Origin of the sequence: Rathayibacter sp. VKM Ac-2759 (genome assembly GCF_009834225.1) — a bacterium.
Lineage (GTDB): Bacteria > Actinomycetota > Actinomycetes > Actinomycetales > Microbacteriaceae > Rathayibacter.
This window is the reverse complement of record NZ_CP047177.1, coordinates 1-54,233: the sequence shown is the minus strand read 5'-3', so window position 1 is coordinate 54,233 and position 54,233 is coordinate 1. Positions and strand designations below refer to the sequence as shown.

Below are 54,233 nucleotides of genomic sequence, written 5' to 3'. Positions count from 1 at the left end.
CGTGACGCGCGCCGAGCTCGAACAGCGCAGGGCGCTGTCCGAGCCGCCCGTCGAGGTCACCCGACGCGACGCCCTCGCGTCCTGGGGCATCGAGACGCCCCCCACCGACACCCCCGCGGCCGACGCCGCGAACGAGATCCCGCCGACGTCGACGGGACGACCCACGAACCGAACGAGCAGGAGAAGACAGATGAGCACCAGGACGATCACCGGGAACCTCGCCACCGACCCCGAGGCCGTGCAGGCCGGGCGCGTGCAGATCGTGAAACTACGCGTGATCGAGAACACCGGCGAGTTCCGCGGAGGGGAGTGGACCGCGCACGAGGCCCCGACGACGCACTTCGTGGAAGCGAAGTTCGAGCTGGGCGAGCACGTGCTCGCCTCCCTCCACAAGGGCGACGGCGTGATTGTCGTGGGTTACGAGCACACTGTCGCCTGGGGTGAGGGAGAGAACCGCCGCACCGGCCGAGTGATCGAGGCCGACGCGATCGGCCCCAACCTCACCCGCGCGACCGCCGTCGTCACGACGGCTGCGCAGCGCACCCCGCGCCGCAGTGCCGCTCCCGCGGCCGAGTAGATCGAGAGAAGCGATGTTGTACGACTCCCTCCTCCCCAACGTCCTCGCCGTGATCGCCGTCGCCCTCTTCGTCACCGGCGCCGTGCTGCTGGCGCGCATCCCGAACCGGCACCTGCCGATCCGAACCCAGAAGCACGCGCGCGACTTCGTGCGCGTCTACGTCACCATCGAGGTCGGCGTCGGCTCCCTGATCGCCTCCATGTGGGTCGACGGCACCAACTGGCTTCCCGGACGCATCTTCGCGACTGTCGCCTACGTCGCCCTGCTGGTGGGCCTGCTGCCCGTGCTGCGCGGGATCGTCCGCGTCGCGACCGAACGCGAGAGCGCGGCGCGCACCGCAGCGGAGTAGTCCCTACTCCGAGCCGCCGTCGACCCGGAGCACGTACAAGATGACGTGATCCTCCGGGATCGCCGCGCGCACTTCCGCGATCGCCGCGGCGCTCGTCGCCGCGCTGCTGCGCACCACCGTCGATGCCGATTCCGCGCGCGTCCGGTGTGCCAGCTCCCACATGCTCCCATCGTCGCACCCGACGCTGACACCGGCCGCTCGAGCGGGCGGACCGGCGCCGCCGGCCCGTGAGGGGCGACCCCCTCACACTCCCCGGCATCCCGTTCCGGGGGCGCGAGCTCCGCACGCGCAGCGGCGACGGAGCGCCGCGAATCGGAGGCCGCGATGCGGCCCATTCTCCGCGTTTTCTTCACCTCTCCGCGGTTTCAACCTATTTCGCTCCATCGGCTCCGTGCCACCGCTATCGGACGCGCCCTTCGGGCTTATTTCGCCCGATAGCGGCGTCACTGCGCCGCCTCCACTCAAACGGTTTTCCCCGCCGGAGAGGCAAAGAAAAACGATCAGCCAGAGGGAGCACCCAGACCATGCAGACCAGCACCGTTCCGCAGACCACGGCGAAGACCTATCTCACCCTCGCGAACACCCGCGCGGTCAGCGTCCGCGTCGAGGGCACCGACCCGAAGACCACGCCGTCCGTGCTCGTCACCCGCCGCCCGTCGGGGACGTGGGAGGCGTGGCACTCCGACGAGTTGCACGGCTTCACCAGCGGCTCGTTCCGCATGTGCGTCATGTACGCACGCCGCGCCGCGATCCGCCGCCACGTCCAGACCGTCACCCGCTGAGAGGAGCAGACCATGACCCGCACCGACACCGGCCGCGCCACCCCGGCCCAGCTCGACCTCATCCTCACTACGCGCCGCGACGAGTCCGACGAGGACGCCGCCGCCACGGACGCCGAGATCCTCGCGCAGGTCCGCAATACCCTCACCCTGCCCGGGCAGGGCACGCCGGGCGGGTTCCCCGTCATAGATGACGGCACCGACTACGCGGCCGCGCTGATCGCGTTCCTCAGTCCCGCCGCGAACGCGGACGCGATGCTCGCCACGATCGAGAGCCTGCACCAGCAGGTGTGGGCCGCGGCCCCGGTCCTCACGGTCGAGACCGTGACCGATGACGGCGAGACCTACCAGGCACTCCGGTGCCCCGTCTGCGCCCGACTCGTCAGCGACGGGGGAGAGCTTCGCGCCGTGGACGTCTCGACCCGGTGGAGCAGTGCGGAGCCGGACGTCGAGAACCGCCAGATGGACATGACTGCGGGGGATCACGACTACGGCAGCACGCTCTACTACGTCCACTGGACGGGCGAGGCGCACGCTGTCGTCCCGCCCGAGGGCTGGTCGGAGAGCTGGCTCTGACCCAGCGGGGCGGGACCGGCCTTCGGGCCGGCCGCGAGGGGTGACCCCCTCGCACTCCCCGGTGTTCCCCTCCGGGGGCGCGAGCTCGCGCTCGCGCAGCGGCGACGGAGCGCCGCAGCGGGGAGCCGCTACGCGGCGCGTTTCCAGGTTTTCTTCACCTCTCCGCGGTTTCAACCTATCTCGCTCCGCCGGCTGCGTGCCGTCTCTCTCGGACGCGGTCGCAAGCTCCCTTATTTCGCCCGAGAGAGCCGTCACTCCGCCGGCTCCACTCAATTGGTTTTCACTCGCCGGAGAGGCAAAGAAAAACGATCAGGAAGACGACAAAAGCCCCGTAGTTGGTCTAGAACCACGGGACTTGTCGCCTCAATGATCGCACACCGATTGAGGAGAAACCATCGTGACTATCACCACCGGAACCGGGACCATTCAGCACGTCGCACCCGCGGACCTCATCATCGAGGCGAACGTGCGCACCAGCGCCCCGGTCACGCCCGAGTTCATCGCGAACATCCGCGAGAACGGCGTCATCACCCCTGTTCTCGCCCGCCGCGACGAGCACGGCAACGTCATCGTCCGCGCCGGACAGCGCCGCACCCTCGCCGCCCGCGAGGCCGGAGTCGCCACCATCCCGGTCTACGTCGTGGAGGGCGACGAGACGACCGCCGACCGGATCGTCCAGCAGATCATCGAGAACGACCAGCGCGCCGAACTCTCGACCGCGGACCGCACCGCCGCGTGGGCGCAACTCTCCTTCGAAGGAGTCAGCGCCGCGGTGATCGCCAAGCGCACCGGCACCAAGACCGCGACCGTGAAGAAGGGCCTGGCCGTCGCGGAGTCCGCGACCGTCACGTCCGTTCTCCACGAGCATGAGCTGACCCTGGACCAGGCCGCGGTGCTGTTGGAGTTCGAGGAGGACGAGCAGACGCGCGCGCAGCTGATCACGGTCGCGACCACCGATCCCGCCCAGTTCGTCCACACCGCGCAGCGCGCCCGCGACGAGCGAGCCCGCGCACAGGTCAAGGCCTCTGCGGAGGCCGAGCTGACCGCCCGCGGATTCGCGATCCTCGACAGCGAGGTCTACTACGGCGACACCAGCCACACCCACATCCGCGACCTCCGCAAGGAGGACGGCTCCCGGGTGGACCCCGCCGACATCGAGAACGTCGAGGGACGCGCTGCCTACGTCCGAGTCGTGTTCACCGGCAAGAGCGCCGATGTCAGCTACTACCTCACCGACCCGCAAGCTGCGGGCTTTCGCAAAGAGGGCGGCACCACCGCCGGACCGATGACCGACGAGCAGAAGGCCGAGCGGCGCATCCTCGTCGCCAACAACAAGGCGTGGAACGCGGCCGAGACGGTCCGCCGCGAGTGGATCGCCTCGTTCCTCTCCCGCAAGACCCTCCCGAAGGACGCGGACCGGGTAATCGCCCTGGGCCTCACCGTGCACCGCTTCTCGGTGTCCTCCGGGATGAGCAACGGCAACACGCTCGCGCACACCCTCCTCGGGATCACGCAGCCCTCCGGCTACCACGCCGACGCTCTCGGCGCGCTGGTCGAAGCGAACCCCGCGAAGGCCCGGCTGGTCGCGCTGGCCGTCGTTCTCGGCGGCGCGGAGGCGAACACGAGCAAGGAGTCGTGGCGCCGCGGCGACGAGCGTGCCGCCGCTCACTTCCGCCAGCTCGCGGCCTGGGGCTACGCGCTCTCCCCGGTCGAGCAGGTCGTCACCGGCGACACCACCGCAGCGGACGCCGCGGGCCTCAGCTAGCCCGCTCCGCGGGGACCGGCAACCGCCGGTCCCCGCCCTCCCGCCTCGACTCTGCAGAAAGGCCCACCATGACCACCACCACGACTCCCACCGTCGACGTCGACGCGTGGGGACACACCCCGGCGCTGCGCGACGCGCAAGCCGCCGTCGACGCCGCCACCGCCTCCGGCGACCAGGCCGCGACCGCCGCCGCCGCACGAGCGCTGATCGTCGCCGCGGCCGCGCACGGCTGGCCCACCGCGACCGCCCTCGTGTTCAAGTACGAGACGACCGGCCCCATCGCCGGAGTCTGGGGACTCTGGCGAGTCCTCGACGCCGACCGGACCGTGCTCCGAGCGTGGGACGACGACCCCGACCCGATGACCGATGAATCCGAGGAGGAGTTGGTCGCCCTCGACCTCATCAGCAACCGCCGCGCGACCCAGGACTACACCGACTTCGGCACCCCCATCGGCTCCACCGTGCTCATGCTCCACACGCTCGCGCTCTGAACGTGCGTGCGGGTCGACCCGAAACGGGCCGGCCCGCACGAGGGGGAGAGCCCCCTCGACCCCCCCCGGTCACGCGCCTGGAACGGCCACCCGCGCTCGAGCGGTGATCAGCGGCGGGGACGCGGGTTGTACTTCTTACCCGCCCGGATGTTCCGGTTCTCGATGACCCCGACCACCGCCAAGCCTGCCGCCACAGCGACGATCAACACCCACCCGAGCACGTTGAACCATTCACCGGTGAACGCCGCGTAAGTCCGCTCGCCGGCGATCGCGAAGAGCATGAACGACAACCCGAACCACACCATGCCGTTGCTGATCAGCGCAGCACGCGCGAGCTTGGTCCGAGGCTTCGACATGCGCCCACCCTCCCACCGGACCCTGGACGTGTCCACGAGGGAACCGGAACCGGCGAGAGGAGTGATGTGCCTTGCGCATGGCGAGGTGGCAGGCGGGTGCTCCCCGAGTGGGCACCCGCCTGCGGGATTAGCCCCGGCTTGATCGCGGGTCCGACTTGGGCGCGATGGTGTTCTTGTCGCGGATCCTGCCGTCGACCCCGTGCAGGTTGATCTCACCGCCGCCGTTGCGGCTGCTGAGGTCGCGGGTCTGCTGGTAGGCGGCCGCCTGAGTGTTGGCGACCACGGAGGCGCGGCTGGAGTCAGCGCGCTTCCCCTTCCACTGGTCGCCGTCCTTGTATACGTCGTAGTTAGCCATGAGTGTCAGTCCTCTCGTGTTCGTTGATGGCTATCGCGACTTGGCCGGCACGAAGGTGATCGAGGATCCCGCCTGGATCCGTGCGGCGTAGTCGGACAGCTCGGGATCGCTGATGCTGCCCCCCTGGTTGCGGAAGAGCGCCTGGAGGGCGCTCTTGATCTCCGGGAGGGGCCGACCGGCGTGGGTTGCGGCGAGGGCGCTCATGCGCCGGTTCGCGTCGCGCGCGAACTGCTTCATGCCGTCGTCGATCGCTCTCTGGAGAGCTCGCTCGTCGAACTGGATTTTCATCGTGTACTCCTTCGTCCTCACATCGTTGGATGTGAGGTCAGGAGTACGGCGCCGTTCCCTGGAGGTCACCTCCAGAGACAGGAGTCCCGATCGGAACTAGAGTCTGATGCGTCGCCTGCCAAGTTGACGCTTCATCCCCGCCGTACTCGTTGGTTCCGCCGACAGTTGCCGGCGGGGTTTGTTGCATGAGGTGGGCGGCCCGCCTCATACGCGAGTAACCCTACATGCGGGGTCGGACATGATCGCAGCACACTAGATGTAGTAGTTACATCGGCGTAGTTATCCACAGGATCCTCCTCTGTTCATCCACAGGCAGAAGTCCGTGGACCGCCCTGGTGCCGCTGAATCCAGCTCATTATCCACAGCTGTGGACGGGCACTCACGTTCTCCTGAAGACACAACCCCCCGGCGTGTCGTCCCGCGCAGACCGGCTATGGCAGCCTCACGGCGCGGAAAGACCAAGCGTCGGTAAGGGGATCGCTCGCTGCGACACTTTCCTCCAGGCCGGCCCCCCGACCTAGGGTGGGCAGATGAGGCGTCATTCTGTTGCACTCACTCTCCTTCTGGCCGTCGTGGGCACCATGACCGCCTGCGCGCCGGATTTAGTGAATCGCGCGCAGCTCACTGAGTGGCGCTCGGATCGTCAGGCCGACATCGACGCGGACGGTCCCTTTCTCGCGGTGCTGTCGTCCGAATCGACCGCTGGGCAGGAAGGCGATCGGGTGGAGGCCACCTTCGACCAACCAGAGTTGCCCGGCGCCATCACCTTCGAATGCTTCGGAGACGGCACGGTCGAGTTGCAGCTCGATTCCGCTTCCACAACAGGCGCGGCCAACACGACGACGACGACCACCGTCGAGGCCGTGGACTGCGGAGAGGGTCCGCACGCGATCGACCCGGCTTCTCTCGGTACTGACCCGATCGGCCTGGTCGGCGCGGTGACAACGAATGCCGACCGCGACACGTCATGGTTCCTGACTATGCGCGGGGCGCAGAGCGCTCCCTAGCGGTTCACCGCTCAGGTCGGCTCCCTCGAAGCCAGCCAGTTCGTTCCGTATGGGAATCGCTCACCGGTACACGCAGAAGCGACACCGAGTGCCGCGAGAATTCGCGGCACTCGGTGTGAGTTTCGGCGTTCTGTGGCGGCGTCTTGACGCCGCTCCGTGTCGTGCCTAGTCGAGGAGTTCGGCCTGGATCCGAGCGGCTACGACCTCGCGGAGGGGGCGGACGTTTTCGGCGCTCCAGTCGGTCGGGTCGGGGAACTTCCACTCCAGGAACCGGCCGGTCGGGGCCGCGGGCAGGGTGAGGCCGGGCTTCATCGCGACGACGATGTCCGCGTTCTCGAGATCCTCGACCGTAACGGCGCGAGGGGTGCGGTCGCTGATGTCGAGGCCGAGCTCCGCGACGGTCGCAGCGATCGCGGGGTTCACCGAGTCGGCGGGCGAGAGCCCGGCCGAGGTGGCGGTGTAGCGGTCTTCGGCGAGGACTTCGAGAAGGCCCGCGCCCAGCTGGGAGCGGCCGGCGTTGTGCTGGCAGAGGAAGAGGACGGTGGGCTTCTCGGTCATGCGGGGGTCACAGCTCCAGTGTTCGTGCGGGTCCAGGTCTGGGTGGCGATCTGCACGGCGTCCCACGGGGAGCCGAGCGGGGGAGTGTAAGAGAGGTCGAGATCGGAGACCTGCTCGACGGTGAGCCCGGCGAACAGGGCGGTCGCATAGGTGTCGACGCGCTTCGCGGTCTCCGTGCCGAGGCGGCCGACGAGCTGAGCGCCGAGCAGGCGCCCGTCGCGGGTGTCACCGGTGATGCGGATCGTGATCGGCTGCGCGCCCGGGTAGTAGCGCTTGTGATCGTCCGCGACCGCGGTCGTCGTCGCCGGAGCGAATCCGGCGGCGAGGGCCTCGTGCTCGCGCAGGCCGGTCCGGGAGGCGACCAGATCGAAGACCTTGACGACTTGCGTGCCGACGGAGCCGGCGAACCGGGCGGTGCCGCCGAGAGCGTTCTCGCCGGCCACCCGTCCCTGCTTGTGGGCGGTGGTACCCAGCGGCAGGTAGGTGGTGCCGAGGAGGCGGTGGTGAGTGGTCACCCCGTCGCCCGCGGCGAAGACGTGCGGGAGGCCGGTGCGCATTGCCTCGTCCACGACGACGGCGCGGCCGGCGCCGAGGGACGCTCCGGCGCGGGCGAGCAAGTCAGTGTTCGGCTTCACGCCGACGACGAGGAGGACGACGTCGGCGGTGCGGGTGAGGGGTGTGCCGTCGTGGTCGGCGTGCACGGCGAGGCCGGTCGCGGTCTTCTCGATCGAGGCGACGGTGGTGCGGGTGAGGACCTCGACGCCGTGGTGGTCGAGTTCGGTGTGGACGAGGGCGCCGAGTTCGGGGTCGAGGGTGGAGAGCACCTCCGGGCCGCGCTGCAGCTGAGTGACCTGGAGGCCGCGGACGGTGAGGGCTTCGGCCATCTCGAGGCCGACGTAGCCGGCGCCGACGATGATCGCCGTCTGCGGGTCGCGGCTGTCGAGGTAGCGCTCGAGGGCGAAGGTGTCGCCCATCGAGTGCAGCACGTGCACGCCGTCCTCCGGCCCCAGCGCGTCCACGCCGCCGATGCCGGCGGAGGAGGCGAGGGCACCGGTGCCGACGATCAGCTCGTCGTACCCGATCCGGTCGAGCGTGCCGTCGGGGGTGCGGACGGTGAGCTGCTGCCCGGCGACGTCGATGTCGGTCGCGAAGGTGTCCAGGCGCAGCGTCATGCCGGTGGCTTCGAGGTCGGCGTGGGTGCGGTGCGCGAGCGACTGCCACGGCTGCACCTCGCGGGAGAAGTAGTACGGGATCCCGCAGATCGAGAAGTTCGGGTAGGAGTCGGCGACGACGACGGTCACGTCGGCGGACGGGTCGAGCTCGCGGGCGCGCAGCGCGGCGGAGATCCCCGCGTCGCTGCCGCCGATGGCGACGAGATGCATCGGATGGCCTTCCGGATCAGACGTGCGAAGAGGTGGAGGTGGTGGGGGGGACGACGAGGTGCCCGGCGGCCCGGGCGGCGCCCGGGAAGAGGAACACGGCGATGCCGACGCCGATCGCGGCGCCGACGAGCTGCGCAGCGATGAAGGGCAGGACGGAGGCGGGGGCGATGCCGGCGAAGGTGTCGGTGACGACGCGGCCGAGGGTCACGGCGGGATTCGCGAACGAGGTCGAGGACGTGAACCAGTACGCCGCGCCGATGTACGCGCCGACCGCGGCCGCCGCGAGCGGGCCGCGGTTCGTGCGGGCGAGGGAGAGGATCACGAGGACCAGGCCCGCGGTGGCGACGACCTCCCCGAGCAGGTGCCCGGCGGTGACCCGCTCGGTCGTCGCGATCGCGGTCGGGACCTCGAACATCGCGTTCGCGAGGACCGCGCCGCCGATGCCGCCGAGCAGCTGCGCGCCGACGAACACCGCCAGCTCCCGCCCCGACAGGCCGGTGCGGTCGCGACGACCGAGGAGCGCGTCGACGGCGGAGACGAGCGGGTTGAAGTGCGCCCCCGACACCGGGCCGAAGACGAGGATCAGTACCGCCAGTCCCAGCGCGGTCACGAGGGAGTTCTCCAGCAGTTGCAGACCGACGTCGTCCGGCGAAAGGGTCTGTGCGGCGATACCGGAGCCGACGACGATCGCCACGAGCAGACCCGTGCCGAGGAACTCGGCCACGGCTCGACGAGCGAGCGGAGGAGGGGAGGTGGTGTCCATGTCGTCGGCCATCTTGACCGCTCCCGATCGCTCAGTCAAGATTGAGTCAATGAACACCGAGCGAACCGAACTGGAAGCGCGAGCCGCCCGGCACGCCGCCCTCAGCGACCCCGCACGACTCCGGATCACGGACCTCCTCACCCTCGGGGACCTGGCGCCGCGGGAGCTGCAGGACCGGCTGGGGATGCCCTCGAACCTCGTTGCGCACCACCTCGCCGTCCTCGAGCGCGAGGGCATGATCCTCCGGCGTCGCTCGGAGGCGGACCGGCGCCGCAGCTACGTCCACCTGATCCCCGGGGCGTTCGACCAGCTCGGGCCCTCGACTACCGCGGCCGCGCGGCGGGTGCTGTTCGTGTGCACCGCGAACTCCGCCCGCTCCCAGCTCGCCGCGCAGCTCTGGGCGCAACGCAGCCCCATCCCCGTCGCCTCCGCAGGCACGCACCCGGCCACCGCGGTGGCGGCTGGCGCGATCGCGACCGCCGAACGCCACGGCCTCCCGCTGCCCGAAGGAGCCCCGCAGCAGTTCGTGGACGTCGCCGCCGATACCGATCTCATCGTCACCGTCTGCGACGCCGCGCACGAGGAGCTCGGCTCGGAGGCGCTGCACTGGTCGATCCCCGACCCGGTGCCCGCCGGCACGGACGCCGCGTTCGATGCCGCCTACGACGAGCTCGCCGCCCGCGTCGACACTCTCGCCGCGAGGGTCACGGCCGCCTGATCAGACGCGGGTGAGCATCCCGGCCAGGGAGTCGAGCGCGCCGGGAACGAGGGAGAAGTACGCCCAGGTGCCACGCTTCTCGCGGGCCAGGATCCCGGCGTCCACGAGGATCTTCAAGTGATGCGACACCGTGGGCTGACTCAGCCCGACCGGCTCGGTGAAGTCGCACACGCACACTTCACCCGAACTGCTCGACGCCACGATCGACACCAGGCGGAGCCTCGCGGGATCCGCCATCGCCTTCAACGCGCGCGCCAGCAGCTCGGCGCCCTCGGCACTCAGCGGCTCGCGCGCGAGCGGCGCGCAGCACGCAGCCGCCGCCTCGGTGAGCGTCAGCTCGGTCGTCGCCATGCCTCCACCCTCCCACACATTGACAGTCATCGATATACCGGGGCAGACTCGGTCCATCGATGATCGTCGATGTTGAGGAGTCCACCTGATGACCATGCTGCTGACCGTCCCGCCCCGCACCGACGAGCGGCGCCTCACCGACCTGCCCGTCGCCGTCATCGGCGCCGGCCCCGTTGGCCTGGCCGCGGCCGCGCAGCTGCTCGAGCGCGGCCTCGACGTCGTGGTCTACGAAGCGGGCGAGAGCGCCGGCGCCGCGGTGCAGCAGTGGGGTCACACTCGCCTGTTCTCGCCGTGGGAGTACCTGGTCGACTCCGCTGCCGGACGCCTGCTCGACGCCGCCGGCTGGGAAGCGCCCGCGGCGACGAAGCTGCCGACCGGGCACGATTTCGTCCGCGACTACCTCGCCCCGCTCGCCGCGACCTCGCAGCTCGCCCCGGTCATCCGCTACCGCTCCCGTGTGACCGCCGTGTCCCGTGAGGGCATGGATCGCACCCGCTCCACCGGTCGCGCTGCGACACCGTTCCTGCTGCGCCTGGACACTCCGGAGGGCGCCGTCGATGTCACGGCCCGCGCGGTGATCGATACCTCCGGCACCTACTCGACCCCCAACGCGCTCGCCTCCGCGGGCCTTGACCCACTCGGTGTCCTCGATGTCGCTGAGCACCTCAGTCACGCACTGCCGGACGTGCTCGGCGCCGACCGTGCCCGGTTCGCCGGGAAGAGCGTCCTCGTCGTCGGCGCGGGCCACTCCGCCGCGAACACCCTGATCAAGCTCGCCCGTCTCGCCCGCGAGGAACCGGAGACGAGGATCACGTGGGCGATTCGCGGCACCAGCCCTCTGCGCGTCTTCGGCTCCGGCGATGACGAGCTCGAAGAGCGCGGCAAGCTCGGCGGCACCGTCCACCAGCTCGTCCGCGACGGCGCCATCACTCTCCTGGACCGCTTCGAAATCGACCGCCTCGAGAAGACCCCCTCCGGCGGCGTCACGGTGATGGGGCGGCGCCGGAAGGAGCGCGAGAGCGTGGAAGTCGACGTCGTCGTGCAGGCCACCGGCTTCCGGCCCGACCTCGACATGCTGCGCGAGATCCGTGTCTCGTTGGACGAGATTGTGGAAGCGCCCCGCGCACTCGCCTCGCTCATCGACCCGAACCTGCACTCCTGCGGCACCGTCGACCCCCACGGCGTCGCGGAACTCGCCCACCCGGAGCCGAACTTCTTCATCGCGGGGATGAAGTCGTACGGCAGGGCGCCGACCTTCCTGCTCGTCACCGGCTATGAGCAGGTCCGCTCGATCGCGGACGAACTCGCGGGCGATCACGCCGCGGCCCGGCGCGTGCAGCTCGTGCTTCCCGAAACCGGCGTCTGCTCCACCGACATCGGATCCGCCGGAGGGAGCTGCTGCTCATGACCGCGATTCGGCCAATGATCCCCGGGGATTGGGTGGCGGTCGAGGCGATCTACCGCGAGGGGATCGCGACCGGGCATGCCACGTTCGAGGCCGAACCGCCGACGTGGGAGGCGTTCGATGCGGGGAAGCTCGACGTCGGGCGCCTGGTCGCTGTCGACGGAGAACAGATCCTCGGTTGGGCCGCGTTGTCGAAGGTCTCGGCCAGGTCCGTCTACCGGGGCGTGGTCGAGCACTCCGTCTACATCGCCGTCGCCGCACGCGGCCGCGGCGTCGGATCGAGGCTGCTGGCCGCGCTCATCGCCGCAGCGAACGACGCGGACCTGTGGATGATCCAGTCGAGCATCTTCCCCGAGAACACCGCCAGTCTCGCCCTCCACGATCGCGCGGGATTCCGGCGTGTGGGCATCCGGGAGCGCGTCGCGCAGATGACGTACGGGCCTGCGGCCGGCCGCTGGCGCGACACGATCCTCATCGAGCGGCGGCGCCCGTGAGGCCGTGACTCGCTCAGGATCCGCGTGTATCGTGATCGTCACAACGGGCCGGTTCCCGGAACGTTGCCAGCCGAAGACCCCGCCTAGCGGGGTCTTCGTTTTTAAGGCGTCCAGATCCGGTCGTGCGACGTCGACGCGTCGATCAGAGCGCCCAGGCGCGCCATCGTCGCCGCGGACTTTGGGTGCGTCTCCGTCACCGTCTGCCGACGCCGGTGCAGGTAGATCGCGAGGTCGGCCGCTTGCACCCCGGCGGCGTTCCTCGAGGACGCGAACTGGATCGGGGAGGAAATCAGGTCAAGGCGGCTCGTCAGGTAGCCCGGCGTGCCCAGTGACCGGTAGCTCTCGAACTGCCGCCGGTGCTCCTCCTGTGTCGCGATCTCGTCGGCTACGACGATCACCTCCTCGGTATCGAAGGAGAAGACGTCACGGCGGTACTCGTTCACCCGCTCGAGCAGGTGCTGCAGCACGATCTTGTGCGGCTGCTCCGGGTACCGGTACCGAGCGTTCAGACGCTTCACGTCCACGCCGCGGAACAGGTAGCGGACCTCAGCCTCCTGCGCGATCCGCAACGCGGCCGCGTAGATGCCGGCCGCCTCACGATGCTTCCCCCGCAGAGGAGCCCACTCGCCGGCGCCGCCCATCAGCTCGTGCCCGTGGAACTCGACATCCGCCGGGACCCCGTGGTCCGCGGCGATCTGCTCCCGGAGAGCGGCGTAGCCGTGCTCGAGCTGCTCCCACTTCTCCTGTGTCGTTACGGCAGCGCCGATGAAGTAGAAGTCCTGGGTGTAGGACTCGTCCACGTACGCGATCAGCATCCGGTCATCATGTCAGCGACCTCCGCCACCACCAGCGGCAGAACAACGCCGATGAGCCGCTTCGAACGGCTCGCAGACGTGAACACGCCGCGGGAGCACTGATGCTCGGGGTGCACGGAGCGCACCCGATCGATCTGTCGTCACTGGTGTTGTCCGCGGGTGCGGAAGATGCACTCGGTCGAGCAGAGCTCGTCCCGGTCGGGGCACGCGGCGAGGTCGTGGTCGGCGCGGTCGAGGCGAGAGCGCAGCTCATCCAGTCGCGCGCGCTTCTCGTCCAGCTGCCGGACTCGTTCCGCGAGGAGCGGGCGGAGCGCATCGCGGACGTCGGTGCAGGAGGTTGTCTCGAGGGTGCGCAGGTGACGGCCGATGTCCTCGAGCGGGAGGCCGAGTTCCTTGCTGGACTCGATGAGGTCCAGGCGTGCGAGCACGTCCGCGTCGTAGTCGCGGTACCCGTTGCCGCTTCGGCCCGGGGTGATGAGCCCGATGGACTCGTAGTACCGCAGCGCCGTCGCGGAGACGCCGCTGCGCTTGCTGACGTCCGAGATCCGCACACGCCGACCCTACGACTCGAACCCCCGCTTGACCTTCAAGCAGCTCGAACGTTTACCGTTGCACCCCGTGCCCTTCCTTCTTCCCGGTGTGCTGTCGTGAGCGCGCTCGTCGCCTGGCTCGAACACCGCCAGATCCCGCTCTACCTCGCCGCGATCGCCGCTGGAGCTGCGCTCGGACTGCTGCTGCCCGCCGCGCACAGCCTGGAGATCGCGATCGAGCCGGTGCTCGCGCTGCTGCTGTTCGCCACGTTCCTTGGCGTCCCGTTCGCTGCGATCGGCCGGTCGCTGCGCGACGGTCGTTTCCTCGCCGCGGTCGGGGTGTTGAACTTCGTCGTTGTGCCCGTCATCGCCTACGGCCTGTCCCGGTTCGTGGCCGACAGTCCTGCACTGCTGTTCGGGGTGCTGCTGGTGCTGCTGACTCCGTGCATCGACTACGTGATCGTCTTCGCCGGCCTTGCCGGCGGCGCCTCCGATCGGCTGCTCGCCGCGGCACCGCTGCTGATGCTCGCGCAGATCCTGCTCCTCCCGCTATACCTGCTGCTCTTCCTCGGATTGGAGGGCGTCGCCGTGGTCGAGATTGGTCCGTTTGCGCGCGCGTTCCTGCTGCTCATCGTCGTACCGCTCACCGCGGCCGCTCTCGTGCAGGCCCTCGGTCGGCGGCACTGGGCGGGCCGGGTCATCGAGTCCACGATGCTCGGGCTCATGGTGCCGCTGATGATGGGGACCCTGTTCGTGGTCGTCGCCTCCCAGGTCGGCGCCGTCGGCGCGGTCGCCGGACAGCTGCTCGTCCTCGTCCCGATTTACGCCGGCTTCCTCGTCGTCATGGCCGCCGCCGGTCTGGGCGTCGCGCGACTCTTCCGCCTCGAGTACTCCGCGACCCGCGCACTCGTGTTCAGCGGCGCGACCCGCAACTCCCTCGTCGTCCTGCCGCTCGCGCTCGCGCTGCCCGCATCACTCGCGCTCGCTCCTGTCGTCGTCGTCACGCAGACCCTCGTGGAGCTCGTCGGCATGGTCGTGTTCGTCCGGCTGATTCCCCGGCTCGTCCGTGACCCGACGGGTACACACGTCAGAGGCGCATGATCAGCAGATGAGATTCGAAGTTCTCCACATCGACGCGTGCCCGAACTCAGCGGAAGCGATCGGGCGCCTCCGCGAAGCTCTCGTCGCCACAGGGCACCCCGATGCGGTGGTCGAGACCCGGCTGCTGCAAACGTCGGAAGACGCCGCGGATGCACCCTTCGCCGGATCGCCCACGATCACCCTCGACGGGACCGACCTCTTCCCCACGACCGGACGCACGAACGACCTCGCCTGCCGCGTCTACGCGACTCCAGTTGGACTCGCGGGGGCGCCGACGACCGCGCAGATCATCGACGCGATCACCTCTCGTGCCCACTGACACTCCTCTGACCTGCTCGTGCTGCGGCCGACCCAAGAACCGCCGCCAGCTCCACCAGCTCAACAACGGAGCCGCCTTCATCTGCCGCCGATGCGGACTATGGATCGCGCTTCGCCTCCGCCGCGACCACTGACGTAGGCGGAAGGTCCGCGAACGATCGTTCACGAGACGGCGAAGAAGCGCAGAGCCTTGTGATTGACAGCGCTGTGTGGCGCCGTTTTTGCATCGCTCATTGGCGTCGCAGTGGTCGTGAATCGGTTCTATACGGCGCCAGAGGTGCCTAGCAGCGATCCGATCAGGAATGTGGCAGCGAGAGCCAGAGCGCCGCCGACGACGATGCGGATCACCGGGCGCAGAGCCGGGCTGCCGCCGACCCGTGCGCTGATGTATCCGGTCGCGGCGAGAGCGATCGGCACCACCACGAAGGTCACCGGAACCCTCAGCTCCGGCGGAGGGAGCAGGATCGCCAGCAGCGGCAGCACGGCGCCGAGGAAGAACGCCAGCGCTGAGGCGCCGGCGGCGGCGAGCGGACTGGCGACCGCTTCCTCGTTCAACCCGAGTTCCGCTTCCAGGTGTGCGGTCAGAGCGTCGTTCTCGGTCAGCTCGCGGGCGACCTGATGCGCTGTCTCCGGGGTCAGGCCGCGCGCCTGGTACAGCCAGGCGAGCTCCTCGAGCTCCCCGGCAGGATCCTCCGCCAACTCGACGCGCTCCTTCGCGATCAGCGCACGTTGGCTGTCGCTCTGGCTGCTCACCGACACGTACTCGCCAAGCGCCATCGAGATCGCCCCACCGACAACGCCCGCGACACCTGCCGTCAGGATCGGCGCCGTCGCGGTCGTCGCACCGGCGACACCCACGACGAGCGCGGCGACCGAGATGATGCCGTCGTTCGCGCCGAGCACGCCCGCCCGCAACCAGTTCAGTCGCCCCGAGATGGCACTGTCGTGCGGCTCCGCGCGGGGAGAGAAGGGCGGAGGTGCTGAGCCGGTCGACATGGGGGTCATGCAAGCACCGCGGCCCTCGGATCGCCAGCCAGGACAGGCTGCCCAACTGACGCAGCATGCCCTGATCGCGCTCGGAGGGTCCGGAACCCAGCCCGGCGGCCACACTCGACAAAATACCCCCGGGGGTATAATTTGATCACGAGTTCCTACTGAAAGGGGAAGTGATGCTGCTCGAACGCTTCTACGACGACGACCTCGCCCAGGCGAGCTACCTCATCGGCTGCCAGGCCACCGGAGACGCGGTGGTCGTGGACCCGCGACGGGACGTCCAGATCTACCTCGACACCGCCGCCCGCAACGGGATGCGCATCATCGCGGTGACTGAGACCCACATCCACGCCGACTACCTCTCCGGTACGCGCGAGCTCGCCCGCGCCACCGACGCCGAGATCTTCGTCTCGGGGGAGGGCGGGGTCGACTGGCAGTACGGCTTCGACGCGACCCGGCTGCACGACGGCGACGTGATCCCCGTCGGCAACCTCCGCCTGCAGGCCCGCCACACCCCCGGTCACACTCCGGAGCACCTCGTGTTCCTGCTCACCGACGGCGCCCTCACTCAGGATCCCGGCTACCTGCTCTCCGGCGACTTCGTGTTCGTCGGCGACCTCGGCCGCCCCGATCTGCTGGATGAAGCTGCGGGCGGTCAGGACACGCGGTTCCAGGGCGCGCAGGACCTCTTCGACAGCCTCAAGCGCGTCCTCCTCACCCTCCCCGACCACGTGCAGATCCACCCCGCGCACGGCTCGGGCAGCGCCTGCGGCAAAGCGCTCGGAGCGATCGCGTCGACCACCGTCGGCTACGAGCGCCTCTACACCTGGTGGGGCCCCTACCTCGCGGCAGATGACCGCGACGGGTTCGTCCGCGAGCTACTCGACGGGCAGCCCGACGCGCACGCCTACTTCGCCCGCATGAAGCGCGAGAACCGCGACGGCCCCGCCGTGTTCGGCCCGCTGCCCGAACTCGCGGCGGTGACACCCGAGGACGCCGCCGAGCTGCTCCGCGACGACGACGTGGTCCTGGTGGACACCCGCCCTCCGGCCGACGTGCGCGCCGGCTCGGTACCCGGTGCCCTGGCGATCCCCGCGATCGGGAAGACCGCCGCGTGGGGTGCCTGGGCGGTGGACCCGGAGCAGGAGAAGCGCCCCCTCCTTCTCCTGGTCGACGGGCCGGAGCAGGCCGATCATGTGCGCGATCACCTGATCCGCGTAGGAATCGACTCCTACGCCGGCTACCTCACGACCCTCGACGGGCTCGAGACGCGCCCCTCCGCCACCATCGCCCCCGACAAGGTCGGGGATATCGAGGACGCCTTCGTGCTGGACGTGCGCGAGGCGAGCGAGTACGCGGCCGGCCACGTCCCTGGAGCGACGCGGATCGGCGCGGGACGGGTGCTGTGGGAGACCGACCGGCTCCCGAAGGACCGCACGATCATCAGCTACTGCCAGAGCGGCGCCCGCAACATCATCGCCAGCCAGGCGCTGCGCCGAGCCGGGTTCCCCGTCATCGAGATCGAGGGCAGCTACCTCGGCTACTCCCGCGCCCAGCAGAACGCCGACGCACCCACCACCTGAGACACCCGGCTGCCGCCCGCGCGCGAGTCTCCTCTCGCCGGGTCGCTGGGCCTCGCCGCCCGGCATCTCACCTGTGCCGGCCACGGCCCACCTCCTCGTTTCTGATCATCGGCGACATCCGCCTGCGGTGTCGCCGCGCTCCCGAAAGGGCAACCATGACCACCACCTCTTCCCCACTCACCGTCGACTCGAGCACCCTCCAGGAGTGGGTCAGCGAGCACGAAGACCTGCTCGTCATCGACGTGCGCTCCGCAGCGGAGTTCGAATCGCTGCACATCCGCGGCTCCTTCAACGTGCCCCTGCCGCTGCTGTCCGAGCACACCGACCAGCTCGCCGAGCGCCTCGGGAGCCGCGTCGTGCTGGCCTGCCAGTCCGGAGTCCGTGCGGAGCAGGCTCGGCAGCGCCTGGCCGCGACCGGCCTCACCGGCGCCTACGTCCTCGCTGACGGAGTACCCGGCTACGCCGCCGCCGGCGGCGACGTCATTCGAGGCGCTGGACGATGGGCGATGGACCGCCAGGTCCGCTTCGCCGCCGGCGTCCTAGTGCTCCTGGGCCTTGTCGGCGGACGCGTCATCGCCTCTCCGCTGCGTCTGCTGTCCGGCGCGATCGGAGCCGGCCTGACGTTCTCGGCCGCGGTGAACAGCTGCCCGATGGCGTCCGTCCTCGGACGACTGCCGTGGAACAAGGCCGCCGTCGAACCCACTGCCACCACCGCCATCGGCCAGATCCCCGCGCGGAGCGCGGCGTGATCGAATTCTTCACTCGTCTGCTCCGCCGCTCGTTCACCGGCGTCTCCGTTCCGAAAGCGAAAGAGCTCGTCCTCTTCGGCGCGACCCTCGTCGACGTGCGCACCGCGCAGGAATGGCGCACCGGACACGTCCCGGCAGCGAAGCACGTGCCTCTGGACATCCTGCTGACCGAGAGGGCCGGGATCCGAAAGGACCGTCCCGTGGTGCTCATGTGCCACTCGGGCGCACGATCCGCCACCGGCGCGCGGCTTCTCGCCCAGCGCGGCTACACCGCCTACTCGCTCCGCGGCGGCATCACCGCCTGGCGTTCCGCCGGCGAACCCATCCGCTGACCCTCCCAGCGAGGCATCACCCCGCTGACCACACGAAGGAGAACCGATGAACGAGATCACCGTTGCCGAGGCCGACCGTCGTCGTCCGACGAGTCAGATCGTCGACGTCCGCGAGAACGAGGAGGTCGCCACCGGCATGATCCCTGGCGCCCTGCATGTGCCGATGGGGCAGCTGGGGCAGCGCCTCTCCGAGCTCTCGCCCACTCAGTCGATCATCGTCGTCTGCCGCAGCGGACGTCGCAGCGCCGTCGCGGCGGCCGCACTCACCCGCGCCGGCTTCACCGCCGACACGATGGTCGGCGGGATGGATGCCTGGACCCTCGCCGGCCTCCCCACCACCTGACCTCGGATCGATGACCGTCCACACCCTCACCGCAGACACCTTCGACACCGAGACGACAGCGCACGACGTCGCCCTCATCAGCTACGGGGCGAGCTGGTGCGGCCCCTGCCGCGCCTTCGCGCCCGTGTTCGCGAGCCTCTCCGAGCACTACCCGTCGATCCTCTTCGCCACCGTGGACACCGAAGCCGAGCCGCTGCTCACCCGAGCAGCCGGAATACGCACCGTCCCCACAGTCCTCCTCCTGCGCCGCGGGGAGGTCGCGCACCGCCACGCCGGCGTCCTCACCGCGTCAGCTCTCGCCGACCTCGCGGAAAGCGCCCTCACCCACTCGATACCCCGGAAGAGCGCATGACCCTTATCTCCCTCCCTCTCGGACTCCTCATCGGAGCAGTCCTCGGCCTGGTCGGCGCCGGCGGCTCGATCATCGCCGTCCCCGCCCTCGTCTACGGCGTCGGCCTGCCTCCCGAGCAGGCCATCCCCGCGTCCCTGATAGTGGTCGGACTGGCCGCGCTCACCGCCGTGATCCCTCGACTGCGACGCGCGATCGACTGGCGCACCGCCGCCCTCGTCGGCGCCGCAGGAATCCCCGCAGCGTGGGTCGGCTCCCAGGTCAACAAGGTCCTCGACCCGGACGTGCTGATGCTGCTCTTCGCCGCCCTCATGGTCGCTGCCGGCATCCGCATGCTCACCGCCCCACCCACCGGACACGATCACCGGGTCCGCCTCTACGCGCTCCGCGCGATCGGAGTCGGCCTGGTCGTCGGATTCCTCACGGGCCTGCTCGGCATCGGCGGTGGATTCCTCATCACCCCCGCCCTCATCCTCCTTCTCGGCCTGTCCGCCGGCACCGCGGTCGGCACCTCGCTGGTCATCATCGTGATCAACTCCGTCGCAGGCCTCAGCGCCCACCTCCCCGGCGCCACCCTCGACTGGCCCGTCATCCTCCTGTTCAGCGGCGCCGCCATCGCCGGATCCCTCACCGCCTCCCGCTACGCCTCCCGCCTCCCGGACAGAACCGTCAAGATCGTCTTCGCCGTACTCGTCCTCCTCGTCGCCGTGTTCGTCGCGTCCGTCAGCATCGCGGGACTCCTCACCCGCTGACGCTCTCGCAACGGGCCGGCCAAGCGATCGAGAATCGCACCACAGCCTCCACACCGATACCCCCAGGGGTACTCTGATCCGGAAGCTATCGCGCACCCGCAGCCACAGAGCACTCGATGCGCACCTTGCGCCGCGAACAGGAAGGACGAGCATGACCGACACCGCTGGCCAACTCCACGACACGGACGCCATCCGGAAGATCGCGAACCGCCTCAAGCGCGCCCAAGGACAGCTCACCGCCGTGATCAGCGCGGTCGAGAACGGCGGCGACTGCCGCGACGTCGTCACCCAACTCTCCGCCGTCTCCAGCGCCCTGGATCGGGCCGGCTTCGCCATCATCTCCACCGCCATGCGTCAGTGCCTCATCACCGACGACGCGGACTCTGACGACGACATGGCTGACGCCCCTCCGCGCAAGCTCACCGTGGAAGAGCTCGAGAAGCTCTTCCTCACCCTCGCCTGACACACCGGACCGGACACCCCTGTCTGGTCCTCGTATTCGTGGGGAACACCGCGTCGCACCTGCGGCTGGATACTTTCGCGGCCACTACTCGACGTCTGGCAAGAGGTGACGGCGTTCCAGAATGTCTACGGCGAGGACGCATAGGTCGGTTTCAGGTCACTGCGCCTTCTGCTGGAGGATCCGCGGAGCGTCAGCGGACGCGAGGCCTCGGCCGACGTCGGCGCCGCCAGGCGCCCTTCTAGAAGGGCCAGACCGGTCGCACTTCGACGAGCCCGAAACGCGCCATCGGATGCTCAGAGGCAATCGCGACCGCCGCATCGAGATCATCAGCCTCCACGATGTCGAAACCGGCCACCTGCCCGGAACTGTCCTTGGACGGCCCGTCGACGACGATGCGTTCCCCTCCGCGCACGCGCACGGTTTTGGCGTCCTCGGCTGGTCGCAACCGATCACCGAGCACATACGAGCCGGATGCTTGCAGCGCCTCGACCCACTCGCCGACATCGTCGTGCTCGGCGTCGTAGGGCTCCCCAGTGGGGTCGTTGCAGATGAACAGCATGTAGCGCATGGCTCTCCTTCGAATCCCTTTGATCCTGGCACTGCGACGACGAATCACGCTGACCAGAGAGGACTCCTCACCCGAGCGCAGCCCCTCTCCTATCGATCAGGATGCTGCTTGACCTTGTCGAACCCAAGAGCATCCTGCGCGCGGTACGGCCGCCGGGCGAATTCAACGCTTGGCAGTTCGCGGCGGCCAAGCGAAGGTTAGAAACGCCACCTGGAGCGCTGCTGGTGTTGCGGTCCAGTCCGCCGCCTCCGGATGATGCTCTGAAGCTGATGACGCACACCGGGGGTTGCCGCTCTCGTAGTGTCACGATCGCAGCGAGGGGTGCATCGTTCGGGTCGGTGCACCCCTCGCTGCCGCTTGGTCCCACTCGCTCCCAAGCGTCAGACGACCAGTGCACAGGGATGACCGATCGAGCCGGTTGCAGCCTAGATTCACTAGAAAGGCTAACTAAGTCCCCTTTTGGGTGAGATGATCGGGCTACACGATTCGGGCGCTTCGTCCGAGACTGCGGCCGACCGGGGGTGTCAGACTAGCAACGAAACGACTTGTGGTCTCGTTCACTCCACCGTGGGCAGGGGGCGGCGTCTCTCCAAGATGTCGACGGCGAGGACGCGGAGCTCGACGTCGAGGCGCTGCGCTTCTCGCGTGAGGACCGTCAGAGCATCAGTCGGGTGCAGACCAAGGGCGGCGCCGATGAAACCGCTCGCCTGATGCACGAGAGCGTCGTGCGCGGACATCTGTCCGGCGATGATCGCGAACTCCGGCCCCTCATCGCCGTTGCGGCTATCCACTGAACGCATCTTCGTTGCGTTGGATCAGAATCCGTTGTAGTCGGGTGCTTCGGGGAAGTCGTCTACGGCGGGGTAGAGGACGGAGTCTTCGTTTGTTGCGAGACGCTCGATGAATATCGGTGTCGCCGGGGAGATCAGCACAGAGGTCGGGGGCAGCCCGGGCAACTCGATCATCGCGCCGCCGAGGCGAACGGCTTCCTGGATTCGTTCAGTGAGCTGCTCGAGGTCCGTCTCGGCGGGAAGGAGGAAATGGCGGTGCCAGATGGTCAACTGCAGTGGTCTCATCGTGTTCTAGCGCCCTTCTTCGCCCGTCCTTGTCTCTTACGGTACGAGCGTCAGCGAGCCGCAGGGCAGGCCCTTGCGCTGGCGTGCGAGCGCGTGCGACGTCGACAGACACGCCGGCTGGCGTCAGTGGAGGCGGGTATGCCGGCGCGGACTCTGCAGGCCAGAAACTGCGGAGCGCGACAGCAGGTATGTGCGATCTCACCTTGCTGAGTGCAGCCGCACGTCAGGTCACGCCCGTCCAGCTTGCTCGGGTAGAGCTTGAGGTTGATCTCGACCAGCGTGTATAGAAAATCAGTAGCTTTTCGAGACGCCTAATCAAGATGCGACTCGAGGTTCGCTAGAGCCGAGATCTCGGGCGCGAGTCTGTCTCGGAAAGCCGTCTTGCCGCGTTTCGTCTCAGAAGGGGTCGCAGAGGGTGTTTCCGAGCCAGAATGACGTCGTGAGGCTTCTGGGTTATACGCGTGTGAGTACGTCGAGTCAGGACGCGCAGCTGCAGCTCGACGCGCTCGTCGCCGCCGGCGTGCAGAAGCGCGACGTCTTCGCGGACGTCACCTCGGGGAGCAAGACCGCGATCGAGCGGACCGGGATGAAGAAGCTCCTCGAGTATGCCGAGGACGGGGACACCGTGGTCGTGTGGCGAGTCGATCGTCTCGGCCGCTCCCTGATCGACGTGCTGAACACGGTGAACCTGCTGCGCGAGCGCGGTGTGCAGGTCCGCTCGATCTCGGACGGCATCGATCCGTCGACGTCGACGGGCCGGCTGATGTTGAACATGCTCGCCACGCTCGCGGAGTACGAGCGAGAACTCATCGTGGAACGGGTCAACGCCGGCATCGCCGCCGCCCGCGCGAACGGCACCCGGTTCGGTCGGCCTCTGTCGGATCCGGTCGTGATCGCGGACAAGCTCGCGATCGCCGCAGATGCGCGAGCGCGCGGTCGCACCGCTGAGGACGCTGCTCGTCTCGTCGGGTGGAGTCGCGCGACTCTCTATCGCCACCAGCAGGCTCACGCAGCCCGCGAGAGTGCAGCGATGTAGCGACTGATGGACGGCCTCGAGCGGTGGCGGATCCTTCGACTTCACGTCGAAGATCAGGTCCCCCTCGCGGCCCTCGCCCGCGAGAGCGGCATCGGCACGCGGACGCTGCAGCGCTGGCATCAGCTCTATAAGAGGGACGGGCTCGCCGGGCTCGACGACGCTGCGAGGACAGACAAGGGCGGTCGGCGCACGGATCCGGCGACCGTCGCCGCCATCGAGCGGCTCGCCCTGACCCGGCCTCGTCCGTCGATCGCGACGTTGCATCGCCTCACCGTCGAGGAGTGCCTGCGCGACAGCAGGCCGGTGCCGAGCTACGCGACCGTCCGAGGGATCGTGCAGGCCCTCGACCCGGCGCTCGTCACCCTTGCGTTGGAGGGTCCTGCTTCCTACCGCGACCGGCACGAGCTGGTGTTCCGCCGCCGGGCGGAGCGGCCGAACCAGATCTGGCAGGCCGACCACACCGAACTCGACATCCTCATCGTCGGCGCGAACGGGAAGCCCGACCGCCCCTGGCTGACCACCGTGATGGACGATCACTCCCGCGCGATCTGCGGCTACATGGTCTTCACCGGAGCACCCTCGTCGCTGAACACCGCCCTCGCGCTGCGCCAGGCGATCTGGCGGAAGACCGACCCCGCGTGGGCGATGTGTGGGATCCCTGACGTGCTGCACGTCGATCACGGCTCCGACTTCACCAGCCACCACCTCGAACGCACCGCCGTCGAGCTGCACCTCCGGCTCATCTTCTCCACCGTCGGCCGGCCTCAGGGGCGCGGCAAGATCGAGCGCTTCTTCGGCACCATCAACACCGAAGTCCTCCCGACCCTCCCCGGCCACCTCGGCCCCGGGAACCGCAGCCCGCAGCCCGTGCTCGATCTTCCGGGCGTGGACCGGGCAATCGGCGCCTTCATCGCCACCTACAACCAGCGCACCCACCAGGAGCTCGGTGTTTCCCCGCGCGACGCATGGGTCGCGGACGGCTGGATACCCCGCATGCCCGACACCCTCGACGAGCTCGACGGCCTGCTGCTCACCGTGCCCACGCATCGGACCGTGCAACGAGACGGAATCCACTTCCAGGGTCAGCGCTACCTCGCGCCCACCCTCGCCCCGTTCGTCGGACACACGATCACCATCCGCTACGACCCCCGCGACGTCTCCGAGATCCGCGTCTACGACCACGACACCTTCATCTGCGTCGCCGTCGACGAAGCCCACCCCAACATCCGCCTCAGCCTCCGCGACATCGAAGCCGCCCGCCGCGCCCGCCGCCACGAACTCCGCCGCACCATCAACGACCGCATCCCCACCGTCGCCCACCGCGAAGAACCCCGCCTCGCGGACCCCACCCCGCGCAAGAAACGACTCCGCACCTACGAGGAGGAGTGATGAGCCAGAGCTTCATCGTCACCAAGGAACACCGCCGGTTCGCCGAGTTCGCGAACGCGGTGAAGAAGGAGCGCACCATCGGCATCTGCCACGGCGACGCCGGCGTCGGCAAGACCAACTCCGCCCGCCGCTACGCGAACTGGGACACCCTCGAGCCCTACCTCACCGCGTGGGGCCCGCGCGGCGAGGACGACGCAAAACACAACGCGCTCGCGCATCGCTCCCGCACCGTCTTCTACACACCCGAGGTGCTGCCGCGACCCAAGGACCTCATGCGAGAGATCGGAAAGTGGCAGGCCCACCTCGGCATCTGCATCGATGAACACCTCCGCACCATCGGGAAGGTCGCCGGCGTGCACAACGGCGACACCACGCGGTGGGTCGAGATGCTCATCGTCGACGAAGCCGAGCGGCTCACGCCCACCGCGCTCGAGCTGCTCCGCGACGAACACGACCGCACCCACCTCGCGATGATCCTGATCGGCATGCCCGGCATCGACCAGCGCTTCCGTCACTACCCCCAGCTCTACAGCCGCCTCGGCTTCTCCCACCGCTACCGAGCCCTCGGCCACGAGGAACTCCTCTTCGTCCTCGACCGACACTGGAAGCGCCTCGGACGCACCCTCAACCCCGACGACTTCACCGACGCCCAAGCCGTCGCAGCCATCGAACGGATCACCCGCGGGAACTTCCGCCTCCTCGAGCGCCTGTTCCCTCAGATCAGCCGCGTGCTCAAGATCAACGAACTCGAGACGATCACCGACGACGTCATCGAAGCGGCCGCCAGCGTCCTCGTCATCGGGAGCTGACCGGCGCCATCGGGCGATCACAGAACACCGCCATCAAGCGAGCAACTCCACACGATTTCTCGCGGTGGGAGTCGTCCCGTAAGACCCGCCCGGTGAAATGTCCGGTGAGGGGGTGCTGACTGCGACACTGAGCGGATGGCTGAACTGGTGGGATATGCCCGCGTCTCGACGGACAAGCAAGACGTGCAGGCGCAGCGCGACGCGCTGCTCGCAGCGGGTGTGCCGGCGGAGCGGATCTATGTCGACGCCGGCCTCACCGGAGCAAATCGCGACCGCCCGGCGCTGGGCAAAGCGCTGGAGGCGTGCGATGAAGGCTCGACGTTATTCGTGACGAAGCTCGACCGGCTCGCGCGCTCGATCACGGACGCTCGCGACATCGTGGATGAGCTGACGCGCAGGGGAGTGCGGCTGTGCATCGGCGGATCGCTGCACGACCCGCTCGACCCGGTGGGCCGGCTGCTGTTCAACGTGCTCGCGATGATCGCGGAGTTCGAGGGCGACTTGATCCGCGCCCGCACGCGCGAGGGGATGAAGGTCGCGAAGGCGAAGGGTCGACTGCGCGGCAAGAAGCCCAAGCTGAGCCCGAAGATCGAAGCGCACATGGTCGCGGAGTACCGGTCGGGGAACTACTCGATCGCGGAGCTTGCCGAGCAGTTCACGGTGGCTCGCTCCACCGTGTATCGGGCAGTGCAGCGCGCGGCTATCGCTGACGCCCGGTCCGTGGACGTGACGTTGCCCCTGCCCCGGGAGACCCCGGCGTGAGCATGCCCGAGACGCCGCGGCCGGCAGCGAGCATCATGCCGGAGCGCCTATCGGCGCATCTTCTGGTGACGGCGCAGGACGCAGCGAGGGAAGTGCTGACGGGCTATACGACCGACGAGCCGCGCGAGCTGTTGCAGCGCCTCTTCGACGCGGGCTCGGTAGTTGAGCATCTGGTGAAGGCGGCGGTCGCTCGGATCCATCCGTCACTACTCGCGGACCGTACACACGCTCAGTCGGTCTTGACGCTGGCGGGTGTCGCCCTATCGCCGCCACTGTCGGTCACCGAGCTGCGCACGATCAGTTACACGGAAGCGATGAAGCTCCTCGTCCTCGCGCAGCCGGTCGTAGCCAGGGTCGACACGGATGCGAAAGCGCTCGTCGCGGGGCGAAACGCGGCCGCGCACATGGGCCTGGTGAATCGCGCTGTCGTGGAGACGTTCGCGCAGGACCTCGTGCGCGTCGTCGGCGTACTTCTTCCGCTTCTCGACACGTCCAAAGAGGAATTCTGGTCCGCGCAATGGCTGCCCATCGCGAAGGCGTTGGAGCTCGAGAAGGAGGACCGGTCGCGCGCGCGGGTCGCGAGCAAGATCGCCCGAGCGCGGCTCGCCTATCTGGAGCTGATCGACGGCTTCGATGAGTCGAACCGGGAGAGCACCTTGCGCTTGCTGGAGAGGCGACTGTCTGAGTTCGACTTCTTCGGAATGGACCTGGAGCGCCTGGACTGCGACTGCCCGGCGTGCGGTCGGTCCGGCTGGTTGACGTGCGAGCGGGAGCTGCGATGGCAGGAAGCGAAGCCGACGCGAGAGGAGATGCACGGGGTGAGCACTGCTGTTCCGATCGACCTAATCCCGCTCGCTTTCGAGTGCCCGGTCTGCGGCCTGGCACTCGACGGCTCGCAGGGTGAGCTTGTCGTCGTGGAGGCGCGGGAGGTCATCCGCTCTGACCAGTTCGAGTACGTCAGTGACTCCGACTCGCGCCTCTGGGGAACGCCCGACTGAGCATCGTTCGTGCTGAGCCAGGAAGCCCTTAGAGCGAGGCCATCCATCCGATAAGCAGAGCGTCGGCCGGAGGAGCGAGGCCGTCAAGTGTGACCCGGAGGGTCATCCCCGAAGGGGACGCGGAGCGCTCTTGACGGTCTTGCTCCGGAGGCCAGAGTGCCGCGTCGGATGGACGGCCGGACGTGACGGACGCGCCACAGGTAAGCCGAGGCGAGCAGCGCGTGCGCCTAGGCGCGCGCTTGGTCGTGCATCATTCGCTGTGCTCGGGTGCAGGAGCCGGTGTCTCCTCCGTCGCACGTCGGGTGGACCGTCGAGCGCGAGGAGCGGCGCCGATAGTGCCGGGAGCGCGGGCTCCGGTGGCGCGCAGTTCCTTGTCGCTCCACCCGGAGGCTAGCGCCGCGTCCCACGCTTTGCTGTGGGCGTCGCGTGCGTCCTTCGCTGCCTGGTCTGCGCTGTCGACGTCGTTGGTCGCCGCGACGAGGGAGCGCACTGCTGCGACCCGTTCTTCGACGGATCGTTCGAGCAGTTCGCGTGCGGAGGCGGCTGCGGTGTCGGGGTCGATTCTCTTGTCTGCCATGCCGCCAGATTAATCGAGTCGCTCTGCGACCACCACTCTCGATCCTGCTGCGCGGATCGGACACCAGCCACCTTCGGCGGCAAGGCGCTTTCGATTGGAACCGGAGGAGCAAGGCGCTTTCGATTGGAACCGGAGGAGCAAGCTGGCCGGTTAGGTCCCCTAAGCTGCTTTCCGGCCTGGCGCTGCGCTTGGCCGGGGTGCACACTGGACGTGTGGTCCCCGCCAGTAGGCGGGTTCGCTGCGCTGGGCCAAGGGACGGAGGACGGGATGACGAACGAGGGTCGCCTGTTCGGTCGCAAGCGCCGGGCGAACGTGCCGGCGGAGCAGCGCCGCGAGAAGACGTACAAGGTGCGGGTGTCGCCGGCCGAGGATGCAGCGTTGCGTGCTCGGGCCGAGGTGATGGAGGTCACGGTTCCGCGGCTGATGTTCGAGGCGGCGACCGATGCGGAGCGACGCACGAATACGGAGTGGCGGGCGGTCGGCTCGGAGCTGAAGCAGATCCAGACGCTCATGGGTCGCATCTCGAGCAACATGAATCAGCTCGCGCGGTTCGCGAACACGGAGGGTCAGTTCCCGGTGGAGGCGGAGCGGTTGGCGGCGGAGTACAAGCTGTTGGTGCCTCGCGTGTATGCAGCGTTGGATCGGTTGGAGGGCAAGTGATCCCCAACGTCACGTACGGCGGGGACATGGGTGGGCTGGTGCAGTACCTCGCCGGCCCCGGTCGGACCAACGAGCACACCGAGCAGCACTTGATCGCGGGGGACCCGGCGATCATGGCGATGCACGGCGAGTCGGTCTTGGATCGCGCGGAGGCGCGGGAGATTGCGCGGAAACTGACGCACAATCGCGACTTCTTCGGCGTCGACGTGACCCGTCAGGTCAAGGTGTTCGACCGGGAGACGGGGGAGCAGACCGGCACCGAGCGGGTGAAGTCTGACGTGTGGCATTGCTCGCTGTCGCTGCGCGCCGAGGAAGGCCAGTTGACCGATGAGCAGTGGGGCCGGATCGCGACTGATTTCGTGGACCGGATGGGGTTCGCGGGGGACTCGTCTGGCAAGGCGGATTGCCAGTGGGTCGCGGTGCGTCACGGGCTCTCCGCGAACGGGAACGACCACATCCACATCGCGGTGTCGACGGTTCGCTCTGATGGGACCAAGGCGCACATTCCGCGAGACAAGAAGCTGTCGCAGACCGTGTGCCGGGAGTTGGAGCGCGACTACGGCTTGGAGCGTCTACACGAGCCGGAGCGTGAGCTGGGGGAGCGCGGTATCCAGCCCGCAGCACGCGAGGTCGCGCAGCGTCGCGGCGCGGTCGAGGTCGACGCGCACCGGTTGGAGCGTGCCGTGCGATCCTCTGCCGCGGCGTCGGTGGATGAGGGCGAGTTCGTGCGCCGGATGCGCCAGGCGGGCGTTCTCATTCGCCCTCGTTACGCGGCCGGCCGGGACGATGTTGTCGCCGGCTATTCCGTCGCGTTGCGGCCGGAGAAGAGTCAGCCGGTGGTGTGGCACGGCGGCGGGAAGCTGGCGCGTGATCTGACGCTGCCGGAGCTGCGCAAGCAGTGGCCGGATAGCCCTGAGACGGCGACCGCGGCCGTGCAGGAGTGGCGGGCGACGGCGAAGAATCCGTGGCGCTATGAACCGGTCGCACCGGGCCGGGAGACGTGCGAGCTGTCACCGGAGGTGTGGTCGGAGTACGCGCGTGACCTGTCGGCGTTGAACGAGCGAATGAAGAACGTCCCGCCGACTGATCGGGCGCAGTGGGCTCACGTCGCTCGAGAGACGTCCGGGGCGTTCGCGGCGTGGTCGCAGCGGTTGGAGGCGACGCCGGGACCGCTGGCGGACGCGGCGCGATCCCTCGCGCGGTCGGCACACCTGAGTGCGCACGAGTCGCAGCCACGTCCCGCGTCGTCACGGTCCCTCGCAGGGCAGGCGATGGTGCTGATGCAGGTCAGCCGCAGCGGTAACGCGACCGCCGCCCAAGCATTGGTCTTCCGTGAGCTGGCGAAGCTCAGCCGCAGCATCCACGACATGCACTCCGCGGTCGGGGACGCGCGCCGCGCGCGTGATGTGCGGGCAACGATGCAGAACCGGTTGGCGCTGGTTCGGGATCGCATGCCCGCCGTCGAGGAGGCGAAGTTGCAGCGCCAGCGGGCCGGCGTATTGACGCCGGAGCAGCAGCGGGAAGCGGTGGCGCGGTTGACGCCGGAGCAGCGGGAGTTGCAGAAGCGGATGGCCGCGGATCGCGGCTGGGCTGATGGATCGCCGGTGCCGAAGAAGGTGTCCGAGCCGAGCGCGACGCCGGACTATGAGCCGGCTGCGACGTTGAAGCCGGACCGTGACCGAGACGGTGGCCACGAACGGTGACCGTCACCGTCATGGGACGTACGAGAAGAGACGAGGGGACCGGATGAGCGAGCACAACGACGCCGATGGGGGCGTGCACGAGGACGTCGACACGGCACTGCGAACCGCGCTGACGGTGGCGATGCAGTTGGCCGACAAGATGGCTCGACTGCGCGAAGACCTGGCCCGCGATGCGCAGCGGCGCGACACCGACGCGGCGCGCGAGCTGGCGGCGCGGTTCGAGGCTGAGCGTGGAGTCGCTATGTCCCAGATCGACGTGGTGAACCGTCCCGAGTGGTGGAACAACGCGAGCATTCAGGACATCGCTAACGTCACGGAGACGGCCGAATCGTGGCGCGGCTTCGACCCGCGCGCCCAGGCCGCGATGGAGACCATCGGCTGCGAGGTCCAGGACCGCTACGGCGTCGACGTCGCCTCCCTCATCGCGGACGAACGCGCTCGAGCGGGGGAGGAGCGCACCGAAGCGGTGCAGCTCATCGCAGAAGCGGACCGGCTGGACCGCGCGGCCGACACCCGCTCCCAGGACGCGCCGAACGACGTCCAGGATGTTGCAGCAAGGTTGGAGGCGCAGGCGCTCGCCTACGAGGCCGCAGCGGCCCGTGGCGGCGATGAGCAGGGCCGCACCCCGGAGCAGTTGCAGGAGCTGGCAAGCGACGCCAGCAGCCAGGCGCAGCTCCACCGCGACACTTCCGCGAGCGAGCCGGCGGCCGACTCCACCGCGGACGCCGCACGCGCTGACGCCGGCAACCGATACGACAGCTCCGAGCGGCGCGAAGCGTTTGTTAAGAGCTTGGAAGGTCACGCAACTCCTGAGCAGATCGCGGTGCGGATGCGCGCCGACGTCGATCAGGCAAGGCCTGCTCGCGAAGCGGTCACCGCGCGTTCAACGCCCAGCCGCGGCGGCGGCGTTGCACCGTCGGCTGGTGGTCGGACGCGCGATCGTGGAGACCGCAGTCGGTAGTAGTCGGGATCCTTCCCGAGAGTTCGGACTGCGTGGCGTCGGGACCTTCCCAGGAGTGTTCTGAGCTGAGGCTCTTCATGGGTTTACTCTGTCGATATGACTTCCCGACTGAGCAGCAGCGCAAAGGCAACGCGGGTCATCAAGCCGTCAGGCACGACCGCGCAGCGCCGCAGCGCCGCCTCGGCAGCCACTAGCCGCATCGTGACGCGTTCTGCGGTCACGGGCCGATTCGTCTCCGCAGCGTCAGCCGCCCGCCACCCGGTGACGTCGTCAACGGAGCGAGCAGCGCATCGCGCGGCCGCCACCCAGTCGCGGTCCGAGTAGGTGCCGCCCGGGAGACCGGCGCTGGCCCGAAATGTCTTCTCCTACGAAGATTCAGCACTCGCTCTTCCAAGCGAGGTGGTGCTCGACACCTCCTTCGTGGTGAACGTCCTCATCACGACGGAGCCGTTGCATGCAGTGAGTCAAACCTTCATGCTCGCGCTGGTTGAGAACGAGGCGACCGTCTACTACAACCGGCTCCTTGAGCTCGAGTTGGCGGAAATAGCGTTCAAGGTCGCGGTTCGCGAGCAGCATGGCCCCGGCTCGTGGCCGAAGCTTCGTACAGATGGGCGTGTGCGACGACGCGCCGGGCGGCTGACCCAACAGCTTCTGGACTCGTGGCAGGACCTGCTCGACACGGTGCCTCATCTACGCATTGAGCTCGAGGAGGTCGGTGACCTCGTCGTGGACACGATGACCTCCTCCGGCCTGGCTTCGTACGACGCAGCGCACGCCGCCACAGCGGCGTTTGTCGGCGCCGATGGTCTGGTCACCAATGACGCAGGTTTCGGTCAGGTCGAGGAGTCCACGCTCGCGCTGTACGTCGACGCGTCTCGGGTACGTTCCTGCCGTCGTCGCCGTGGGGGCCGGTAGAGGGCGCACTGGTGCATGCCCTGCACCAATTGCAAGACCCCTGGATGACGGACCGCAGCAGCCCGGCCCATGCTCGATGACCGCCAAGGCCGGTGTCGGCAACCCGCGACGGGCATCGTATGGAGTGCGACATTGGCGGTGGTCGCGAGCGGGTGACCTGGCAGCGTATTAACCGCAGCGGCAAGCTAGTGGTTGGGTTGATGTTCCAGGAGGCCACCGATACGACGGCCGTAGGTGCGGAGCATTGCAATAACCTCGGGTCCGCCTACGGATGAGGCATGCCCACGAGCCGGCCCTGCGTCAGCTGCAAGGGCCCCCTGTCCTACCGATATATCTCCGATAATCTAAATTATGTCAGTTTACCGGTTCCGCGGGCGTCAGGGTGTCGGCTACGTGCCCGATCGACTTCGTCTCGATCGGCCAGGTAATGGTGTTGACGCTGAGACCTGTGACCGTCGGGCCCTTCCTTCAGCGTGGCTATTAGGCAGCTAGGCTACTTCTCCGTGCTTTTGGTCGGCTTTCCGTGGAACTCTGCCTGGATCGACTTTCAGATCTGGTCCACCGAGACGGAAAGCATCATCCGCGTATGACCAAGTCCTTGTATCGGCTCTTCGCCGGTCCGCTCACACCGCGGCATCAGCATGCCTGGGGGTTTCATTGAAGCTGCCTACCACCCGCCCGTTCGTCACCCTGTGTCATCGACAGCCTTCAACGGCGAAGCTGCGCTTGACGAGGAGATGGATCTTGCCGCGTGCAGTTTGTGCAAGAGCACTGCGATGCCGAACGCCGTGATCAACAGTTCACGAACTGATGTTTGCGCCCTCCAGGTGGCTGCATGAGCCGCCGAGCCGTCCGCGGCACGCGGGCGGGCTCCGTTCCTCTGTCGGTCCTGTTCTGGTTGGGCGTCGTGTCCGCAGCGTCAGGCATCGGACGGTTGTTGACGGGGTTGGAGTGGCTCGGTCAGCTCGCTTTCGCGGCGGGGATCGTTCTCGCTGTCCCTGCCGTGGTTCGCGTGTTGGGGGCACCTTCCGTTCTTCCGCCTGTTCTCGCCGGTGTGACGGCGGCCAGCGTTGTGACTGCGATGTTCGTGCCCGATCGAGCGCTGCTCTTCGTCATCCCGACCCCGAATGCGCTGGCCGATGGGCGAGCGCTGGCAGCTCGTGGCTTTTCCTCGATCGCTCAGCAGGGGCTTCCAGCCGTCGCTGACGACGGAATTGTGTTCCTGCTCGTCGCAGGCGTCGTGGTGCTCGCCTGGGCGGTCGATTTCTTCGCCTTCTTCGTACGGTTGCCCGCGGCCGCAGGGATTTTCCTTGCGGCGCTGCTTGCGGTACCTGCGGTGATCGACCCCGCTGACGTGTCCTGGCAGAGTCTCGTCCTCACCAGCTTGATCTACGCGGCGATCCTCGCGGTCAGTGCCCGACCGAAGGACCCTGCTGCGCAGCGCCCCACGCTCGCGTCGGCGGCTCCGTCGGTCGCCGTGGTCGGAGTCGTGGTGCTTGCGGCGGGGGCGCTCTCAGGCGCTGCAACCGGGTATGCACGGATCTCGTCGTCTTCGAGCACGTCGGGTGCTTTGTTCAACGGCTCTATCAACCCGATCGTCGCGCTCGGCGCCGATCTGCGTCGGCCTGACCCCGTGACGGTTCTGCGCTACACGACGGAATCCGATTCGCCCGTCTATCTGCGGGTGCTCACTATTTCGGAGTTCGAGGGCGAGAACTGGGCGCCGAGCGAGACGGAAGAGACGGCGCCGATTTCTGCACCTATCGCGCCGGAGGGGCTCACCGAGAGCGTCCCTCGCGTGATGGAGGAGGTCGAGGTCTCGGTCGAGACGCTCCGGAGTCGATGGCTTCCAGTGCCCTATCCGGTCTCGTCCCTTGATGGCGTCGGCGGTGGCTGGTTACAGGATGTGCAGGACGGGTCGATCAGAGGCGACGGGATGACACGAGCCGGTGATGAGTATGAGGTGACGACATTACGCCTCGCGCCAGACCCGCAGCAGCTCGTGAACGCGCCAGTTCCGACCGGGTTCGACCGGTACTTGGCGCTCCCAGACGACGTCCCCGAGATTGTCGGAACCACCGCGTCCGAGGTGACTGCGGACGACGCGAACGCTTATGACCGGGCGCGCTCGCTTCAGGCCTACTTCCGCTCCTCCGAGTTCACCTACTCCGAGGACACGCCCGCCGAGGAAGGGTACGACGGAGACGGGGTCGGTGTTCTCGAGGCCTTCCTCACCGTGCGCGAGGGGTATTGCGTGACGTTCGCCTCCGCCATGGCTGTTATGGCGCGCCAGCTCGGTATTCCTGCTCGACTCGCCATCGGGTATCAGCCCGGATCGGCTGAGCCATCAGCAGATAGCGAGGTCACCACTTACCGCGTGATGTCGTCCGACCTGCATTCCTGGCCGGAGCTGTATTTTGAGGGCGTCGGATGGCTGCCCTTCGAACCCACTCCAGGTCGTGGAGCTCCAGCGTCCTACACGCTCCCGAGCGCCACCTCATCGAGCGGATCCGTTGCACCCCAAGCGGTCCCGACGACAGCGGCCGGAGAGGAACCTGAGGCGAGCGCGACGCCCACCACAAACACGCCGACCCCCACCGCGATAGCCGGTGGTGCTGTGGCCACCGGAATGTCCTCCGCACCGGTCGTCACCGCATGGATTCTTCTCGCGTTCCTCTTCCTGGTCCCCTGGCTGCTCCGCGCCAACCAGCGCGCCGGACGACGGCGGGCTGCAACGAGGGGCTCGACGGAGTCCGCCTGGGCTGAGCTTCTCGCAAGCGCTCGCGACCTCGGCATACCGGTCGAGCGCTCCGGAACCCTGCGTGCGCAAGAGCGCGCCCTCATGGAGGCCCTCGGCAGGGATGAGCGGGCGCTCGAAGCCCTTCAAGGGCTGCGCTGGAGGCTCGAGCAGGTGCGGTACGCACCGGTCGCGAGTGGCGACAAGACCACCTGGGCAGCGTCGTCGCGGGTGGTCGCCGCACTGCAGGCCTCTGCCGGTATTCCACGTCGCCTGCTCGCAACCGTCCTGCCCCGTTCCGTGGCGGAAGCCCTCACACGGATCAGGTCCTCACAACCCGAGGGATAGCCGCAGGGTGATCACGAACTCCCTCTACTCCCCCGGCTACTCCCCTGATCGAGCCACGAGACGTTTGCAGCCGTTCGGGGCAGTGGCCCCGGCGCAAGGTCGATGAACGTTCCGCCGTTGCCGGTGGCTTGCTGCTGAACGCGGAGGCTTCGCCAGAGCGCCGGTCTAGTTGACGCGAGCTGCTTGCGCCGTGGAGCTTTGCTGGCTCTTCCCAGATGAGGGTGTAGGTCGGCCGGGAGCGTCGGTCCGCAGATAGACGTCGAGGTCTCCCGACGACGGAGGTTCCTACGCCATCCGTCCGAAAGACCTCGACGTGACCGACGCTACCCCGCCGGCCGGCTTCGGCCGCCCTGACCTGACCGCCTTCGCGTCTCATCCCAGTCGACCCTGATCGAGTCTGCTGACCCCCTCGACGAGAACGCAGCGACATCACAGCCACCCAACCCCGACCGTCCGGGAAGCCGGGACACGTCACATGACCTGTGCTGCGGGCGTGTCGAGTGGGTCGTCCAGGGGCGACGCAGGAGCGTCGACGCGACGTGCTGAGAGGTGGTTCCAGTCGAGCGCTAGGACACCGGCTACAGGCATGGCGATAGGTCAGGAACGGCGTCGCTCCCTGCGCAGGAGGGAGCGCAGAGTCTCGGCGTTTGCGTAGCCGACCCGTAGCGCGATCTCGGCGGAGGTGAGGTCCGTGGTTGCTGAGAGGTGCCGAGCTCGTTCGGTGCGAAGCCGTTGGACGAAGCCGAGCGGAGTGAGGTTGAGCGCCGCACGGACTCGTCGTTCGAGGGTGCGCCGGCTGGTGCCGAGCGACTGCGCGACGAAGGCGACGTTGAACGGTTCGTCCAGGCGGGCGCGCACGAAGCGTTCGAACTCGACGACGATCGGGTCCTCGTGCCGGAGATGTTCGTAGGCGACGAAGGCCGCCTGCGACGGGCGCTCGTCGATGATGAGGAGCTTGGCGACATGTTGGGCCAGGTCGGGGCTGATCGATCGCACGAGTGAGAGCGCGAGGTCGATGTGGGCGAACGCGGCGCCGGCGGTGACGAGGTTCCCGTCGACCACGACCATGGTGTCGAGATCAAGGGCGACGGTCGGATAGCGCTTCAGGAACTCCGGCCCCAGGAACCAGCTGGTCGTCGCCCTCCGATGATGCATCCGTCCGGTCTCGGCGACAGCGAACACGCCGGTGCACGCCGCGGCGATCCGGGTGGTCGCCTCGTCGAGGCGCCCGAGCGAGGCGATGACCGAACGAGCATCTCGGCTCTGGAGGACGTCGTTGGTAGCGGCGGCCGTAAGGGTTCCAAGCGCAGGGACGACGATTACGTCGAACTCTCCGGACTCCGACAGCGGGTGGTCCACCGACAGGGTCATCGATGCCGTCGTGGTCACTCGCCGTTTCGGTCCGAGGATGGCGAGTTCGATCGGGTCGATCCGCGGGTCGACATCGCCGCGGGCTCCGTCGGCCACCCGCACGATGTCGATGATCGACGCGATAGCCGAACCGAAGCAGCCGTCGATCGCGATCAGTCCGATACGCATGACGTAAACAATAGCAATACTGCCGTATACGCCACTCCCCACCGGCCCTCGCTCGTCATACGCTGAACTCGTCCCACGAAGAACCCCGACGTCAAGGAGAGTCCCTCATGTCCACACCCGCATCACTTCCGTATGCCTTCGTCGCCAAGATCGTCGCGGCCGATGGACAGCACGACGCGGTCGCCGATCTGCTCGCCGGCGCTGTCGCACTCGCCAACGAAGAAGTAGGAACGATTGTCTGGTTCGCGGTCAGGACCCACGCCGACACCTTCTGGATCTTCGATGCATTCCCCGACGAAGCCGCTCGCGACGCCCACGCCAACGGCGCCATCGTCGCAGCCCTGATGGCCAACCAGCACCTCCTCGGCGCAGCACCCGAGATCCTGGCGGCCGACGTCCTCGCGTCCAAGCTCCCGTAGTCCGCCAACGCACGAGACGATCGCGCCCCGCCGAGTCGGTCCGCAGATAGACGTCGAGGTCTCCCGACGATGGAGGTTCCTACGCCATCCATCGGAAAGACCTCGACGTGTCCGACGCTACCCCGCCGGCCGGCTTCGGCCGCCCTGACCTGACCGCCTTCGCTCGACTCGACGGCCTCGGTCTGAGCGTGACCGGACAACAACTTGAACCGGATCGTGCGGTCCTCGCGTGCCGCGTGGTGGAACCAGATCAGTGGTGCCGACGGTGCGGCAGCGAAGGCGCTGCTCGTGACACCGTGATCCGGCGGTTGGCCCACGAGCCGCTGGGCTGGCGACCGACCGTGCTGGAAGTTGTAGTGCGCCGCTACCGCTGTGCCGACTGCGGACACGTGTGGCGCCAAGACACCAGCGCCGCGGCGGAGCCACGCGCGAAGCTCTCGCGCACCGGGCTGCGGTGGGCGCTGGAAGGGATCGTGGTCGCACACCTCACCGTCGCACGTGTCGCCGAGGGACTCGGGGTCGCGTGGGACACCGCCAACAACGCGGTCCTGGCTGAAGGCAAGCGGCTGCTGATCAACGACCCCACGCGGTTCGAGGGCGTGAAGGTCATTGGCGTCGATGAGCACGTCTGGCGCCACACCAGGCGTGGCGACAAGTACGTCACCGTGATCATCGACCTCACCCCGGTCCGCGATGGCGCCGGCCCAGCAAGGCTGCTGGACATGGTCGAGGGCCGGTCGAAGGCGGCGTTCAAGACCTGGCTCGCCGACCGCGACGACGCCTTCCGTGACGCGGTCGAGGTGGTCGCGATGGACGGCTTCACCGGGTTCAAGACCGCCGCTGCAGAGGAGATCCCGGACGCGGTCACGGTGATGGATCCCTTCCACGTCGTGCGCCTGGCCGGTGACGCCCTCGACAGGTGCCGGCGCCGGGTCCAACTCGCGATCCACGGGCACCGTGGGTTCAGGGACGACCCGCTCTACAAGTCGCGGCGCACGCTGCACACCGGCGCGGACCTGCTCACCGACAAGCAGAGCGACAGGCTACGCGCGCTGTTCGTTGATGACGCTCACGTCGAGGTCGAGGCGACCTGGGGTGTCTACCAGCGCATGATCGCCGCCTATCGCCACGAGGACCGGCAACGTTGCCGCGAGCTCATGGAGAAGCTGATCACCGACCTCAGCGCCGGCGTCCCCAAGGTGCTCACCGAGCTCACCACCCTGGGCCGGACCCTGAAGAAGCGAGCCGCTGACGTGCTCGCCTACTTCGAACGACCCGGCACCAGCAACGGGCCGACCGAGGCGCTCAACGGACGGCTCGAACACCTGCGCGGCTCCGCACTCGGGTTCCGCAACCTGACCAACTACATCGCCCGAAGCCTGCTCGAGACCGGCGGCTTCAGACCCCAACTCCTACACCCCCGATTGGGATGAGCCGCTTTGCTCGGCTGAAGCTCGTGAACGGGTAGCCAGTAGTCCAGGGTTGACGTCTAGTACCACTCGGAGAGCTCCCACCCAGACGAGTGCCGATCCCAGCAAATGTAGGGCGACCAGCACCTCCGGCAGACCGAGTAGAGACTGTCCGATACCCAGAAGAGCCTGCAGAACGACGACGATGATGTAGACGAGTACCCGTCGTCGCGCTAGCTGCGCGTTTGGTTCAGATCGCAGTTTGACCCAGAGAAGGAGCGCAAGCGCAAGAGACAGCGTGCCGAGCGCGCCGTGCACAATGGTGACATTTACCCACTCGAACTGCATGCGCGGTACTTCAGCCGTGTCTCCCGCATGAGGCCCCGTCCCTGTCACAAGCGTGCCCACCAGAATCACCGTCAGCGTGATACCTGCCAGTCCTACGCTCAGGCCGCGAACAAGTGGTGATGGTGCGAACATTGCCGACTGCGCAGTACGCGCACGGTGCCACGTGAGCGCGGTCGTCGTGAGCAGCGCAATCGCGAGGACGAAATGACCCGCGACAATGTAGGGGTTGAGTCCGGAGAATACGGTCACACCCCCGGCAAGCGCGTTGGCGACGACGAGCCAGAATTGCGACCAGGCAAGTCTGGTCATCGTGCGATCCCTCAGGGGTTGCAGCCTTGCGGCAATGATCACCCACGCGACTGCTGCTACCAGAACACCAGTGAATGCACGGTTTGTGAATTCAATGAATCCGTGGATTCCCAGAGCGGGAGTAGCGGCAAGGGACCCTGGCTCGCAAGCGGGCCACGTCGGGCATCCTAAGCCTGACCCGGTCAGACGGACCACTCCCCCGAAAACGATGATGAGGATGCTTGCCACAAGCGATGCGGTGGCCGCCCGTTGAAGAGCCTTCGGCGAGAGGGTCAGGCGCTCGGCAAGAAGCGAGAACGGGGTAGGAATCATCACTTTTCTTAGTTGCTTAGAAAGACTGAAGGAGTGACTTTCGAACTACCTGGGTCAGGATCCGGTACTGAGGCCGGAGTACGCGTGGAGCCCTTTAAAGAACACGTTGACGATTCCGAAGTTGAACATGACGGCGGAGAAACCGATGATCGACAGCCATGCGGACGGTGTGCCGCGCCACCCGCGGGTAGCTCGAGCGTGGATGTAGCCGGCGTAGATCGTCCAGATGATGAATGTCCACACCTCTTTCGTGTCCCAGCCCCAGTAGCGCCCCCAGGCTCGCTCCGCCCAGACCGCCCCGGCGATGAGAGTGAAGGTCCACAGGATGAAACCGACGATGTTCACCCGGTAGGAGAGGTTTTCGAGCGCGTGGGAACCGGGCAGGGTCGCGAGGAAACGAAGTCGTCCGCTGCCGGCGCCGCCGCCCTCGCGGCGACTCTGCGCCAGTTGAGTGACCGAGAGAGCGAACCCGAGAGCGAAAAACGCGGTGCCGAGGATCGCGACCAGGACATGGATCACCAGCCACACGGACTGCAGCGCCGGCGGCAACGGCACCACGGCGACGTAGTAATTGACCACCGCAACGCCAAGGAGGGCGAGGACAAGCCCGGTAACGAATGCGCCGAGGAATCGGAGATCGTAACGTAGCTGCACGAGGAGGAAGACGCCGATGATGAGAAGTGTTCCGGTCATCGAGAACTCGTACATGTTCGCCCACGGCACTCGACCGCCAGCGATGCCACGGAGCAGGGTCGCTACAAGGTGCACGGCCCAGGCGAGGATCGTGAGCGAGAAACCCACGCGCACAGTGCGCGAGCGCGACGGTGCGTGGTAGATCTCGTCCTCAACGCGGTCGGCAAGGCGAGCGAGGGTCGCTGTACCGCGACCTGCTCCCCCAGCAACGCTTGCTCGTCCGCTAGCGCTTCGCGCCACAGTTGCTGGCGACGCAAGTTTCGCCTCACCCACGAGTACAGCCTGCTCCTCCGCGAACGAGGAGCGACGAGCGAGGTCGACGGCGAAAAAGATGAACGCGAGGGCGTAGACGCCCATCGCGGAGTACAGGGCCAGCACGGAGTACTGCGAGAGCGTCTCGATCACCGGAACAGCGTAGGTGACTGATCGGACCGCGGCCCAGAACACCAGCAAGCCCTCAGACGCTGGCCCTCCGGCCGCCTACGAAGTAGAGCGGAACTCTGGGGGCAACACTTCGTTGACGCGGACCGCCGCCTCAGGCGCGCAGGTGTCCAGCGCTGCCCGCGTCACAAGAAGCAGCGACAGCGGTGTTCCGTCCTCGTCATCGATCGCGAACCGCCCCTCGGGGTACAGGTCCGCGAAGCGGAGAATCGCATCCACCTCGGCAGCAACATCTGGCGGTTCACCGTCTTCGACGGCGCAGCGCTCACCGAGGGTGTGCAGCGCCTCATGTACGACTCGAACCTCAGCTGCGGGCGCCGAACTGAGGGGCTCCTCGGAGGGGGGCAGATCGCCTGCGGCATCTCGTTGAGGAGAGACAAGGAACCAGGCGGCAACGAGACTCGCGAGAACGGCTCCTCCTGTGACCGCGACCGCCACACCGCTACCGCGGACAGGACCCCTCACTCTCACGCGTCCACCCTCCCTGATCGATGCTGCCCTCGAGACCGTCAAGCGACCCCTGCCAGTAGGAACTCATACCCCCCTAGGGTAACCTTCACCGGAGCGAGCGACATGGCGTGCCCTGCGGGCGCGAAGTTCGACATCGGCCGTCGCGCACAGGGTCCGCGCGATCAACACGGTCGCACCTCGTAACGCCGGCCATCACGAATCAGCGAAGGGTAGGGCAGTCGTGTTGCAGACAGAGCATCAGTCCGCCCCCCGCCGAGCTCCTCTCCTTCTACTTCTTGCTGTGATGGGTATCCTCGTCGGTCTGCTCGGGATGCACTTCCAGACCGCAACGGCAGGACAAGGGACGTTCGATCAAGTGGCATCGGCGACCGTCCTAGAGCTGACCCCAGACCCCGGTTCGGCGTCCCCACTCGCGAGTGCGCCCTCGTGCGGCGAAGTCTGCGCGCCCGCTTGCGGGCCCGCCGCGACGACGTGCTTACTCATCACCCAAGAGCCGACGGTCGTTCTCGCGAACCGGGCTCAACCACAAAATCACCTTCCCGAAGACGCTCCCGCAGGCCCGATCCTGCCCGAAGGCCCTGTCCTCGTGCGAGGTCCCTCTCTTCTCGCTCTTTCAATCAGCCGAACCTAACCAGCGACGCCGCTCCAGCCCGATATCTGAAGGGCTCCCGTACGTGCAATTCGCATGTACTTCGCGACGTCAGCCACTTCTGTGGCCCCACGCTGGTTGAGAGAGACTTTTGAGCACCAAAAATTTTCGTGCTGCCGACGGCACCGCCAATCCGACCACGACTGACACTCCCGTCACGAATGCGCCGCCTCGCGGGATGGTCGTACCCCCGCACAGGCGCTTTCTTCCGGCCACACTCGCTGTAATAGGTCTTCTTCTGCTCGCGGGGTGTTCGAGCGACTCTCTCGCGGAACAATATCGCGCAGGAAGTGGGAAGAACTACATAGCCGGAGATGGTGCGGTCACCGAAATCGGCGCCGAAAGCCGAGGGGAGCCGATCGTATTCTCCGGAGTGCTCGAGGACGGCTCAACGGTGGCCCCTGACACGTACGCGGGAAGAGTTACCGTCGTCAACTTCTGGTATGCGGGCTGCGCTCCCTGCCGCGCGGAGGCCCCGGACCTTCAGGCGCTCAACGAGGAGTTCTCCGACCAAGATGTTGCGTTCCTGGGGGTCAATGTACGCGACCAAACCGCGACTGCAACCGCCTTTGCCGGCCAGTTCGGAATTTCCTATCCCTCGATCATCGACGTCAATTCCGGCGAAATGCAACTCGCATTCAGCGGAAGTGTTGCACCGAACGCTGTACCGACGACGGTCGTTCTCGACCGTAAGGGGCGCGTGGCGTCACGAATTCTCGGTCGCCTGGCCGACCAAAGCATCCTGAGAACGCTTGTCAACGACACACTTGCAGAGGGGGAGTAAAACATGATTCTCCCCAGCGCAGCAGGCATTCCCAGTCCTTCCGTGAGCTTCATAGAAGTCGGCTCCTTCCGGGTCTATTTCTACGCCATCTTCATTCTCATCGGCATTGCTATTGCAGTTGCCTTCACATCACGCCGCTTTCAACGTCGAGGAGGGCGTTCGGACCTCGTCCTCGACATGTCGCTCGCGGCGATACCGTTCGCCATTCTTGGTGGACGCCTGTACCACGTAGCCACTCATCCTTCGGACTACTTCTACGACGGCGCCGACCCCTGGAGGATTTTCTACGTCTGGGAGGGTGGGTTAGCAATCTTCGGCTCCATACTTTTCGGAGCCGTCGGTTATTACATCGGTTGTCGACGGGCAGGAGTGCGATTCCTCTCATTTGCCGATGCGGTGGTGCCGGGTCTTCTCCTTGCTCAAGCGTTCGGTCGGCTGGGCAACTACTTCAACCAGGAGCTCTTCGGCGCACCGACCACTTTGCCCTGGGGCCTGAACATCGATTCATCGAATCCGGCGTTTCCTTCCGGAATGCCGGCGGACACCCTCTTTCACCCGCTGTTCCTGTACGAGATTCTATGGAACGTCGCAGGCGCGCTTGTCATCCTCGCCGTTGAACGCCGCGTCCGACTGCGGACAGGTGGAGCTTTGGGCCTGTACATGATCATTTACGGGACCGGCCGTGCCTGGTTCGAGACGCTCCGCATCGACCCATCAGAACTGCTGGTCCTAGGCATGAAGGTGAACACGCTGACCGCACTCATAGTCGCGATCACGGGAGTGCTGCTGGTCATCCTGAGCACACGCCGCACGGCCGCCAGCGAAGACGGCGTCTATCGATCCGGAAACAACGCATCGGCCGCCGGCAGTGGAAGAGACTGACGTGTTGCGCCCCACTGACCACATCGATTCACCGAGGTCCCCTGTAAACGTCGCCGCGCCAGGAACGCAAGGTCGGTACTGGGGCTCGTGGGCCTGGCGACAGCTGACGAGTATGAGAACTGCTCTGATTCTGCTGCTACTGCTGTCCGTCGCGGCGATCCCGGGATCTTTAGTTCCGCAACGCTCATCAGATCCGAACGGAGTCAGCCAGTACTTCCGCGATAACCCTGACGTCGCTGGTCTCATCGAGAAGATACAGGGTTTTGATGTCTACTCGTCGGTGTGGTTCTCGAGCATCTATCTGCTTCTCTTCGTCTCTCTTATCGGATGCATCATCCCACGCACTAAGCACCACCTCCAAGCATTACGTAAACAGCCACCGACGGTACCAGCCCGCCTGAACCGGCTTCCTGTCTTCGTTGTGACCGTCGATTTGAGTCCAGCCGACGCGGCAGCAAAGGTCGAGTCTGTCGAAAGATCACTACGCGGCCAGGGGTATCGTGTCCGACGCTCGGGGGTGGAGATCAGCGCAGAGCGAGGCTATCTCCGAGAGACGGGCAACCTCCTCTTTCACACCTCCCTCATCGGAGTGCTCGTCGCCGTAGGAGTCGGCTCAAGCTTCGGCTATACAGGACAGCGCGTTGTGATCGAAGGGCAAACGTTCATCAACAGCCTCGGTAACTTCGATTCGTTCAACCCTGGACGCTTCTTCGATCCCAACAACCTTGATCCCTACGCGGTGACCCTCGACTCGTTCGATGTCGACTACGAACAGCAGAACCTCGCAGCGCTCGGTCAGCCGCTCGATTACACCGCCACCCTGGCCACACGTTGGCAGACCGAAGAAACCACTCAAGAAGAAACGATCAAAGTCAACGAACCTCTGTCTCTCGGCGGAACTCAAATGTATCTCCTGGGCAACGGTTACGCGCCCACCGTCACCATCAAAGATCCAGCCGGGAACACAGTCTTCAGCGACCCCGTCGCGTTTCTACCGCAGGACGCCAACCTCACGTCGCTTGGAGTGATCAAGATCCCGGACGGGCTAAGCCAGCAAATTGGTCTTGTCGGATTCTTTTACCCCACACAGGATACGAACCGAGCAGGGGCGTTCTACTCCTCTTATCCCGATCTCGAATATCCGGTACTCACGTTCAACGTCTTCGCGGGCGATCTCGGCATCGACAATGGTATACCGAGGTCGGTCTACGCTCTCGACACGGCAGGCATGCAACCCCTGACCGGAGAAGGGTCAGTCTCCACACCTCTTCAACTGAAGCCCGGAGAAACGCAACAGCTTCCGAACGGCCTCGGCAGTATCACCTTCGACTCGGTCAAGAGGTTCGGATCTTTCGAAGTGCACCACGACCCCGCGCAGCAATGGGTCCTGGTCTTCTCCGTCTTGGCGATCCTGGGCCTGCTGGCCGGCCTCCTTGTCCCTCGTCGGCGAGTTTTCATTCGTTCTACGGTCGCCACCGATGGCACCAGCGCGTTGGAATTCGCAGGACTAGCACGGGGTGACGACCCTCACCTCGCCTCGGTGATCACCCGAATAGCCGATCAATAGAACATGCACGTCACCCAATCAGCCCAGTCCCCCTTTTGTGGCTACAAGGAGAAACCGATGTCAGCGACACCCCCCCCGGACAAAAGCGCCAGTGCGGCCCTGAGCCAAGAAGAGCAGTGGCGCCGCAACTACCGTCGAAAAAGACGCTTCAAAGTTATTGGCCTCACCCTGGCGATCATCGGGGCGACAATCGTTTTCATCCACTGGTTAGCGCATCTCGAAGCATTCGGGCCAGAGCAACCTGCACCGTTGCTGGATCTTCTCGCCGGATATCCCATGGGGGGTCTTCTTTTGCTCGCAGGAGGAATCGTGGCGGGCCAAAAGTGAATTCAGTTGAAATGCTGCCGGGGTGCTGAGCTGTGGGATCTGACTTCGCCCAAACCATTATTCTGGGCCAGTTGGTCGTAGCTATCCCGATCGCTCTGCTGGCCGGGTTGGTCTCCTTCGCTTCACCCTGCATCCTTCCCCTATTACCCGGGTATTTGGCGTTTCTGGGTGGCTTCACTCCCTCCGGCGTCGCCCCTCGCAGATCGCGGCTCCTCGTCGGAGTAGTGCTCTTCATCCTCGGCTTCGCTGTCGTCTTCACGCTCTACGGCGCAGCATTCGGCGGCGCTGGCGCCTGGCTCATTCGGTGGCAGGACGTGATCACCAGAGCAGCCGGGATCCTCATCATCGCGATGGGCGCAGCATTCTTAGGTGCTTTCAAACCATTGCAGAGAACACTACGGATCCCTGTGGCGTTACCTACCGGTGTCGTTGGAGCACCCTTGCTCGGAGTTGTCTTCGGACTGGGCTGGACGCCGTGCTTCGGGCCCACGCTCGCCGCGATCTCTCTTCTCAGTCTCAGTAGTGGCTCACCTGCGCGAGGAGCCCTCCTCGGTTTGTTCTACTGCCTCGGCTTAGGCATCCCGTTTCTCCTTGTCGCCCTCGGCTTCTCGTGGGCGACGAGGGGCGTTCAAGTGATTCGGCGACATATTCGAGCCATCAACGTCGCGGGCGGAGCAATGCTGATCGCGATCGGTGCCGCCATGGTCACCGGACTGTGGACCTCCTGGATCTACAGCCTGCAAGCGTTGATCGGAGGCTTCGTTCTGCCCATTTGAGCATTATCGTGCTCTCAATTCAACGCAGTGGCCCGCTACACAATAACTCGGCCGCGTGGAACCACACGGCACCCTCGAAAGCGGGTTGCGGCGTTCACTTCGTGCACACTTCCCTCTTCACCAGAAACAGACATGTTCCCCTCAATGCTCGGTATCCGACCAGTCCGCTCCACTCGTGTTCCCTCGAACGACGGTGGCCGGTCCTGGCATGCCCCCACTTCACGCCTCGTTGAGAATGACGCCGCCTCGAGGAAACGAGGTTTCTGGCTCTCGAGCTGCGCGGCTGTCCTGGCTGGCCTTCTTCTGGACGCGGGATTTCCTGGACTGAATGCGTGGCCGCTGACCTTGGCAGGTGTTGCACTGCTACTTGGTCTACTCGAACACGCAGGGATCCGGCGGGGTTCTTGGCTCGGATTACTCAGCGGGCTGGCCTTCTATCTCGCGCACGTCTCGTGGACATCGGAGTACCTCGGACCCGTTCCGTGGATCGCACTTTCCGTTCTGGAGGCTCTCCTGTTCGCCGCCGGCGCGGCGAGTATCTCGGCGGCTCGCAAATTCATCGAGAAAGTGTGGCCAACGCCGAGCGCTAGCTTTGTACTGTATCCAGTCGCCGTCGGTGGTCTTTGGGTGTTGAGGGAAGCCGTTGCAGGGAGCTGGCCCTACGGAGGGTTCGCCTGGGGCCGGCTCGCCTACTCGCAGTCGGAAAGCCCACTCGGCCCTCTCGTGGCCTGGGTCGGCGTCCCAGGGTTGAGCTTCCTCCTGGTGTGGGCGATCGCCGTAGTACTGGCTACCCATCGGGTGACGTCCAGTGTGACTGGCGCCGTCACCGCGACCGTCCTGCTCGCCCTCGGAGCCGCGATCGTGCCTGCCTGGGAAACACCGTCATCGGGTGAAGTGCGAGTGGCAGCGGTACAGGGAGATGGGCCAGCAGGATATTTCGACGCTCGTGGTCCAGGCGATCTTCTCGCGGCTCAAGTGCGCGCTACTGCGCCTGTCATCGGGGAGGAGGTCGATGTCGTGATCTGGCCCGAGAACAGCATGGACGAGGATCCCCTCGTCTCGGCCGCGACCGCCGCCACTCTGCGGGACATGGCCGAGAGGCTTGGAGCGCCCCTGCTCGTCGGGGCGGTGAATGAACGAGCCGGGCGGCTCTATAACAGCTCGATCGCCTGGTCGCCAGAGGGAGTTGAGGGAATCTATGACAAGGCACATCCAGTTCCGTTCGGCGAATATGTTCCCGACCGAGAGTTCTGGTCGCTCTTAGCGCCCAGCCTGATTGGTCTCATTCAACGCGATTATGAAGTCGGCAGGCTACCGCCAGTTCTGCAGTTGGATGGGCTACGAGCGGGGGTGTCAATCTGCTTCGACATCGTCGATGACGCCCTCATTGATCAGATGATGAACGAGAAAGCGCAAGTGATCTTCGCACAGACCAACAATGCGGATTTCGGCCGGACGGACGAGTCTGCCCAGCAACTTGCTATCACGAAGATTCGCGCTATCCAAACGGGGCGGTCGATTGTGACAGTGTCAACGGTTGGACAAAGTCAAACAATTCTTCCGGACGGTACGACCAGTCAGCGGCTGGCTGCTTTCAAGCCAGGCGTCATCATGGATTCGGTGCCGCTCGCCTCCGAAGACACTCCTGCCACGCTGATCGGCGACGGAATATATCTGCTCATCGCGTCACTGACGGTCGCTGCTGCTCTCGCAACAACGATGGATCATACGGCGCGTAGCGGTGTGAGGCGTAGCAAGGGCGCCAGATGAGGTCGTCAGTCTCTGAGTAGGTGCGGACCGTGCGCCGGGGGTGCCTCGAGGTTCTTGGAAGCGGTAGCGATGTGAGGGCGGACGGTCGACGAGTCCGGTGCCTAGGACTCGCCGTTTGAGGAATCGGTCTTGTTCTGTTCGTCCTTCGAGCGCATCTGTCGTTCCTCGCGATCCAATTCCTCTGATATGAGTTCGCGGTAGCGCACACGCCGGACCCGGCGGTTCATGTCGACGGATAAGGCGACTACCGCGACCGCGACTGCGCCTGTGGCCAGGAAGCCGAAGAGGCCTGGAGTGACCGTGTCATTGTTAAACGGGGCGGGGGTCGGGCTCGGGCTCGGGCTCGGCGTGGAATTCGGGGTTGCAGCGAGCAGGAAGCCGATATCCATTTGCGCGATGGCATCCAAAATCATCTAGTGATCCTTCATCGAAATTTTGTAAACACGACTGGAGTTGAGAACGGCGGAAGTAGCGTCAGCGCCAGGAATCGTCAAGCGGACAGCTGGGAGGTGTCGTGTGGCGCATGGCCCTCGTTCCGCGGATCGGCTTTTCCCCGCTTTGTCGCGGCGAGGGTGCTCGCGGCGGGGGTGAGGTCCAGCCGACGCAGGAGCTGAGCGTTCAGGGCGACCACGACTGTCGACGCCGACATCAGTAGCGCTCCCACTGACATGGGCATGACGAAACCGAGCGGTGCCAGCACGCCGGCGGCCAAGGGGACGGAGATCAGGTTGTAGCCGGCTGCCCACCACAGGTTCTGCTTCATTTTGCGGTAGCTGGCGCGAGAGAGCTCGATGACCGAGAGCACTGAGCGCGGGTCATCGGACGCGAGGATCACTCCCGCGGACGCGATGGCGACGTCGGTTCCTGCACCGATCGCGATGCCGACGTCTGCTTGTGCAAGAGCGGGGGCATCATTCACGCCATCGCCGACCATCGCTACGGCCTTGCCTTCGCGCTGCAGCTCGATGACCTTGTCTGCCTTGTCCTGCGGTCGGACGCCAGCGAAAACTCGGTCGATGTTCAACTGGCGGGCAACGGTGTGAGCGACAGCTTCCGCATCTCCGGTGATCATGACGACCTGCACTCCGATGGCGTGCAGCGCGTCGATGGCTTCGCGCGACTCCTGCCGAATCTCGTCGGCCAAGGCGATGGCACCGATCACGGTCTCCTCCTCGAGCACGTGGAGGATGATCATCCCTTGCCGCTCCCATTCCTCAGAAGCGGGCAACGGTAGGGCGTTGTGCGCTCCGAGCATGCTCGGTCCGCCGACGCTGATCATTCGGCCGTCCACACGAGCTCTGACACCCACAGCGGTGGACGCCTGGAACTGCTCGGCCTTGGGAATCCTCAAGGACCGGGTCTTCGCGGCCGTCACGATCGCTCGAGCCAGCGGATGCTCACTATCGGCCTCCGCGGCCGCCGCGGCTGCGAGGACGGCATCCTCGTTCCACCCGGCGACGACACGGATCTGGGAGACGCTCGGCTCGCCCAGGGTCAACGTGCCGGTCTTGTCGAAGAGAACCGCGTCAACCGTGCGCATGCTCTCCAACGCGAGCCGGTCCTTCACCAGCACGCCACCCTTCGCGGCTCGTTCCGTGGCGATGGAGACAACCAGCGGAATCGCCAGACCCAGCGCATGCGGGCAGGCGATGACCAGGACGGTGATGGTGCGGATCACCGCGTCGTCGGGAGCACCCAGCAGGGACCAGACGACCGCGGTGAGAGCACCTGCACCGAGCGCGAACCAGAACAGCCATGCCGCGGCAGTGTCCGCGAGACGCTGCGCCCGTGATGACGAATTCTGCGCCTCTGTGACTAGACGCTGAATGCCGGCCAGGGCGGTGTCATCCCCGACTGCGGTGACGCGGATCCGCAATGCGGTGTCGGTGGCGACGGTTCCCGCGACCACTCGTGCGCCTGGTCCCCGCGAGACCGGCCGGGATTCTCCCGTGATCATCGACTCGTCGACGTCCGCGGTGCCATCCGTCACCTCGCCGTCCGCGGGAACACGCCCGCCGGGACGCACGATCACGATGTCACCCGTCCGCAGCTGCGACGGTGGGACCGAAACGACGGTCTCGCCTTCGAGTCGCTCGGCCTCATCCGGGAGCAGAGCCGCCAGAGATTCCAACGCGGACGACGTCTGCGCAAGGGAGCGCATCTCGATCCAGTGGCCCAGCAGCATGATGACGATCAGAAGCGCGAGTTCCCACCAGAAATCGAGTTCACGATCCACGATCCCCAGGCTCGCCGCCCACGAGGCAAGAAACGCGACGGTGATCGCCAAGGCAATCAGCAGCATCATCCCCGGCCGACGGTTCTTCAGCTCATCGACTGCACCGGTCAGGAACGGGCGACCGCCCCAGACGTACATGACGGTACCGAGCACGGGCGATACCCACTCGATTCCGGGGACCTCCGGGAGGGAGTAGCCCAGGATCATCCCGAACATGCCGCTGAACAACACCACTGGGACGGCGAAGGCGAGCATGATCCAGAACAGGCGCCGAAACTGCCCGACGTGATCGTGGTGACCGCCGTGCCCCGCCATGACGTGGCCCTCATGCGCCACCGCTTCGTGCGCGTCGTGTCCGGCCGCTCCCCGTGCCGCGCCTTCCCCCTTCTCGGCGGTGCTGCCCGCAGTCATCTCGTGCTCTGCCATCTCGAGATGATCCAAGGACCCAGGATCAGCGGACTGGGGAGTCAGTGCGTCCTCGGGGCCATCGGCCGGCGTTTCCTGATGCCCCGCGGCGGACCCGTGAGCGCGATCGTGCGCATGCGACTCGTTCATGACACACGACCATACCCCTTGGGGGTATTTGAGGTCAGTAGGAGGGGGATGGCGGCGCTGGCTGAGGCGAGTGCGTGATTACAACGCGGACGCTGATTCTGGCCGCCGCGCGCAGCTCTCCTTCGGGCACCCGCGCCCTCACTCCTTGACTGGCACCCGAATGAGCAGACCAGCAGCGACAGCAACACCCACCCCGGCCAAGTGCAGCGAAGACCACACGACGTCGGACAGCTCGAACGGGAGGACCGGATTCCACAGGACGACCATCGGCGCGAGCCCTATCAGCCACCACCAGGCGCGGGCTTGGATCGCGAACCAGGACATCACCGCCGCGAGGATCGCAACGGTGTACAGCACGAAGATGTAGGCGTCTGTACCGACTAACGCGAGCCCGGCGAAGAGGACAATCGCGAGGATGATTCCGGGCGCCAGCGCCATTTTGGCCGTGCTGCGATCGGGATAGCGAGAGGTCACCGCCTGAGGAGAGCTTCGAGTGCCGCCTGAACGGGGTGCGGAGGCACGCCCGGTGTATCGTCGGCTTCTCGATGATCGGCTCATCCGGCGATCCTACGTCCGGGACTCCGAACACCCTGCGCGACTCGATACAGCCGTTGCAGGGCCCGGATCCACGGAGCTCGCAGCAACACGTCCTATCCTGCCCCTGCTTCGAGGGCGCCGCGCGGCCGACCCGGGAAGCTCAACCCGGTCCGACTCTCGTGAGCGTGCACCGCCCCACCTGAGTGGTCCCGGACCGGAAGGTATCGGCCAGTGCCGAAAGAATCGATGGATTGGAATCGATCGCGAGAACGCTCGTGGTCCTTCCGCCTGCGCCGGGCCCCTCGACTTCGCGAATGCTCTGCATGGGTGACGGCATGGATCGTTTGCGCCCTTGTCGGTGCGTTCGTCGGTGCCTCCGTTGCGATGGCAGTCATGGTGACTTCAGCGCGGGCCGCGCCGTCTGACGCAGACCCGTCGATGGCATTTCTGGCCGACTTGGTACGCCCCACGACCCGGCTTTTCGGGAATCCCTTCGTCATAGCGAGCGGTAACGGACCCGCCGTCCTTGACATCGGCCCGAGACCGGAGGGCGCTACGGAACTCTTCGTCTCCCTGGGCTGCTTGAGCGAAGGCATGTTCACGACATCGATCGATGACAGTGAGTCGAGGACCACGTACTACTGCGGCGAGGGACGCATCATCGGCTCGGGCGTCGGAACTCCCTTGGCCTCCGGGCCGCACACCGTCACCGTCGACGGAGCGGGCGAGTACCGGCTCTGGGCATCCTGGACGGCACCGACCCCTCCGGCCCTGACGTCAGCAGAGCAGTCCGCAGCAGTAGGTGACGGGACCGTCACGGAAACCGAGTACCGAGACGCCTTCGGCCGCTTTCAGAGATGCATGGCGGACGCGAGGTACCCCCTCACCGTCGTAGACCCAACCGCGAACACCATCAAGTACACCTACAGCGCCGACGCCTACAGGGCGGGTATCGACGCGACGTGTTACGCCTCAGAATTCCGGCAGGTCGATAGTGCGTGGCGGACTACACAAGCGCGGCAGTAGAAGCACCGACAGCCAAGCTCGACGCGCCAGGCAGGCGACGCCCGAGTGAGGACAAGAGCGAAGAGCACGTCCTCCCCCACGCGGCCAAGTGTCGACGCGGAAGCCTTCAGCGAGCAGTGCCCAAGCGGGGTCTCGAGGGTCTGGCTGGCACCGTTGCCGTCCGAGTTCGTTCAGAGGGGTCGAGCTGAGCGAGTAGACATCTTGCCGGTGCTCGATCTCCCACTCGAGCTTGCTACCAGGTGCGGGGCCTGCGAGCCAGATCCTGGACTCCTAGCCGATCGGTTTTTACCATCACGTAGAGCGACGAAGCGGTCGCCGTGAACGCACGACGAGTTGAGACGAGGCCTGCACATGGACAGCACGACGGCGATGATCAAGGCGTACCCGAAGGATCTGGGCGGTATCGACCAGGCGGCACTGGCAGCGTGCATCGATGCATGTTTGGAGTGCGCGCAGGTGTGTACTGCATGCGCAGACGCATGCCTGAGCGAGGACATGGTGAGCGAACTGGTGAAGTGCATCCGCACCAACCAAGACTGCGCCGACATCTGCACTGCGACCGGAGCCGTTCTCTCCCGCCACACCGGCTATGACGTCACCATCACCCGAACCATCCTTGAGGCGTGTCTTCAGGCGTGCAGGGCGTGCGCAGAGCAGTGCGAGCAGCACGCGGAGATGCACGAGCACTGCAAGGTGTGCGCGGAGGCGTGCCGGCGTTGCGAAAGCGCCTGCATGAAACTCCTCGAGACGCTCTGAAGTCTCGACATTCCCGCCCTCCTGCCGTTGTGGTGCTGAGGGCGGGCCGTGCGTCGGCGCGCTCTTGAGAAACGCATCTCATGCTTCTCCAGCGGCTGGCCCATCCCCTGCGTCCAGCGGTCGCCGGTCGAACTCGAACAGGCCACGGATGTCGTTACTCGCAGACGCCTGCACAACGCTCCGCGCCACCCCGGCACTCGTGCAGACGACCGTGGACATTCAAATGTTCAAGGTCCTCTGCGCAACCGACGCGAGCACCAACAAACTGGTTCGCAAGAGAATGGCCGACCGGGCGTCCGGGAGGCGTCGTTCTCGCGTGCTCGTCCTTGCAGCCGTCGTGAGGAGCAGGACGGTCGTTCAGTGGTTCGCGCCGACTGTGATGGCGTGGACAGCGAAGGCGCGACCGCGAAGAGTCCCCGCGGGTCAGCACCGCCGGCCAGGATGAGCAGCGCTCTTCCGGGCGGCAGGCGAACTCATGTCGCTGGCTGAAAGATGAGCGCTGCGACGAACACGATGAGACCCGAAAACAGGAGCATGACAGCGGGAAGGAGCGCAAAAGCGCCTCGTCTGAGCCCAACCCATCCAGCTGTCCCTGAGCCCGCTCCGATTGCTAAGAGGCCGAACGCGAGTGCGAGCAGGTCGACGAGCCCAGCCAGGACGAAGAGCGCTCCGTTGGCGCGATCACCGATCAGGTAGCGCGCGGCGCACCACAGGCCGGTAAGGAGGAAACCGGCGAGGCCCACCGAGAACGCCAGGGTCGCCATGAAGGAGACGTCTTGCACGTCCGAGCCACGCTCCGTCTTACGACGGATTGCGCGGGTACTCGTCGTGACATCAGTGTGAAAGAGGAGACGCGCACCTACCGTGAATGCTCCGACGTAGAGGAGCAGGGCGAGGGCGACGGCGGCGATGAGGTTCGCCGGCCCGCTTCCCGGTTCCCCCGAGAGGAGAGCGACGATTCCGGAGCCCAGCTGTAAAAGCCCTCTCGTTGCCATCCCGATCAACGGCACGAGCATCAGACCGAGGGCGACGACGGTCGCGGTAAGCCCGACAAGCGGAGTCATCACACGCTGCGACACCCGACGGCCGCGCTGGAGCAGCCGCGCAACGGCGAAAGCGGCAAGCCCGATGAGCCCGCCGTTGACTAACGCGGACGGAACGAGATAGAGCGCGAAGAACGCAACCGTTCCCGCCGGATCCTCCCCGGCCCCTCCTGATGCCTGGTCCTGAGCGGTCTGCACATACAACGCGACCAGATGAAAGGAAGTGAGGATCAGCGTCGCAATCATGCCGACGGCGACGAAGGGGAATGGCGCCCATCGGCGCAGTGCTGACACTCGGACAGT

The 54,233-nt window shown here is 66.6% G+C and carries 62 protein-coding genes (1 of these 62 running past the window's edge); 39 read left to right on the top strand and 23 right to left on the bottom strand.

Annotation, left to right across the window (positions count from 1 at the left end):
• Both GSU68_RS18645 and GSU68_RS18640 read left to right on the top strand, forming a co-directional pair.
• Positions 1–577, top strand: partial view of a single-stranded DNA-binding protein gene (locus GSU68_RS18645; protein ID WP_159910441.1) — the 3' portion only. The gene continues 152 nt to the left of window position 1, outside the view; the window shows 577 of its 729 coding nt (coding positions 153–729); its start codon lies off the left edge, out of view; it ends in the stop codon at positions 575–577.
• A gap of 13 nt (positions 578–590) precedes the next feature.
• Entirely contained in the window at positions 591–926 is a 336-nt protein-coding gene (locus GSU68_RS18640) for a hypothetical protein (RefSeq protein WP_159910440.1), read from the top strand.
• 3 nt (positions 927–929) lie between these two features.
• Here GSU68_RS18640 and GSU68_RS18635 read toward each other — a convergent pair whose 3' ends face one another.
• Complete coding sequence (locus tag GSU68_RS18635; protein ID WP_159910439.1) at positions 930–1,088, bottom strand: hypothetical protein; 159 nt, start codon at positions 1,086–1,088, stop codon at positions 930–932.
• 362 nt (positions 1,089–1,450) lie between these two features.
• Here GSU68_RS18635 and GSU68_RS18630 point away from each other — a divergent pair, with 362 nt between their 5' ends.
• The 4 genes from GSU68_RS18630 (at position 1,451) to GSU68_RS18615 (ending at position 4,537) form a co-directional block, all read left to right on the top strand.
• Complete coding sequence (locus GSU68_RS18630) at positions 1,451–1,708, top strand: hypothetical protein (protein WP_159910438.1); 258 nt, start codon at positions 1,451–1,453, stop codon at positions 1,706–1,708.
• Positions 1,709–1,720: 12 nt separating this feature from the next.
• Positions 1,721–2,281 (top strand): hypothetical protein, encoded by a 561-nt coding sequence (locus GSU68_RS18625; protein WP_159910437.1) that lies wholly within the window; start codon positions 1,721–1,723, stop codon positions 2,279–2,281.
• 397 nt (positions 2,282–2,678) lie between these two features.
• Entirely contained in the window at positions 2,679–4,046 is a 1,368-nt protein-coding gene (locus GSU68_RS18620) for a ParB/RepB/Spo0J family partition protein (protein WP_159910436.1), read from the top strand.
• A 68-nt stretch (positions 4,047–4,114) separates the two neighbouring features.
• Entirely contained in the window at positions 4,115–4,537 is a 423-nt protein-coding gene (locus GSU68_RS18615) for a hypothetical protein (protein ID WP_159910435.1), read from the top strand.
• A gap of 107 nt (positions 4,538–4,644) precedes the next feature.
• Here the strand turns inward: GSU68_RS18615 and GSU68_RS18610 are convergent, their stop codons facing one another.
• The 3 genes from GSU68_RS18610 to GSU68_RS18600 all read right to left on the bottom strand — a co-directional run bounded on the left by GSU68_RS18610 (position 4,645) and on the right by GSU68_RS18600 (position 5,536).
• Positions 4,645–4,893, bottom strand: a complete 249-nt coding sequence (locus tag GSU68_RS18610) for a hypothetical protein (RefSeq protein WP_159910434.1) — start codon at positions 4,891–4,893, stop codon at positions 4,645–4,647.
• Between the two features lie 127 nt (positions 4,894–5,020).
• A complete protein-coding gene (locus tag GSU68_RS18605; protein ID WP_159910433.1) occupies positions 5,021–5,248 on the bottom strand; it encodes a DUF2188 domain-containing protein in 228 nt (75 codons plus the stop codon).
• A 30-nt stretch (positions 5,249–5,278) separates the two neighbouring features.
• Positions 5,279–5,536 carry a hypothetical protein gene (locus tag GSU68_RS18600; RefSeq protein WP_159910432.1) on the bottom strand — a complete coding sequence of 86 codons (258 nt, stop codon included), beginning with the start codon at positions 5,534–5,536 and terminating at the stop codon, positions 5,279–5,281.
• Positions 5,537–6,108: 572 nt separating this feature from the next.
• Here GSU68_RS18600 and GSU68_RS18595 point away from each other — a divergent pair.
• Entirely contained in the window at positions 6,109–6,543 is a 435-nt protein-coding gene (locus tag GSU68_RS18595) for a hypothetical protein (RefSeq protein WP_159910431.1), read from the top strand.
• A 165-nt stretch (positions 6,544–6,708) separates the two neighbouring features.
• Here the strand turns inward: GSU68_RS18595 and GSU68_RS18590 are convergent, their stop codons facing one another.
• Genes GSU68_RS18590 through GSU68_RS18580 form a run of 3 tightly spaced genes read right to left on the bottom strand, consistent with a single transcriptional unit; the run spans position 6,709 to position 9,258 of the window.
• A complete protein-coding gene (locus GSU68_RS18590) occupies positions 6,709–7,101 on the bottom strand; it encodes a low molecular weight phosphatase family protein (protein WP_159910430.1) in 393 nt (130 codons plus the stop codon).
• Positions 7,098–8,483: an FAD-dependent oxidoreductase gene (locus GSU68_RS18585; RefSeq protein ID WP_159910429.1), complete on the bottom strand. Its 1,386-nt coding sequence runs from the start codon at positions 8,481–8,483 to the stop codon at positions 7,098–7,100. Before GSU68_RS18585 ends, GSU68_RS18590 begins: the two co-directional genes overlap by 4 nt.
• Before the next feature lie 16 nt (positions 8,484–8,499).
• Complete coding sequence (locus GSU68_RS18580) at positions 8,500–9,258, bottom strand: MIP/aquaporin family protein (protein ID WP_159910503.1); 759 nt, start codon at positions 9,256–9,258, stop codon at positions 8,500–8,502.
• A gap of 37 nt (positions 9,259–9,295) precedes the next feature.
• On the opposite strand from GSU68_RS18580, the gene GSU68_RS18575 reads away from it, so the two are divergent.
• Entirely contained in the window at positions 9,296–9,964 is a 669-nt protein-coding gene (locus GSU68_RS18575; RefSeq protein ID WP_159910428.1) for a helix-turn-helix domain-containing protein, read from the top strand.
• On the opposite strand, the gene GSU68_RS18570 is transcribed toward GSU68_RS18575, so the two are convergent.
• The gene (locus tag GSU68_RS18570; RefSeq protein ID WP_159910427.1) at positions 9,965–10,315 is read right to left on the bottom strand and encodes a metalloregulator ArsR/SmtB family transcription factor; all 351 of its coding nucleotides are present in this window, start codon (positions 10,313–10,315) and stop codon (positions 9,965–9,967) included. It abuts the gene before it with no gap.
• Positions 10,316–10,403: 88 nt separating this feature from the next.
• On the opposite strand from GSU68_RS18570, the gene GSU68_RS18565 reads away from it, so the two are divergent.
• Both GSU68_RS18565 and GSU68_RS18560 read left to right on the top strand, forming a co-directional pair.
• Positions 10,404–11,723, top strand: coding sequence for an FAD-dependent oxidoreductase (locus GSU68_RS18565; RefSeq protein WP_159910426.1), 1,320 nt, complete (start codon positions 10,404–10,406; stop codon positions 11,721–11,723).
• A complete protein-coding gene (locus GSU68_RS18560; protein WP_244259535.1) occupies positions 11,720–12,214 on the top strand; it encodes a GNAT family N-acetyltransferase in 495 nt (164 codons plus the stop codon). Before GSU68_RS18565 ends, GSU68_RS18560 begins: the two co-directional genes overlap by 4 nt.
• 101 nt (positions 12,215–12,315) lie before the next feature.
• Here the strand turns inward: GSU68_RS18560 and GSU68_RS18555 are convergent, their stop codons facing one another.
• Together GSU68_RS18555 and GSU68_RS18550 are read right to left on the bottom strand one after the other, a co-directional pair.
• A complete protein-coding gene (locus tag GSU68_RS18555) occupies positions 12,316–13,029 on the bottom strand; it encodes a DUF3800 domain-containing protein (protein ID WP_159910425.1) in 714 nt (237 codons plus the stop codon).
• A gap of 140 nt (positions 13,030–13,169) precedes the next feature.
• Positions 13,170–13,580, bottom strand: a complete 411-nt coding sequence (locus GSU68_RS18550) for a MerR family transcriptional regulator (protein WP_159910424.1) — start codon at positions 13,578–13,580, stop codon at positions 13,170–13,172.
• Positions 13,581–13,676: 96 nt separating this feature from the next.
• Here GSU68_RS18550 and GSU68_RS18545 point away from each other — a divergent pair, with 96 nt between their 5' ends.
• Together GSU68_RS18545 and GSU68_RS18540 are read left to right on the top strand one after the other, a co-directional pair.
• Positions 13,677–14,660, top strand: a complete 984-nt coding sequence (locus tag GSU68_RS18545; protein WP_159910423.1) for a bile acid:sodium symporter — start codon at positions 13,677–13,679, stop codon at positions 14,658–14,660.
• Between the two features lie 7 nt (positions 14,661–14,667).
• Entirely contained in the window at positions 14,668–14,979 is a 312-nt protein-coding gene (locus GSU68_RS18540; RefSeq protein WP_159910422.1) for a thioredoxin family protein, read from the top strand.
• Positions 14,980–15,239: 260 nt separating this feature from the next.
• On the opposite strand, the gene GSU68_RS18535 is transcribed toward GSU68_RS18540, so the two are convergent.
• Positions 15,240–15,974 (bottom strand): VIT1/CCC1 transporter family protein, encoded by a 735-nt coding sequence (locus GSU68_RS18535; RefSeq protein ID WP_208544737.1) that lies wholly within the window; start codon positions 15,972–15,974, stop codon positions 15,240–15,242.
• Positions 15,975–16,147: 173 nt separating this feature from the next.
• Here GSU68_RS18535 and GSU68_RS18530 point away from each other — a divergent pair, with 173 nt between their 5' ends.
• The 7 genes from GSU68_RS18530 (at position 16,148) to GSU68_RS18500 (ending at position 20,542) form a co-directional block, all read left to right on the top strand.
• Positions 16,148–17,554 carry an MBL fold metallo-hydrolase gene (locus GSU68_RS18530; protein ID WP_159910420.1) on the top strand — a complete coding sequence of 469 codons (1,407 nt, stop codon included), beginning with the start codon at positions 16,148–16,150 and terminating at the stop codon, positions 17,552–17,554.
• A gap of 155 nt (positions 17,555–17,709) precedes the next feature.
• Positions 17,710–18,303: a rhodanese-like domain-containing protein gene (locus GSU68_RS18525; protein WP_159910419.1), complete on the top strand. Its 594-nt coding sequence runs from the start codon at positions 17,710–17,712 to the stop codon at positions 18,301–18,303.
• Positions 18,300–18,635 (top strand): rhodanese-like domain-containing protein, encoded by a 336-nt coding sequence (locus GSU68_RS18520; protein ID WP_159910418.1) that lies wholly within the window; start codon positions 18,300–18,302, stop codon positions 18,633–18,635. The genes GSU68_RS18525 and GSU68_RS18520 overlap by 4 nt, the downstream gene beginning before the upstream one ends.
• Before the next feature lie 46 nt (positions 18,636–18,681).
• Positions 18,682–18,978 carry a rhodanese-like domain-containing protein gene (locus GSU68_RS18515; protein WP_159910417.1) on the top strand — a complete coding sequence of 99 codons (297 nt, stop codon included), beginning with the start codon at positions 18,682–18,684 and terminating at the stop codon, positions 18,976–18,978.
• A gap of 10 nt (positions 18,979–18,988) precedes the next feature.
• Complete coding sequence (locus GSU68_RS18510) at positions 18,989–19,330, top strand: thioredoxin family protein (protein ID WP_159910416.1); 342 nt, start codon at positions 18,989–18,991, stop codon at positions 19,328–19,330.
• The gene (locus GSU68_RS18505; RefSeq protein ID WP_159910415.1) at positions 19,327–20,079 is read left to right on the top strand and encodes a sulfite exporter TauE/SafE family protein; all 753 of its coding nucleotides are present in this window, start codon (positions 19,327–19,329) and stop codon (positions 20,077–20,079) included. The genes GSU68_RS18510 and GSU68_RS18505 overlap by 4 nt, the downstream gene beginning before the upstream one ends.
• 151 nt (positions 20,080–20,230) lie before the next feature.
• Positions 20,231–20,542, top strand: coding sequence for a metal-sensitive transcriptional regulator (locus GSU68_RS18500; protein WP_159910414.1), 312 nt, complete (start codon positions 20,231–20,233; stop codon positions 20,540–20,542).
• A 238-nt stretch (positions 20,543–20,780) separates the two neighbouring features.
• Here GSU68_RS18500 and GSU68_RS18495 read toward each other — a convergent pair whose 3' ends face one another.
• The 3 genes from GSU68_RS18495 to GSU68_RS18485 all read right to left on the bottom strand — a co-directional run bounded on the left by GSU68_RS18495 (position 20,781) and on the right by GSU68_RS18485 (position 22,171).
• Positions 20,781–21,110 (bottom strand): YciI family protein, encoded by a 330-nt coding sequence (locus GSU68_RS18495; RefSeq protein ID WP_159910413.1) that lies wholly within the window; start codon positions 21,108–21,110, stop codon positions 20,781–20,783.
• Positions 21,111–21,667: 557 nt separating this feature from the next.
• Positions 21,668–21,901 (bottom strand): hypothetical protein, encoded by a 234-nt coding sequence (locus GSU68_RS18490; protein ID WP_159910412.1) that lies wholly within the window; start codon positions 21,899–21,901, stop codon positions 21,668–21,670.
• 24 nt (positions 21,902–21,925) lie between these two features.
• Positions 21,926–22,171 carry a hypothetical protein gene (locus GSU68_RS18485; RefSeq protein WP_159910411.1) on the bottom strand — a complete coding sequence of 82 codons (246 nt, stop codon included), beginning with the start codon at positions 22,169–22,171 and terminating at the stop codon, positions 21,926–21,928.
• 454 nt (positions 22,172–22,625) lie between these two features.
• On the opposite strand from GSU68_RS18485, the gene GSU68_RS18480 reads away from it, so the two are divergent.
• The 8 genes from GSU68_RS18480 (at position 22,626) to GSU68_RS18445 (ending at position 31,081) form a co-directional block, all read left to right on the top strand.
• Entirely contained in the window at positions 22,626–23,222 is a 597-nt protein-coding gene (locus tag GSU68_RS18480; RefSeq protein ID WP_070409155.1) for a recombinase family protein, read from the top strand.
• 6 nt (positions 23,223–23,228) lie between these two features.
• Positions 23,229–24,611, top strand: a complete 1,383-nt coding sequence (locus GSU68_RS18475; protein WP_159910410.1) for a Mu transposase C-terminal domain-containing protein — start codon at positions 23,229–23,231, stop codon at positions 24,609–24,611.
• Positions 24,611–25,420 (top strand): AAA family ATPase, encoded by an 810-nt coding sequence (locus GSU68_RS18470; RefSeq protein WP_159910409.1) that lies wholly within the window; start codon positions 24,611–24,613, stop codon positions 25,418–25,420. The genes GSU68_RS18475 and GSU68_RS18470 overlap by 1 nt, the downstream gene beginning before the upstream one ends.
• Positions 25,421–25,555: 135 nt before the next feature.
• Positions 25,556–26,182, top strand: a complete 627-nt coding sequence (locus tag GSU68_RS18465) for a recombinase family protein (RefSeq protein ID WP_159910408.1) — start codon at positions 25,556–25,558, stop codon at positions 26,180–26,182.
• Entirely contained in the window at positions 26,179–27,180 is a 1,002-nt protein-coding gene (locus GSU68_RS18460; protein WP_159910407.1) for a hypothetical protein, read from the top strand. Before GSU68_RS18465 ends, GSU68_RS18460 begins: the two co-directional genes overlap by 4 nt.
• 844 nt (positions 27,181–28,024) lie before the next feature.
• Positions 28,025–28,417: a plasmid mobilization relaxosome protein MobC gene (gene mobC, locus GSU68_RS18455; RefSeq protein ID WP_159910406.1), complete on the top strand. Its 393-nt coding sequence runs from the start codon at positions 28,025–28,027 to the stop codon at positions 28,415–28,417.
• Positions 28,414–30,120: a relaxase/mobilization nuclease domain-containing protein gene (locus GSU68_RS18450; protein WP_159910405.1), complete on the top strand. Its 1,707-nt coding sequence runs from the start codon at positions 28,414–28,416 to the stop codon at positions 30,118–30,120. Before mobC ends, GSU68_RS18450 begins: the two co-directional genes overlap by 4 nt.
• A gap of 43 nt (positions 30,121–30,163) precedes the next feature.
• On the top strand, positions 30,164–31,081 hold the full coding sequence (locus GSU68_RS18445; protein WP_159910404.1) for a hypothetical protein: 918 nt from the start codon (positions 30,164–30,166) through the stop codon (positions 31,079–31,081).
• A gap of 83 nt (positions 31,082–31,164) precedes the next feature.
• Here GSU68_RS18445 and GSU68_RS18440 read toward each other — a convergent pair whose 3' ends face one another.
• A complete protein-coding gene (locus GSU68_RS18440) occupies positions 31,165–31,302 on the bottom strand; it encodes a hypothetical protein (RefSeq protein WP_159910403.1) in 138 nt (45 codons plus the stop codon).
• 178 nt (positions 31,303–31,480) lie between these two features.
• Here GSU68_RS18440 and GSU68_RS18435 point away from each other — a divergent pair, with 178 nt between their 5' ends.
• Together GSU68_RS18435 and GSU68_RS18430 are read left to right on the top strand one after the other, a co-directional pair.
• On the top strand, positions 31,481–31,996 hold the full coding sequence (locus tag GSU68_RS18435; protein ID WP_159910402.1) for a PIN domain-containing protein: 516 nt from the start codon (positions 31,481–31,483) through the stop codon (positions 31,994–31,996).
• 835 nt (positions 31,997–32,831) lie between these two features.
• Positions 32,832–35,081, top strand: a complete 2,250-nt coding sequence (locus tag GSU68_RS18430; RefSeq protein ID WP_159910401.1) for a DUF3488 and transglutaminase-like domain-containing protein — start codon at positions 32,832–32,834, stop codon at positions 35,079–35,081.
• 597 nt (positions 35,082–35,678) lie between these two features.
• On the opposite strand, the gene GSU68_RS18425 is transcribed toward GSU68_RS18430, so the two are convergent.
• Entirely contained in the window at positions 35,679–36,620 is a 942-nt protein-coding gene (locus tag GSU68_RS18425; protein ID WP_159910400.1) for a helix-turn-helix domain-containing protein, read from the bottom strand.
• 107 nt (positions 36,621–36,727) lie between these two features.
• Here GSU68_RS18425 and GSU68_RS18420 point away from each other — a divergent pair, with 107 nt between their 5' ends.
• Positions 36,728–37,039, top strand: coding sequence for an antibiotic biosynthesis monooxygenase (locus GSU68_RS18420; protein WP_033107114.1), 312 nt, complete (start codon positions 36,728–36,730; stop codon positions 37,037–37,039).
• Between the two features lie 107 nt (positions 37,040–37,146).
• Positions 37,147–38,472 carry an ISL3-like element ISPfr2 family transposase gene (locus tag GSU68_RS18415; RefSeq protein WP_159910399.1) on the top strand — a complete coding sequence of 442 codons (1,326 nt, stop codon included), beginning with the start codon at positions 37,147–37,149 and terminating at the stop codon, positions 38,470–38,472.
• On the opposite strand, the gene GSU68_RS18410 is transcribed toward GSU68_RS18415, so the two are convergent.
• The 3 genes from GSU68_RS18410 to GSU68_RS18400 all read right to left on the bottom strand — a co-directional run bounded on the left by GSU68_RS18410 (position 38,452) and on the right by GSU68_RS18400 (position 41,022).
• A complete protein-coding gene (locus tag GSU68_RS18410; RefSeq protein WP_244259534.1) occupies positions 38,452–39,417 on the bottom strand; it encodes a COX15/CtaA family protein in 966 nt (321 codons plus the stop codon). The two genes, GSU68_RS18415 and GSU68_RS18410, sit on opposite strands and share 21 nt — an antisense overlap.
• Before the next feature lie 54 nt (positions 39,418–39,471).
• A complete protein-coding gene (gene ccsB, locus GSU68_RS18405; protein ID WP_244259533.1) occupies positions 39,472–40,515 on the bottom strand; it encodes a c-type cytochrome biogenesis protein CcsB in 1,044 nt (347 codons plus the stop codon).
• 75 nt (positions 40,516–40,590) lie between these two features.
• Positions 40,591–41,022, bottom strand: a complete 432-nt coding sequence (locus GSU68_RS18400) for a hypothetical protein (RefSeq protein ID WP_159910398.1) — start codon at positions 41,020–41,022, stop codon at positions 40,591–40,593.
• A 1,043-nt stretch (positions 41,023–42,065) separates the two neighbouring features.
• On the opposite strand from GSU68_RS18400, the gene GSU68_RS20115 reads away from it, so the two are divergent.
• From GSU68_RS20115 to lnt, 6 genes are all read left to right on the top strand, one after another.
• On the top strand, positions 42,066–42,455 hold the full coding sequence (locus GSU68_RS20115; protein WP_348272526.1) for a TlpA disulfide reductase family protein: 390 nt from the start codon (positions 42,066–42,068) through the stop codon (positions 42,453–42,455).
• Between the two features lie 3 nt (positions 42,456–42,458).
• Positions 42,459–43,337, top strand: coding sequence for a prolipoprotein diacylglyceryl transferase (lgt, locus tag GSU68_RS18390; protein WP_159910396.1), 879 nt, complete (start codon positions 42,459–42,461; stop codon positions 43,335–43,337).
• A 112-nt stretch (positions 43,338–43,449) separates the two neighbouring features.
• Positions 43,450–44,904: a cytochrome c biogenesis protein ResB gene (locus GSU68_RS18385; protein ID WP_244259532.1), complete on the top strand. Its 1,455-nt coding sequence runs from the start codon at positions 43,450–43,452 to the stop codon at positions 44,902–44,904.
• Between the two features lie 57 nt (positions 44,905–44,961).
• Positions 44,962–45,231, top strand: coding sequence for a hypothetical protein (locus tag GSU68_RS18380; RefSeq protein WP_244259531.1), 270 nt, complete (start codon positions 44,962–44,964; stop codon positions 45,229–45,231).
• 32 nt (positions 45,232–45,263) lie between these two features.
• A complete protein-coding gene (locus GSU68_RS18375; protein WP_208544736.1) occupies positions 45,264–46,007 on the top strand; it encodes a cytochrome c biogenesis protein CcdA in 744 nt (247 codons plus the stop codon).
• Positions 46,008–46,139: 132 nt separating this feature from the next.
• The gene (lnt, locus tag GSU68_RS18370; RefSeq protein WP_348272525.1) at positions 46,140–47,777 is read left to right on the top strand and encodes an apolipoprotein N-acyltransferase; all 1,638 of its coding nucleotides are present in this window, start codon (positions 46,140–46,142) and stop codon (positions 47,775–47,777) included.
• Between the two features lie 101 nt (positions 47,778–47,878).
• On the opposite strand, the gene GSU68_RS18365 is transcribed toward lnt, so the two are convergent.
• From GSU68_RS18365 to GSU68_RS18355, 3 genes are all read right to left on the bottom strand, one after another.
• On the bottom strand, positions 47,879–48,190 hold the full coding sequence (locus tag GSU68_RS18365; RefSeq protein ID WP_159910394.1) for a hypothetical protein: 312 nt from the start codon (positions 48,188–48,190) through the stop codon (positions 47,879–47,881).
• Between the two features lie 77 nt (positions 48,191–48,267).
• Positions 48,268–50,439 carry a heavy metal translocating P-type ATPase gene (locus tag GSU68_RS18360; RefSeq protein WP_244259530.1) on the bottom strand — a complete coding sequence of 724 codons (2,172 nt, stop codon included), beginning with the start codon at positions 50,437–50,439 and terminating at the stop codon, positions 48,268–48,270.
• 267 nt (positions 50,440–50,706) lie between these two features.
• Positions 50,707–51,042: a DUF6804 family protein gene (locus GSU68_RS18355; RefSeq protein WP_244259529.1), complete on the bottom strand. Its 336-nt coding sequence runs from the start codon at positions 51,040–51,042 to the stop codon at positions 50,707–50,709.
• A 390-nt stretch (positions 51,043–51,432) separates the two neighbouring features.
• Between GSU68_RS18355 and GSU68_RS18350 the strand changes: the two genes are divergently transcribed.
• Together GSU68_RS18350 and GSU68_RS18345 are read left to right on the top strand one after the other, a co-directional pair.
• Entirely contained in the window at positions 51,433–52,131 is a 699-nt protein-coding gene (locus GSU68_RS18350; RefSeq protein WP_159910392.1) for a hypothetical protein, read from the top strand.
• Positions 52,132–52,482: 351 nt separating this feature from the next.
• Entirely contained in the window at positions 52,483–52,887 is a 405-nt protein-coding gene (locus tag GSU68_RS18345) for a four-helix bundle copper-binding protein (RefSeq protein WP_159910391.1), read from the top strand.
• A 473-nt stretch (positions 52,888–53,360) separates the two neighbouring features.
• Here the strand turns inward: GSU68_RS18345 and GSU68_RS18340 are convergent, their stop codons facing one another.
• Positions 53,361–54,224 carry a hypothetical protein gene (locus GSU68_RS18340; protein ID WP_159910495.1) on the bottom strand — a complete coding sequence of 288 codons (864 nt, stop codon included), beginning with the start codon at positions 54,222–54,224 and terminating at the stop codon, positions 53,361–53,363.
• Positions 54,225–54,233: the final 9 nt, after the last annotated feature.

Bases quoted from the DNA above. Each gene is read 5' to 3' on its own strand.
- GSU68_RS18410 (WP_244259534.1), bottom strand. From the start codon at position 39,417: ATGATTCCTACCCCGTTCTCGCTTCTTGCCGAGCGCCTGACCCTCTCG.
- GSU68_RS18360 (WP_244259530.1), bottom strand. From the start codon at position 50,439: ATGGCAGAGCACGAGATGACTGCGGGCAGCACCGCCGAGAAGGGGGAA.
- GSU68_RS18635 (WP_159910439.1), bottom strand. From the start codon at position 1,088: ATGTGGGAGCTGGCACACCGGACGCGCGCGGAATCGGCATCGACGGTG.
- GSU68_RS18580 (WP_159910503.1), bottom strand. From the start codon at position 9,258: ATGGCCGACGACATGGACACCACCTCCCCTCCTCCGCTCGCTCGTCGA.
- GSU68_RS18590 (WP_159910430.1), bottom strand. From the start codon at position 7,101: ATGACCGAGAAGCCCACCGTCCTCTTCCTCTGCCAGCACAACGCCGGC.
- GSU68_RS18510 (WP_159910416.1), top strand. From the start codon at position 18,989: ATGACCGTCCACACCCTCACCGCAGACACCTTCGACACCGAGACGACA.
- lgt (WP_159910396.1), top strand. From the start codon at position 42,459: ATGATTCTCCCCAGCGCAGCAGGCATTCCCAGTCCTTCCGTGAGCTTC.
- GSU68_RS18445 (WP_159910404.1), top strand. From the start codon at position 30,164: ATGAGCGAGCACAACGACGCCGATGGGGGCGTGCACGAGGACGTCGAC.
- GSU68_RS18430 (WP_159910401.1), top strand. From the start codon at position 32,832: ATGAGCCGCCGAGCCGTCCGCGGCACGCGGGCGGGCTCCGTTCCTCTG.
- GSU68_RS18570 (WP_159910427.1), bottom strand. From the start codon at position 10,315: ATGGCGACGACCGAGCTGACGCTCACCGAGGCGGCGGCTGCGTGCTGC.
- GSU68_RS18600 (WP_159910432.1), bottom strand. From the start codon at position 5,536: ATGAAAATCCAGTTCGACGAGCGAGCTCTCCAGAGAGCGATCGACGAC.
- GSU68_RS18555 (WP_159910425.1), bottom strand. From the start codon at position 13,029: ATGCTGATCGCGTACGTGGACGAGTCCTACACCCAGGACTTCTACTTC.
- GSU68_RS18525 (WP_159910419.1), top strand. From the start codon at position 17,710: ATGACCACCACCTCTTCCCCACTCACCGTCGACTCGAGCACCCTCCAG.
- GSU68_RS18365 (WP_159910394.1), bottom strand. From the start codon at position 48,190: ATGATTTTGGATGCCATCGCGCAAATGGATATCGGCTTCCTGCTCGCT.
- GSU68_RS18385 (WP_244259532.1), top strand. From the start codon at position 43,450: ATGAGAACTGCTCTGATTCTGCTGCTACTGCTGTCCGTCGCGGCGATC.
- GSU68_RS18565 (WP_159910426.1), top strand. From the start codon at position 10,404: ATGACCATGCTGCTGACCGTCCCGCCCCGCACCGACGAGCGGCGCCTC.
- GSU68_RS18505 (WP_159910415.1), top strand. From the start codon at position 19,327: ATGACCCTTATCTCCCTCCCTCTCGGACTCCTCATCGGAGCAGTCCTC.
- GSU68_RS18425 (WP_159910400.1), bottom strand. From the start codon at position 36,620: ATGCGTATCGGACTGATCGCGATCGACGGCTGCTTCGGTTCGGCTATC.
- GSU68_RS18345 (WP_159910391.1), top strand. From the start codon at position 52,483: ATGGACAGCACGACGGCGATGATCAAGGCGTACCCGAAGGATCTGGGC.
- GSU68_RS18625 (WP_159910437.1), top strand. From the start codon at position 1,721: ATGACCCGCACCGACACCGGCCGCGCCACCCCGGCCCAGCTCGACCTC.
- GSU68_RS18470 (WP_159910409.1), top strand. From the start codon at position 24,611: ATGAGCCAGAGCTTCATCGTCACCAAGGAACACCGCCGGTTCGCCGAG.
- GSU68_RS18515 (WP_159910417.1), top strand. From the start codon at position 18,682: ATGAACGAGATCACCGTTGCCGAGGCCGACCGTCGTCGTCCGACGAGT.
- GSU68_RS18500 (WP_159910414.1), top strand. From the start codon at position 20,231: ATGACCGACACCGCTGGCCAACTCCACGACACGGACGCCATCCGGAAG.
- GSU68_RS18475 (WP_159910410.1), top strand. From the start codon at position 23,229: ATGGACGGCCTCGAGCGGTGGCGGATCCTTCGACTTCACGTCGAAGAT.
- GSU68_RS18560 (WP_244259535.1), top strand. From the start codon at position 11,720: ATGACCGCGATTCGGCCAATGATCCCCGGGGATTGGGTGGCGGTCGAG.
- GSU68_RS18495 (WP_159910413.1), bottom strand. From the start codon at position 21,110: ATGCGCTACATGCTGTTCATCTGCAACGACCCCACTGGGGAGCCCTAC.
- GSU68_RS18575 (WP_159910428.1), top strand. From the start codon at position 9,296: ATGAACACCGAGCGAACCGAACTGGAAGCGCGAGCCGCCCGGCACGCC.
- GSU68_RS18380 (WP_244259531.1), top strand. From the start codon at position 44,962: ATGTCAGCGACACCCCCCCCGGACAAAAGCGCCAGTGCGGCCCTGAGC.
- GSU68_RS18585 (WP_159910429.1), bottom strand. From the start codon at position 8,483: ATGCATCTCGTCGCCATCGGCGGCAGCGACGCGGGGATCTCCGCCGCG.
- GSU68_RS18605 (WP_159910433.1), bottom strand. From the start codon at position 5,248: ATGGCTAACTACGACGTATACAAGGACGGCGACCAGTGGAAGGGGAAG.
- GSU68_RS18540 (WP_159910422.1), top strand. From the start codon at position 14,668: ATGAGATTCGAAGTTCTCCACATCGACGCGTGCCCGAACTCAGCGGAA.
- GSU68_RS18420 (WP_033107114.1), top strand. From the start codon at position 36,728: ATGTCCACACCCGCATCACTTCCGTATGCCTTCGTCGCCAAGATCGTC.
- mobC (WP_159910406.1), top strand. From the start codon at position 28,025: ATGACGAACGAGGGTCGCCTGTTCGGTCGCAAGCGCCGGGCGAACGTG.
- lnt (WP_348272525.1), top strand. From the start codon at position 46,140: ATGTTCCCCTCAATGCTCGGTATCCGACCAGTCCGCTCCACTCGTGTT.
- GSU68_RS18610 (WP_159910434.1), bottom strand. From the start codon at position 4,893: ATGTCGAAGCCTCGGACCAAGCTCGCGCGTGCTGCGCTGATCAGCAAC.
- GSU68_RS18530 (WP_159910420.1), top strand. From the start codon at position 16,148: ATGCTGCTCGAACGCTTCTACGACGACGACCTCGCCCAGGCGAGCTAC.
- GSU68_RS18535 (WP_208544737.1), bottom strand. From the start codon at position 15,974: ATGTCGACCGGCTCAGCACCTCCGCCCTTCTCTCCCCGCGCGGAGCCG.
- GSU68_RS18630 (WP_159910438.1), top strand. From the start codon at position 1,451: ATGCAGACCAGCACCGTTCCGCAGACCACGGCGAAGACCTATCTCACC.
- GSU68_RS18465 (WP_159910408.1), top strand. From the start codon at position 25,556: ATGGCTGAACTGGTGGGATATGCCCGCGTCTCGACGGACAAGCAAGAC.
- GSU68_RS18615 (WP_159910435.1), top strand. From the start codon at position 4,115: ATGACCACCACCACGACTCCCACCGTCGACGTCGACGCGTGGGGACAC.
- GSU68_RS18640 (WP_159910440.1), top strand. From the start codon at position 591: ATGTTGTACGACTCCCTCCTCCCCAACGTCCTCGCCGTGATCGCCGTC.